General features: G+C 69.0%; 57 protein-coding genes and 1 pseudogene (1 of these 58 running past the window's edge). 13 read left to right on the top strand and 45 right to left on the bottom strand.

The window, feature by feature from the left end; genetic code table 11:
- Positions 1-430, top strand: the 3' portion of a protein-coding gene (locus BLQ50_RS07985; protein ID WP_093182745.1) for a response regulator transcription factor. It extends 233 nt beyond the left edge of the window; 430 of the gene's 663 nt are visible here — the last part of the coding sequence; its start codon lies beyond the left edge, outside the window; it ends in the stop codon at positions 428-430.
- On the opposite strand, the gene BLQ50_RS07980 is transcribed toward BLQ50_RS07985, so the two are convergent.
- From BLQ50_RS07980 to BLQ50_RS07895, 18 genes and pseudogenes are all read right to left on the bottom strand, one after another.
- Entirely contained in the window at positions 413-1,285 is an 873-nt protein-coding gene (locus BLQ50_RS07980) for a siderophore-interacting protein (protein ID WP_245700996.1), read from the bottom strand. The two genes, BLQ50_RS07985 and BLQ50_RS07980, sit on opposite strands and share 18 nt — an antisense overlap.
- Positions 1,286-1,318: 33 nt before the next feature.
- Positions 1,319-1,936, bottom strand: a pseudogene (locus BLQ50_RS07975) (SDR family NAD(P)-dependent oxidoreductase); the annotation flags it as partial.
- A gap of 10 nt (positions 1,937-1,946) precedes the next feature.
- Entirely contained in the window at positions 1,947-2,402 is a 456-nt protein-coding gene (locus BLQ50_RS07970; RefSeq protein WP_093182743.1) for a lipocalin-like domain-containing protein, read from the bottom strand.
- 72 nt (positions 2,403-2,474) lie between these two features.
- Positions 2,475-3,185 (bottom strand): deoxyribose-phosphate aldolase, encoded by a 711-nt coding sequence (gene deoC / locus BLQ50_RS07965; RefSeq protein ID WP_093182741.1) that lies wholly within the window; start codon positions 3,183-3,185, stop codon positions 2,475-2,477.
- Between the two features lie 101 nt (positions 3,186-3,286).
- Entirely contained in the window at positions 3,287-4,363 is a 1,077-nt protein-coding gene (locus BLQ50_RS07960; RefSeq protein ID WP_093182739.1) for an adenosine deaminase, read from the bottom strand.
- A gap of 68 nt (positions 4,364-4,431) precedes the next feature.
- Entirely contained in the window at positions 4,432-4,668 is a 237-nt protein-coding gene (locus BLQ50_RS07955) for a hypothetical protein (RefSeq protein WP_093182737.1), read from the bottom strand.
- Between the two features lie 95 nt (positions 4,669-4,763).
- Entirely contained in the window at positions 4,764-5,588 is an 825-nt protein-coding gene (locus tag BLQ50_RS07950) for a hypothetical protein (RefSeq protein WP_093182735.1), read from the bottom strand.
- Positions 5,570-5,914 carry a DUF202 domain-containing protein gene (locus BLQ50_RS07945; protein WP_093182733.1) on the bottom strand — a complete coding sequence of 115 codons (345 nt, stop codon included), beginning with the start codon at positions 5,912-5,914 and terminating at the stop codon, positions 5,570-5,572. Before BLQ50_RS07945 ends, BLQ50_RS07950 begins: the two co-directional genes overlap by 19 nt.
- A gap of 11 nt (positions 5,915-5,925) precedes the next feature.
- Positions 5,926-6,342: a YidH family protein gene (locus BLQ50_RS07940; protein WP_245700994.1), complete on the bottom strand. Its 417-nt coding sequence runs from the start codon at positions 6,340-6,342 to the stop codon at positions 5,926-5,928.
- A gap of 102 nt (positions 6,343-6,444) precedes the next feature.
- A complete protein-coding gene (locus BLQ50_RS07935; RefSeq protein WP_139185785.1) occupies positions 6,445-6,984 on the bottom strand; it encodes a hypothetical protein in 540 nt (179 codons plus the stop codon).
- 143 nt (positions 6,985-7,127) lie between these two features.
- A complete protein-coding gene (locus BLQ50_RS07930; protein WP_093182730.1) occupies positions 7,128-8,450 on the bottom strand; it encodes a thymidine phosphorylase in 1,323 nt (440 codons plus the stop codon).
- Between the two features lie 37 nt (positions 8,451-8,487).
- On the bottom strand, positions 8,488-8,895 hold the full coding sequence (locus BLQ50_RS07925) for a cytidine deaminase (protein ID WP_093182729.1): 408 nt from the start codon (positions 8,893-8,895) through the stop codon (positions 8,488-8,490).
- 2 nt (positions 8,896-8,897) lie between these two features.
- Positions 8,898-10,175: an ABC transporter permease gene (locus tag BLQ50_RS07920; RefSeq protein WP_093182727.1), complete on the bottom strand. Its 1,278-nt coding sequence runs from the start codon at positions 10,173-10,175 to the stop codon at positions 8,898-8,900.
- A complete protein-coding gene (locus BLQ50_RS07915; protein ID WP_245700993.1) occupies positions 10,172-11,431 on the bottom strand; it encodes an ABC transporter permease in 1,260 nt (419 codons plus the stop codon). The genes BLQ50_RS07920 and BLQ50_RS07915 overlap by 4 nt, the downstream gene beginning before the upstream one ends.
- The gene (locus tag BLQ50_RS07910; protein WP_093182725.1) at positions 11,428-13,008 is read right to left on the bottom strand and encodes an ABC transporter ATP-binding protein; all 1,581 of its coding nucleotides are present in this window, start codon (positions 13,006-13,008) and stop codon (positions 11,428-11,430) included. Before BLQ50_RS07910 ends, BLQ50_RS07915 begins: the two co-directional genes overlap by 4 nt.
- Positions 13,009-13,119: 111 nt before the next feature.
- The gene (locus tag BLQ50_RS07905; RefSeq protein ID WP_093182723.1) at positions 13,120-14,226 is read right to left on the bottom strand and encodes a BMP family lipoprotein; all 1,107 of its coding nucleotides are present in this window, start codon (positions 14,224-14,226) and stop codon (positions 13,120-13,122) included.
- 238 nt (positions 14,227-14,464) lie between these two features.
- Entirely contained in the window at positions 14,465-15,658 is a 1,194-nt protein-coding gene (locus BLQ50_RS07900) for an amidohydrolase (RefSeq protein ID WP_093182722.1), read from the bottom strand.
- A 109-nt stretch (positions 15,659-15,767) separates the two neighbouring features.
- A complete protein-coding gene (locus BLQ50_RS07895; RefSeq protein ID WP_245700991.1) occupies positions 15,768-16,892 on the bottom strand; it encodes a mannose-1-phosphate guanylyltransferase in 1,125 nt (374 codons plus the stop codon).
- 226 nt (positions 16,893-17,118) lie between these two features.
- On the opposite strand from BLQ50_RS07895, the gene sdhC reads away from it, so the two are divergent.
- Genes sdhC through BLQ50_RS07875 form a run of 4 tightly spaced genes read left to right on the top strand, consistent with a single transcriptional unit; the run spans position 17,119 to position 20,629 of the window.
- On the top strand, positions 17,119-17,502 hold the full coding sequence (gene sdhC, locus BLQ50_RS07890) for a succinate dehydrogenase, cytochrome b556 subunit (RefSeq protein ID WP_093182718.1): 384 nt from the start codon (positions 17,119-17,121) through the stop codon (positions 17,500-17,502).
- Positions 17,502-17,960, top strand: coding sequence for a succinate dehydrogenase hydrophobic membrane anchor subunit (locus BLQ50_RS07885; RefSeq protein ID WP_093182717.1), 459 nt, complete (start codon positions 17,502-17,504; stop codon positions 17,958-17,960). The genes sdhC and BLQ50_RS07885 overlap by 1 nt, the downstream gene beginning before the upstream one ends.
- A 45-nt stretch (positions 17,961-18,005) precedes the next feature.
- The gene (sdhA, locus tag BLQ50_RS07880) at positions 18,006-19,865 is read left to right on the top strand and encodes a succinate dehydrogenase flavoprotein subunit (RefSeq protein ID WP_093182715.1); all 1,860 of its coding nucleotides are present in this window, start codon (positions 18,006-18,008) and stop codon (positions 19,863-19,865) included.
- The gene (locus tag BLQ50_RS07875) at positions 19,865-20,629 is read left to right on the top strand and encodes a succinate dehydrogenase iron-sulfur subunit (protein ID WP_093182713.1); all 765 of its coding nucleotides are present in this window, start codon (positions 19,865-19,867) and stop codon (positions 20,627-20,629) included. The genes sdhA and BLQ50_RS07875 overlap by 1 nt, the downstream gene beginning before the upstream one ends.
- A gap of 208 nt (positions 20,630-20,837) precedes the next feature.
- Here the strand turns inward: BLQ50_RS07875 and BLQ50_RS07870 are convergent, their stop codons facing one another.
- The 7 genes from BLQ50_RS07870 to sigE are packed head-to-tail and all read right to left on the bottom strand — an operon-like array spanning position 20,838 to position 27,139.
- Positions 20,838-21,917, bottom strand: coding sequence for a YihY/virulence factor BrkB family protein (locus tag BLQ50_RS07870; protein WP_245700989.1), 1,080 nt, complete (start codon positions 21,915-21,917; stop codon positions 20,838-20,840).
- Between the two features lie 9 nt (positions 21,918-21,926).
- The gene (locus BLQ50_RS07865; RefSeq protein WP_093182711.1) at positions 21,927-22,502 is read right to left on the bottom strand and encodes a 2'-5' RNA ligase family protein; all 576 of its coding nucleotides are present in this window, start codon (positions 22,500-22,502) and stop codon (positions 21,927-21,929) included.
- Positions 22,499-23,527 carry a tryptophan--tRNA ligase gene (trpS, locus tag BLQ50_RS07860; protein ID WP_093182709.1) on the bottom strand — a complete coding sequence of 343 codons (1,029 nt, stop codon included), beginning with the start codon at positions 23,525-23,527 and terminating at the stop codon, positions 22,499-22,501. The genes BLQ50_RS07865 and trpS overlap by 4 nt, the downstream gene beginning before the upstream one ends.
- A 39-nt stretch (positions 23,528-23,566) precedes the next feature.
- Entirely contained in the window at positions 23,567-24,025 is a 459-nt protein-coding gene (locus BLQ50_RS07855; RefSeq protein WP_093182707.1) for a twin-arginine translocase TatA/TatE family subunit, read from the bottom strand.
- A 2-nt stretch (positions 24,026-24,027) separates the two neighbouring features.
- Entirely contained in the window at positions 24,028-25,458 is a 1,431-nt protein-coding gene (locus BLQ50_RS07850) for a S1C family serine protease (protein ID WP_093182705.1), read from the bottom strand.
- Positions 25,455-26,444: an anti-sigma factor family protein gene (locus tag BLQ50_RS07845; protein ID WP_139185784.1), complete on the bottom strand. Its 990-nt coding sequence runs from the start codon at positions 26,442-26,444 to the stop codon at positions 25,455-25,457. The genes BLQ50_RS07850 and BLQ50_RS07845 overlap by 4 nt, the downstream gene beginning before the upstream one ends.
- Positions 26,445-26,464: 20 nt before the next feature.
- The gene (gene sigE, locus BLQ50_RS07840) at positions 26,465-27,139 is read right to left on the bottom strand and encodes an RNA polymerase sigma factor SigE (protein ID WP_093182702.1); all 675 of its coding nucleotides are present in this window, start codon (positions 27,137-27,139) and stop codon (positions 26,465-26,467) included.
- Between the two features lie 228 nt (positions 27,140-27,367).
- Here sigE and BLQ50_RS07835 point away from each other — a divergent pair, with 228 nt between their 5' ends.
- A complete protein-coding gene (locus tag BLQ50_RS07835; RefSeq protein WP_245701053.1) occupies positions 27,368-28,009 on the top strand; it encodes an O-methyltransferase in 642 nt (213 codons plus the stop codon).
- 49 nt (positions 28,010-28,058) lie between these two features.
- Here the strand turns inward: BLQ50_RS07835 and BLQ50_RS07830 are convergent, their stop codons facing one another.
- From BLQ50_RS07830 to dapE, 5 genes are all read right to left on the bottom strand, one after another.
- Entirely contained in the window at positions 28,059-29,666 is a 1,608-nt protein-coding gene (locus tag BLQ50_RS07830; RefSeq protein WP_093182698.1) for a leucyl aminopeptidase family protein, read from the bottom strand.
- Positions 29,667-29,668: 2 nt separating this feature from the next.
- Positions 29,669-29,836 carry a DUF3117 domain-containing protein gene (locus tag BLQ50_RS07825; protein WP_083942151.1) on the bottom strand — a complete coding sequence of 56 codons (168 nt, stop codon included), beginning with the start codon at positions 29,834-29,836 and terminating at the stop codon, positions 29,669-29,671.
- A 138-nt stretch (positions 29,837-29,974) separates the two neighbouring features.
- Complete coding sequence (gene folP, locus BLQ50_RS07820) at positions 29,975-30,940, bottom strand: dihydropteroate synthase (protein ID WP_425424091.1); 966 nt, start codon at positions 30,938-30,940, stop codon at positions 29,975-29,977.
- Between the two features lie 2 nt (positions 30,941-30,942).
- Positions 30,943-31,752, bottom strand: coding sequence for an LOG family protein (locus tag BLQ50_RS07815; protein WP_093182696.1), 810 nt, complete (start codon positions 31,750-31,752; stop codon positions 30,943-30,945).
- Positions 31,753-31,893: 141 nt separating this feature from the next.
- Positions 31,894-32,979, bottom strand: coding sequence for a succinyl-diaminopimelate desuccinylase (gene dapE / locus BLQ50_RS07810; protein ID WP_175559089.1), 1,086 nt, complete (start codon positions 32,977-32,979; stop codon positions 31,894-31,896).
- A gap of 174 nt (positions 32,980-33,153) precedes the next feature.
- Here dapE and dapD point away from each other — a divergent pair, with 174 nt between their 5' ends.
- Together dapD and BLQ50_RS07800 are read left to right on the top strand one after the other, a co-directional pair.
- Positions 33,154-34,128 carry a 2,3,4,5-tetrahydropyridine-2,6-dicarboxylate N-succinyltransferase gene (gene dapD, locus BLQ50_RS07805; RefSeq protein WP_093182692.1) on the top strand — a complete coding sequence of 325 codons (975 nt, stop codon included), beginning with the start codon at positions 33,154-33,156 and terminating at the stop codon, positions 34,126-34,128.
- A gap of 7 nt (positions 34,129-34,135) precedes the next feature.
- Positions 34,136-35,113, top strand: a complete 978-nt coding sequence (locus tag BLQ50_RS07800) for a hypothetical protein (protein WP_139185783.1) — start codon at positions 34,136-34,138, stop codon at positions 35,111-35,113.
- Positions 35,114-35,131: 18 nt separating this feature from the next.
- Here the strand turns inward: BLQ50_RS07800 and BLQ50_RS07795 are convergent, their stop codons facing one another.
- The 3 genes from BLQ50_RS07795 to fdxA form a co-directional block, all read right to left on the bottom strand.
- Positions 35,132-36,430, bottom strand: coding sequence for a citrate synthase (locus tag BLQ50_RS07795; RefSeq protein WP_093182689.1), 1,299 nt, complete (start codon positions 36,428-36,430; stop codon positions 35,132-35,134).
- 223 nt (positions 36,431-36,653) lie between these two features.
- Positions 36,654-37,823, bottom strand: coding sequence for a succinyldiaminopimelate transaminase (gene dapC / locus BLQ50_RS07790; RefSeq protein WP_093182687.1), 1,170 nt, complete (start codon positions 37,821-37,823; stop codon positions 36,654-36,656).
- 13 nt (positions 37,824-37,836) lie between these two features.
- Positions 37,837-38,154: a ferredoxin gene (gene fdxA / locus BLQ50_RS07785; protein ID WP_093182685.1), complete on the bottom strand. Its 318-nt coding sequence runs from the start codon at positions 38,152-38,154 to the stop codon at positions 37,837-37,839.
- Between the two features lie 123 nt (positions 38,155-38,277).
- Here fdxA and BLQ50_RS07780 point away from each other — a divergent pair, with 123 nt between their 5' ends.
- Complete coding sequence (locus BLQ50_RS07780) at positions 38,278-38,544, top strand: putative acetyltransferase (RefSeq protein ID WP_245700988.1); 267 nt, start codon at positions 38,278-38,280, stop codon at positions 38,542-38,544.
- A gap of 103 nt (positions 38,545-38,647) precedes the next feature.
- Here the strand turns inward: BLQ50_RS07780 and BLQ50_RS07775 are convergent, their stop codons facing one another.
- From BLQ50_RS07775 to BLQ50_RS07740, 8 genes are all read right to left on the bottom strand, one after another.
- Positions 38,648-39,712: a prephenate dehydrogenase gene (locus BLQ50_RS07775; RefSeq protein WP_093183265.1), complete on the bottom strand. Its 1,065-nt coding sequence runs from the start codon at positions 39,710-39,712 to the stop codon at positions 38,648-38,650.
- The gene (locus tag BLQ50_RS07770) at positions 39,709-40,704 is read right to left on the bottom strand and encodes a prephenate dehydratase (RefSeq protein ID WP_093182681.1); all 996 of its coding nucleotides are present in this window, start codon (positions 40,702-40,704) and stop codon (positions 39,709-39,711) included. Before BLQ50_RS07770 ends, BLQ50_RS07775 begins: the two co-directional genes overlap by 4 nt.
- Positions 40,701-41,561 (bottom strand): hypothetical protein, encoded by an 861-nt coding sequence (locus BLQ50_RS07765; protein WP_093182679.1) that lies wholly within the window; start codon positions 41,559-41,561, stop codon positions 40,701-40,703. The genes BLQ50_RS07770 and BLQ50_RS07765 overlap by 4 nt, the downstream gene beginning before the upstream one ends.
- A gap of 65 nt (positions 41,562-41,626) precedes the next feature.
- On the bottom strand, positions 41,627-43,696 hold the full coding sequence (locus BLQ50_RS07760) for a VanW family protein (protein ID WP_093182677.1): 2,070 nt from the start codon (positions 43,694-43,696) through the stop codon (positions 41,627-41,629).
- Positions 43,697-43,808: 112 nt separating this feature from the next.
- A complete protein-coding gene (locus BLQ50_RS07755) occupies positions 43,809-44,267 on the bottom strand; it encodes a DUF6113 family protein (protein ID WP_139185782.1) in 459 nt (152 codons plus the stop codon).
- Between the two features lie 46 nt (positions 44,268-44,313).
- Entirely contained in the window at positions 44,314-45,267 is a 954-nt protein-coding gene (locus tag BLQ50_RS07750) for a PIG-L family deacetylase (protein WP_093183263.1), read from the bottom strand.
- Positions 45,268-45,377: 110 nt separating this feature from the next.
- A complete protein-coding gene (typA, locus tag BLQ50_RS07745) occupies positions 45,378-47,288 on the bottom strand; it encodes a translational GTPase TypA (protein ID WP_093182673.1) in 1,911 nt (636 codons plus the stop codon).
- A gap of 222 nt (positions 47,289-47,510) precedes the next feature.
- Positions 47,511-49,322, bottom strand: coding sequence for an ABC transporter ATP-binding protein (locus BLQ50_RS07740; RefSeq protein WP_245700987.1), 1,812 nt, complete (start codon positions 49,320-49,322; stop codon positions 47,511-47,513).
- An 86-nt stretch (positions 49,323-49,408) separates the two neighbouring features.
- Here BLQ50_RS07740 and BLQ50_RS07735 point away from each other — a divergent pair, with 86 nt between their 5' ends.
- The gene (locus BLQ50_RS07735) at positions 49,409-49,963 is read left to right on the top strand and encodes a PH domain-containing protein (protein WP_093182671.1); all 555 of its coding nucleotides are present in this window, start codon (positions 49,409-49,411) and stop codon (positions 49,961-49,963) included.
- Between the two features lie 34 nt (positions 49,964-49,997).
- On the opposite strand, the gene BLQ50_RS07730 is transcribed toward BLQ50_RS07735, so the two are convergent.
- From BLQ50_RS07730 to BLQ50_RS07720, 3 genes are all read right to left on the bottom strand, one after another.
- Positions 49,998-51,092, bottom strand: a complete 1,095-nt coding sequence (locus BLQ50_RS07730) for an ABC transporter permease (RefSeq protein ID WP_093182670.1) — start codon at positions 51,090-51,092, stop codon at positions 49,998-50,000.
- Positions 51,089-52,609 carry an ABC transporter permease gene (locus tag BLQ50_RS07725; RefSeq protein WP_093182668.1) on the bottom strand — a complete coding sequence of 507 codons (1,521 nt, stop codon included), beginning with the start codon at positions 52,607-52,609 and terminating at the stop codon, positions 51,089-51,091. Before BLQ50_RS07725 ends, BLQ50_RS07730 begins: the two co-directional genes overlap by 4 nt.
- 188 nt (positions 52,610-52,797) lie before the next feature.
- Positions 52,798-54,606, bottom strand: a complete 1,809-nt coding sequence (locus BLQ50_RS07720) for an ABC transporter family substrate-binding protein (RefSeq protein ID WP_245700986.1) — start codon at positions 54,604-54,606, stop codon at positions 52,798-52,800.
- Between the two features lie 528 nt (positions 54,607-55,134).
- Here BLQ50_RS07720 and BLQ50_RS07715 point away from each other — a divergent pair.
- Complete coding sequence (locus tag BLQ50_RS07715) at positions 55,135-55,920, top strand: GTP pyrophosphokinase (RefSeq protein ID WP_093182665.1); 786 nt, start codon at positions 55,135-55,137, stop codon at positions 55,918-55,920.
- A gap of 140 nt (positions 55,921-56,060) precedes the next feature.
- Positions 56,061-56,483 (top strand): DUF3885 domain-containing protein, encoded by a 423-nt coding sequence (locus tag BLQ50_RS07710; RefSeq protein WP_217629133.1) that lies wholly within the window; start codon positions 56,061-56,063, stop codon positions 56,481-56,483.
- 106 nt (positions 56,484-56,589) lie between these two features.
- On the opposite strand, the gene BLQ50_RS07705 is transcribed toward BLQ50_RS07710, so the two are convergent.
- The gene (locus tag BLQ50_RS07705; RefSeq protein ID WP_139185781.1) at positions 56,590-56,817 is read right to left on the bottom strand and encodes a hypothetical protein; all 228 of its coding nucleotides are present in this window, start codon (positions 56,815-56,817) and stop codon (positions 56,590-56,592) included.
- A 77-nt stretch (positions 56,818-56,894) separates the two neighbouring features.
- Between BLQ50_RS07705 and BLQ50_RS07700 the strand changes: the two genes are divergently transcribed.
- On the top strand, positions 56,895-57,179 hold a 285-nt coding region (locus BLQ50_RS07700; protein ID WP_139185780.1), incomplete at its 3' end, for a helix-turn-helix domain-containing protein.

Here is a 57,179-nt window from a genome sequence, read left to right as displayed (position 1 = left end):
TCCGCGGGTGATCGTCGTGACGAGCTTCGACGCCGACGAGAACATCCTGCATGCGCTCGACGCAGGGGCGCAGGGGTTCCTGCTCAAGGACTCCGCGCCGCTCGAGATCATCGCGGCCGTGCGCGCCGTCGCCGCGGGTGACGGCGCGCTCTCACCGCGAGTCACCCGGTACGTCATCGACCACGTGACCGGTGACACCCACGCGGCCGAGCGCTCCGTCGCCCGCCAGCGGCTGGAGCTGCTCACCGAGCGGGAGCTGCAGATGGCCTGCGGCGCGCATGCCGGGCAGACCAACGAGGAGATCGGCGCGGCGAACTTCCTCAGCGCGGCGACCGTCAAGACGCACCTGTCGAGCGCCCAGACCAAGCTGGGCCTGACCGGCCGGATTCAGCTCGCGATCCTTGTCGAGCGGTCAGGCCTGCTCGGCTGAGATCAGCTTGGCCTCGTCGGAGTCGACGGCCGCCTTCCAGCTCGCCTTGTCGCTGCGCCAGCCTTCTTCCGTGCGACCCCGGCGCCAGTATCCCGACGCCGACAGCGCACTCACCGGCACGCCTCGGTCGCCGCGCAGGTGACGACGGAGGTCTTTGACGAAGCCGGCGTCCCCGTGCAGGAACACCTCGGGCGTCCCCTCCGGGAAGGTCCATGCGGTGACCGTGTCGACGAGCGGGCTGCCGCCCGACGTGCGGTGCACCCAGGTGATGAGGTCCGCGTCGCAGGCCTGCGCCGCCGATACGAGCTCCTGCTCGTCGTCGGGCCCGCCCACCTCGCAGAACACCTTCGCCCGCGCTCCCGCGGGCAGTACCTCCAAAGCCGCGGCGATCGCTGGCAGCGCGCTCTCGTCGCCGATGAACAGGTGCCAGTCCGCGGCGGCCGACGGCGCGTAGGCGCCCCCCGGTCCGGCGAAGCTCATCGGGTCGCCGGGCTGCGCGGCCGCAGCCCACGGTCCGGCGAGTCCCTCGTCGCCGTGGATGACGAAGTCGAGGGCCAGTTCGCCCGCGGCGGCGTCGAAGGAGCGGATCGTGTAGGTGCGCAGTCGCTCGCGCTGGCCCTCGACCTCCGGGGGGAACTGGAGCTTGACGTAGCGGTCGGTGAACGCGGTGGGGTCAAGTGCGGTCAGCGCCTCGCCGCCCAGGACGACCCGCACCATGTGCGGGGTGAGCTGCTCGGTACGCACCACACGGGTCTGCGTGCTGGTCCGTGCGCGCCGCGGCCCGCCGCGCTCCGCGGGCTCGGGGCGCTCGGTGGGCTCGGTGGGCTCGGCTGACGGGGTGGGTGAGACGGACAAGGCAACCTCCGGGACGTGGGCACTAAGGCTACCCTAAGCCCGGATGGGGACGGTGGAGACCACGATCGGCGCTCCCTGCCCGTAGCCGGTCCTGATCAACGCCTGCCCCAGCGCTGGTGCCGCCGGGAGAAGCACTCCACGGCAATCTGCCTCATTGAGCGGTTCTTGAGCCCCCGGCGATCGGGATGGTCTGGCCCGAGATCGACTTGGCACTGTCGGAGGCGAGGAGACGCACAGCGCGGCGATGTCCGCCGGGTCCACGAAGCGCTTCAGCGCTTGGATGCTCAGCGCGTCCTCGGTCACCTCGTCCAGAGTCTTCCCGTTCGCGTCGGCCCGTCCCTGCAGCACCCTGTGGATGCGGTCCCCGTCCACGGCTCTGGGTCCACGCTTGGTGGTCGCGTACGGACTGCGCTCCGGATACCCGAACCGGCCTCCGACGGACGACATGATGATCACCACCCCGGCTTCCGATCGCTTCAGGTGCGGAATCGACAGCCGGGTCACATTGAACGTTCCCGTGAGATTGACTGCGAGCACCGCATCCCAGGCGTCAGGGGCCATCTCCTCGACCGACGCCGTCGGCCCCGAGATGCCTGCATTGTTGACCAGCACATCGATGCCGCCCAGGGTCGATGCGGCCTCCGTCACGTTCGGCTCTGCTTCAGTTCGGCTCTGCTCGACGCCAGGTCAGCGTCGAGTTCACGGTCCTTCCCCCGGAGACGATGGGTGAGGCCGTGCCGAGGTGCAGGAACTCACCGTCGATCGACACCACGCGCGGCTGGGTCTGGCCCGTCCAGTCCGGGAACAACGACACGAACATCGAATGCGTGAGGGTGCCCTGCTCCTCGTCGACGTGGAACGGTCCCGAGTAGGCGATGTAGGTAGAGGCTTCCGCCTTGTATTCCGCGTCGGTCCCCGCGAACCAGTCGCCGGACGCGAAGTTCTCTCGCCCCGATGCCGAGAGCTGGGCCGACATGTACCCGTCCGGCGTGTAGATGATCAACCCGCTCGCGGTGCTGCCCAAGGGTTCGAAAGGTTCCGAACCATCGACCGGAATCTCGCGGTACGACACGAGCTTCCACGCGCCTACGAGCTGTTCGCGCAATCCCAACGCCATCGCTACCTCCAGAGAACGGGGCCGCCCTGCACGGCAGGACCACCTACATCCAGACTAGACCCGGCGGTCCTGTCAGTAGCCGCCCGCATCGGCGCTGTCTGGCGCACCCTCGCCGTCGAGCCCGGCCAGGACCGACGCGGTCCCGGACAGCCCGAGCCGGGTTGCACCCGCTGCGATCATCGCGAGCGCGTCGGCGGCCGTGCGCACCCCGCCGCTGGCCTTGACCCCGAGCCGGCCACCGACGGTCGCTGCCATGAGCTCGACCGCGTGCACGCTCGCCCCGCCGGCCGGGTGGAACCCGGTCGACGTCTTGACGAAGTCCGCGCCGGCGGACTCGCTCGCCCGGCACGCGGCGACGATCTCGTCGTCGGTCAACGCAGCGGACTCGATGATCACCTTGAGCACGGTCGGGTGCGGGGCCGCGGCGCGCACCGCGGCGATGTCCGCCTCGACGTCCTCCCACTCCCCTGCCTTGACCGCGCCGAGGTTGATGACCATGTCCACCTCGTGCGCGCCGTCGGCCACCGAGTGTGCCGCCTCGGCGGCCTTGATCTGGCTGTGGTGCTTGCCGGAGGGGAAACCGCACACCGTGGCGATCTTCAGCGTGCTGCCTGCCGGCAGCGCGACCGGCAGCATCGACGGAGAGACGCAGATCGAGTACACGCCAAGCTCGTCCGCCTCCTCGGCCAGGGCTGCCACGTCGGCTGGGGTGGACTCGGGCTTGAGCAGCGTGTGGTCGACGCGCGCGGCAAGCTCTGCGGGGGTGAGGGGTGAGTGGCTCATTTTCTCTCCGTCTTCGGTGGGTGGCACCGAGGGGGTGGCGATGGGTGTGCCGCCCCCTCGGCGGTCGTGCTTCGGCGGTCGTGCGTGATCGGTCGTGCTCGTCAGGCCTGCGCGGCCTGCGCGTAGCCCTCGAGGATCTGCTCGCCGAGGGCGTGGCGCTCGTCGTGGTGGATGAACGCGCTCCAGGCGGCCGCGAGGGTGGCGTCGCGCAGGTCGTCGAGGGTCCAGCCGGCCTCCTCGACGAGCAGCGTCATCTCCTTGGTCATGGTGGTCCCGGACATGAGCCGGTTGTCGGTGTTGATCGTCACCGCGAAGTCGAGGTCACGCAGCCGGGAGATCGGGTGCGCGGCGATCGACACGGCCGCGCCGGTCTGCAGGTTGGAGGAGGGGCACAGCTCGAGCGGGATCTGGTTGTCCCGTACCCAAGCGGCGATCAGACCGAGCGTGGGGGCGTCGGTGTCCAGGCCGGTGATGTCCTCGACGATGCGCACGCCGTGGCCGATCCGGCTGGCCTGTCCCAGGTGGACGGCCTCGGCGATCGACTCGACGCCGGCCGCCTCGCCCGCATGGATCGTCACCGGGAAGGACGCGTCGTTGAGGGTGCGCCACACGGACGGGAAGCGGGAGGGCAGGAAGCCGTCCTCGGCGCCGGCGATGTCGAAGCCGACGACTCCGCGGTCCCGGTTCGCCAGTGCCAGCTCGGCGATCTCGTCCCAGCGGTCGGCGTGACGCATGGCCGTGACGAGCTGGCCCACGCGGATCGTGCGGCCCTGCTCGGCGGCGAGGGCGACGCCCTCGGCGAAGCCAGCCTGGACGGCGTCGACGGTGTCCTGGAGGGAGAGGCCCTGGGTGAGGTGCTGCTCGGGCGCCCAGCGCTGCTCGGCGTAGACGACGCCGTCGGCGGCGAGGTCGAGCACGGACTCGCGGGCGACCCGGCTCAGGCCCTCGCGGGTCTGCATGACGGCGATCGTGTGGTCGAAGGTCTCCAGGTAGCGCACGAGGGAGCCCGAGTCGGCGGCCGCGACGAACCACGCGCGCAGCTCCTCGGCGTCGGTCGTGGGCAACTCGTGGCCGGCCGCGGCGGCGAGGTCGATGATGGTCTGCGGGCGCAGTCCGCCGTCGAGGTGGTCGTGCAGGACGACCTTGGGCAGGGCAGAGATGGGCAGGTCAGAAGTCATGCCCCAACGGTACCGCCGGTCGCCCGCCGGCACTCACGAATTCGGGGTTCCAGGAGCAGGAGCTCCGGTCACTGGCGGGCCTCGTCGTCGCCCTCGGGGACCGCCCACGCCTGCTCGACGACGTCCGCCTCGTCGGCCTCGTCGGAGAGGTCGGGCCGGGGGGTCCCTGGGTGGTACTCCTCGAGGTCGTCGCCGAGGGCCCCTTCGCCGCCCGTCACCTCCTCCGCGAGGTTGATCGTGTCCTCGAGGTCGGGGCGGGTCAAGCCCGCGTCGCGCAGTGCGTCGTCGCCGGGCACGGTGCTCATGGTCGTCCTCCTGGTGGCGGGGTCCTCCCATGCTCACCCCGGGATGGCTCCCCCGCCACCCCGGCCCGCGGGGGCGACGGTCAGTGGGGCGACGGTCAGCCCGGCGGCGGCGATCGGTCCGGCGCCACCGGAAGCAGCACCCAGGTCACGTGCGACCAGTTCCCGTAGGCCGGGCGACTGCTCCCGCCCTGGGCCAGCTCGTCGGGGGTGATGGCCAGCATCCGCCCGACCGACGGCTCGTAGACCTCGAGCGCCACCCCGTCCGGGCTCGTGAGCACGACGACGTGGCGCGGCACGGCCGCGCCGAGCCCCCCGCGGGTGTCCCCGCCGGTATAGAACGGCACGGGCAGGCCGCGGCGAGCAGACGCGATCGCGTGGTCGAGCAGCGGGCCGGACTGGCCGGGGCTGGTATCCACGAGGAGGCGGTGGGCGTACCGGACGGCCCCGAAGCGCGCCACCCGCTGGGCACCCCAGGGCGGGGTGCCCAGCCCGCTCGGCCAGCTGAGTCCGAGGAGTGCACGCCGGTTGCTCCGAACCTTGACAGCCTGCTGGAGCGCTCCGAAGCGCGTCGTCGGGGTCGCCTGGTGCGCGCCGTCGAGCACCGTCTGGTCGAGCCACCCGAGCTCGGGCGCGGTGCTCGCGCCGGGCTCCGCCTCCCCGGTCGCCAGCCACCGGGCCACCCGAGGGTCGCCGGCGGCGGCGAGCATCACGAGCGCGGCCGAGCCGCACGTCGTCGGATCGGCCTGGACCGGACGGTCCGCACCGAACAGTGCGACGACGCGCCGGACGGCTCCCACATCCCCGGCCACGGGCGGCGGCAGGGGCGGCAGGGGCGGCAGGGCTCGTCGCCCGGCGCCGAGGGCGTGTAGGAGCGTGGAGAGCTGGCGCCCGGGGCGGCCCGTCACGACCACGGTGCCCACACCCTGATCAGCGCCGTCATCGCGCCGAGTGCCCCGAGGCAGGCCACGGACCAGGCGATCCGGACGAGTCCGGGCCATACCTGGGTGTGGGTGCCCACGCGGAGCGAGCGGGCCGGGCTGGCGACCATGAGGCGCAGCGCGACGTAGACGGCGACGCCCGCCGCGGCGATCGCCAGGACCGGGGCGTGGGTGCGGATGGCCGTCATGGCGAGCAGCAACGACCCGACGACCGTACCCATGACGGTGCGGTGCCAGGCCAGCGCGGTGCGTTCGGGCTGGGCGCCCGAGGGCGCCGCCCGCTCGGGGCCTTCGTCGGGGCTGCTCACGTCGGGACCGGTCAGCCCAGGATCGAGGCGATCGCGTACCCGGTGAGCAGCAGGGCCATCGCGACCACTCCACCGACGAGCAGCGGCAGGGCTGTCGGCGCCGGCAGCGGCGAGCCGGTGCGCAGCGCGATCTCGTGGTGCTTCCAGGACCGCAGGGCGTAGACCGCGAGGCTCGCCCCGGCGAGGCAGGCGATCGCCGCGACGATCTCCAGCAGGACCGGCACCTCGGCAAAGGTCGAGAAGGAGGTCAGCGCGACTCCCCCGGCGACCAGGCCCAGCCCCGTGCGGACCCATGCCAGCGCAGTCCGCTCATTGGCGAGGGAGAACCGCGCGTCGGGCTCGGAGCCGACGCCGTAGACCGCGGCGGGGCGCCGGGCATCGCGATCTTCGTCAGCGGACGGGCCGTCTTGTTTACGCAGGTTGACCACGCCCTCACCCTAAGCCCCGCCGGTCGCCCGCCGCCGGGCGGGTGGGCAGGAGCGGGGGGGCAGGAGGCGGACTTGCGCGCCCGCGCGAGTGGCTTGAATCAACTATCGATTCTCAACTCGGACGCCGGACGGGATCTTGGTCGCATACGTACCGACCACAGAAACGCCGCTGCCAGAGTACGACGTCACCCTGACGGTCGCCGTCACTTCCGTGTACACGCGGTTGCAGGAAACGTTCTGTCCAGGCTGCACAAAGTACTGGGCGGCCACGGGGTTCGCCTGCGCCCCGGACTGGGAGATCGACATCGCAAGGGGGAGGCTCACCGTTGCATCGACGCTCGCAAGGATTCCCGCCTTGATCGACGCCGGGGCAGAAACGCCCGAAGGGCTGGTCGCCGTCATGGTCTTCGTGATCACCTGACCAAATACGCACGTCATGGTTGCATCGACCATGCTGGTGTTTGACAGCGGAATGGACTCAACCACCACCGAGCTCTGATCGGACAGCAAGGTGGTGTAGCACATACCCGAATAGCTCGTGCCAGAGCAGTAGCTCGCCGCCTGGGCAGGGACAGAGGACAGTCCCGTCAGACCAACAGAAAGACCCAACGAGATATACGTTCCGACAATCTTCTTCTTCACGCCATCACCTTTGATGATTGCACCTTCGTTGGCGCAAGCCACAACTTAGCAGCATTGAAAAAATGTCGCACTTGTAGTACCAGTTTCGACCAACGTACCGGTGCGCGACGGTGCGCACCGGTACTCCATGCCGCGGTGAACGGTCAGGCGAGACGGTCGATGATGAGCTGGGTCGCGGGCACTGTCGCCGGGTTCTCCTCGACGGTGATCCCGGCCCGGGCGGACTCGAGCGCCCGCGCGAACCGCTCGGGGGTGTCTGTGTGCAGGGTGAGGATCGGCTGCCCGGCCACGACGCGATCGCCCGGCTTGGCGTGGATCTCCACGCCGGCACCGGCCTGGACCACATCCTCACGTCGCGCGCGGCCCGCGCCCAGGCGCCAGGCCGCGACGCCGACGTCGAGCGCGTCGAGCCGGGTGAGCACGCCGTCGGAGGTGGCGAGGATCTGCTCGGTCTCCTTCGCGACCGGCAGGACCGCATCGACGTCGCCGCCCTGGGCGGAGATCATCGCCCGCCACACGTCCATCGCCCGGCCGTCGCTCAGCGCGGCGCGGACGTCGCTCTCGCCGACCTCGCGTCCGGCCCCGGCGAGCATCTCCACAGCCAATGCCACGGTGAGGTCGACGACGTCGCACGGACCCCCGCCGGCCAGCACCTCGACGGACTCGCGGACCTCGAGGGCGTTGCCCGCGGTCAGGCCGAGCGGCGTCGACATGTCGGTGATCAGCGCAACCGTGCGCACACCGGCGTCGGTCCCCAGGTCGACCATGGTGCGGGCGAGCTCGCGGGCCGAGGCGACGTCCTTCATGAACGCCCCCGAGCCGACCTTGACGTCGAGCACGAGCGCCCCGGTGCCCTCGGCGATCTTCTTGCTCATGATCGACGACGCGATGAGCGGGATGGCCTCAACCGTCCCGGTGACGTCACGGAGCGCGTAGAGCTTGCGGTCGGCCGGCGCGAGGCCGGAACCGGCCTGGCAGATGACCGCTCCCACGTTCTCGAGCTGGGCCATCATCTCGTCGTTGGTCAGCGCAGCGCGCCAGCCGGGGATCGACTCGAGCTTGTCGAGGGTGCCGCCCGTGTGGCCCAGCCCGCGGCCGGAGAGCTGCGGGACCGCGACCCCGAACACGGCGACGAGGGGGGCAAGCGGCAGGGTGATCTTGTCCCCGACGCCGCCGGTCGAGTGCTTGTCCGACGTCGGCCGGGACAGCGAGGAGAAGTCCATCCGCTCCCCCGAGGCAATCATCGCCGCGGTCCACCGGGCGATCTCGGCGCGGTCCATACCGTTGAGCAGGATGGCCATGTTGAGCGCAGCCATCTGCTCCTCGGCGACGACGCCCCGGGTGTAGGCGTCGATGACCCAGTCGATCTGCTCGGCGCTCAGCGTGCCGCGGTCACGCTTGACCCTGATCACGTCAACGGCGTCGAATGCCTCGTGGGTGGTGGTCGGTGCCAGGTCGCTTGTCATCGTCAGGCTCTCTTCGTCATGCTCAGACGCGGGCAGATCATGCTCGCGTGATGAGGTCGTCCGGTCCGAAGGCGTCAGGAAGCACCTCGGTCATGTCTTTGATACCGCGGGTGGTCTCTACGAGCAGCTCTGGTCCGCCGTGCTCCCAGAGCAGCTGGCGGCAGCGCCCGCACGGCATGAGGGTGTTGCCGTGGCCGTCCACGCAGGTGAACGCCACGAGCTTGCCGCCGCCGGAGGCCGCCAGCGCCGAGATCAGCCCGCACTCGGCGCACAGCACGACGCCGTAGGCCGCGTTCTCGACGTTGCAGCCGACGACGATGCGGCCGTCGTCGACGAGGGCCGCGGCACCCACCGGGAACTTCGAGTAGGGGGCGTAGGCCTTGGTCATGATGTCCTGGGCGGCGCTGCGCAGCGCCGCCCAGTCGATACCACGTGCGTCGTCCATCATCATTCCTTCAGATACGGTTCGCCAGCCGCCGCCGGGCCGCGCACACGACCCACGAGGCCCGCGACCGCGATGATCGTGACGACATACGGCAGCATGAGCATGAACTGGTTGGGGATTGGTGTCTCGAGGACTCCGAGGACCTGCTGGAGCTTGTCGGCGAAGCCGAACAGCAGGGCTGCTCCGAGCGACCCGATGGGCGTCCACCGGCCCAGGATCATCGCGGCAAGGGCGATGTACCCCTTTCCGGCCGTCATCTCCTGGCCGAAGGCCCCCACCGAACCGATCGTGAAGAACGCACCACCCAGTCCGGCAACCATCGACCCGAGGAGGACATTGCCCCAGCGGGTCCGGTTGACGTTGATGCCCACGGTGTCGGCGCCCTGCGGGTACTCGCCGACGGCGCGCACCCGCAGTCCCCAGCGGGTGCGGAACAACGCGACGGTGATGACGGCCACGGCGACGTACAGCAGATAGACGATGATCGACTGCCGGAACAGGACCGGTCCGATCACCGGGATCTCTGACAGCACCGGGATCGGGAGGGCCGCGAGTCGTGGCGGCGAGTTGAGAGTGCCAGCGTTCTCCTTGAGCACCGAGCTGAACAAGAAGCTTGTCAACCCGACCGCGAAGACGTTGAGCACAACACCGACGATGATCTGGTTGACTGCGTACTTGACCGTGAAGAGCGCGAGCATCACGCCGATGAGCAAGCCCGCGATGGGTGCAGCCAACAGACCCACGTAGGCGTTCCCCACCATGGAGGCCACGACCGCGGCACCAAAGGCGCCAGTCAGCAGCTGGCCCTCGATGGCGATGTTGACCACGCCGGCTCGCTCATTGAGCACCCCGCCGAGGGCACCGAAGGCCAGCGGGACCGCGAGGAGAAGCGACCCTTGGAGCAGGCTCACCAAGGAGGTGCTCTTGTCTGCGACGGCCCAGACCAAGAACGTGAGCACCCAGATGACCCCGAAGAGTGCGGGGACCCACCGGCCGACGCGCTGGCTTGCCCGCACGCGCACGAAGGAGTAGGCCGCGAGGAGCAGGGACGCCAGGGAGAGGATGATGGCGGTCGCCCTCGAGGGCAGTGCCACGGGGTCGAAGGTCACGAAGTCGGTGCTCGTCGACAGGCCAAACCTTGTGGTCTGTCCCGACGGAGCGAGGAGCCCGAAGAGGATCAGGGAGAGCACACCGAAGATCGCGAGGGTGATGGGGAGCTTCCAGCTCCGCTTGGCTGTGACCGCGGGGGCCTTGGTGACCAATTCTGTTGAGGCGGTCATGCGCTGACTCCCTTCACGAGGGCCGGGTTCGGAACCGGAAGGCGGAAGATCGCCCTGATCAGCGGCGGCGCGGCGATGAACAGCACCACGAGCGACTGGATGACCAGCACGATGTTGATCGGCGTGCCGGTCGCGCCCTCCATGGTGCGGCCACCGACGTTGAGGCCTGCATAGAGGAGACCTGCGAGGAAGATCCCCAGCGGTTTGGACCGCCCGAGGAGCGCCACGGTGATGGCATCGAATCCGATCGATCCGGCGATCCCTCCGGTGAGGGCCCTCTCCGTGCCCAGGATCTGTACCGCGCCTGCCAGCCCGGTCAGCGCACCCGAGACGACCATGACCAGCACGAAGGACGACGAGACAGCCATGCCCGCGGTGCGCGCTGCGTGCGGATTGGATCCGACGGCCCGGAAGCGGAAGCCCCAGGTCGATCGGGTCATGAGCCACCAGACGAAGACCGCCGCGAGGATCGCCACGAGGAATCCTGCATTGAGGCGGAACTGGTCACCGAGGAGCAGCGGCAGCTGTGCGGTCGCCTTGACTCCAGGGCTCTTCGGCTGGTTGGAACCTGCTCGGGTGAACGCGGACGTCGTGAGCAGGAACGCCACGAGGTACAGCGCGACGTAGTTGAGCATGATCGTGACGATCACCTCGTGCGCGCCCGTGCGGGCCCTGAGGAATCCCGCGATACCTGCCCAGACACCTCCGGCGAGCACGCCTCCGAGCAACGCGAGGAGCAGGTGCAGGACGGGGGGCAGCTGCCAGGCGAACCCGACGTAGCCACCGATGGCCGCTCCCATGATGACCTGCCCCTGGGCGCCGATGTTGAACATGCCGGCACGGAAGCCGACCGCCACGCCGAGTGCCGCGATGATCAGCGGTGTCGCCACGGTCATCGTCTCGGTGATGGGCTTGAGTGCCTTGGCCGCGGTCGTCGCCTCATAGTTGAAGACCGCGCCGCGGAACATCGCGGCGTACGCGTCGCTCACGGTGCTCCACGCGGCCGCGAAGAAGTCTCCGGGCTTCGCGAAGATGTACCCCGCTGCCGTGATGACGTCCTTGTTCACGGCGATGATGAGCAGGCCGCCGATGACGAGCGCCAGCACGAAGGCCAGGACGGTGACTCCGAAGTTTCCCGTGGTCACGTCGCGCAGCATCTGGGCGGTGCGACTGCCGCCCGCGTCTGGTTCGTGGCCCTTGTGCGGCGTGCGTGGTGTCGGCGCCTCGTCCACGGGGACGGGTTGCTGGTCGCTCACAGGGTCTTTCCCGTCTCGTCGTCGGTCGTCGGTGTGGTGTCGCTGCTCTGCGACTTGTTCGTCTGGTCGATGGCGTCGGCGAGGGGGACGCCGGCCATCATGAGCCCCAAGACGTCCCGCGGGGTCGCCGAAGGAACGATTCCGACGATCCGACCGCGGTACATGACCGCGATCCGGTCCGCCAGCTCGACGACCTCGTCGAGCTCGGTCGAGACGATGATGACGGGGGTTCCGCTGTCACGCTCCGTGACGATCCGACGATGCAGGAATTCGATAGATCCCACGTCGACGCCGCGGGTGGGCTGGTTGGCGATGAAGAGCTTGAGCGGGCGGGAGAGCTCCCGCGCCAGCACGACCTTCTGCTGGTTGCCGCCGGACAGCTTGCCGACGTGCTCGGCCGGGCCCTGGGTGCGGATGTCGAACTCGTCGATCCGTTGCACCGCGTTCCGGCGGATCTCCGGCAGGTTGAGCGCGATCCCGCGGGCGTAAGGACTCTTGTCATAGAGGTCGAGGACGAGGTTCTCCGCGACGGAGAAGTCGAGGACCAGTCCGTCAACCTTGCGATCCTCCGGAACAAACCCGATGCCCGAGCCGAGAGCCGCATCGGGACTGAGCCCGCGGAGCTCTCTGCCGTCGAGGCGGATCGATCCGGCCGCCGAAACCTGGAGTCCGATGATCGCCTCGGCGAGCTCGGTCTGGCCGTTGCCCTGCACCCCGGCGACGGCGAGGATCTCGCCTCGTGCGACGGAGAAGGAGACGTCGTCCACGGCCGCCTGTCCCGTAGGACTCAGGACGGTGAGGTTCTCCACGGTGAAGGTGACCTCACCGGGCACCGCGGGCGTCTTGTTGAGGCCCAGGGAGACGGCACGCCCGACCATCAGTGAGGCGAGCTCGCCTTCTGAGGCGGTGGGCGCGGCGGAGCCGACGACCTTGCCGCGACGAATCACGGTGATGACGTCGGCAACGGCCTTGACCTCGCGCAGCTTGTGGGTGATGAACACGATCGACGTGCCGGCTCCCTTGAGCTGACGCATGATGTCGATGAGCTCGTCGGTCTCCTGTGGGGTGAGCACGGCGGTGGGCTCATCGAGGATGAGAATCTTGGCGTGGCGAGCAAGTGCCTTGACGATCTCGACGCGTTGTTGGACGCCGACCGGCAGATCTTCCACGACGGCGTCGGGGTCGAGGCCAAATCCAAAGCGCGCGGAGAGCTCACGCACTCGTTCGCGCGCGGCATCAAGGTCGAGGAACCCTCCACGCTTGGTCTGTTCGTGACCGAGCATGACGTTCTCGGCGACTGTGAACACGGGCACCAGCATGAAGTGCTGGTGGACCATCCCGATGCCGGCGGCGAGCGCGTCGCCGGGGCCTCGGAAGGTTGTGACGACGTCATCGATCGCAATGTCACCCGCATCGGCCTGGTAGAGCCCGAAGAGCACGTTCATGAGCGTGCTCTTCCCGGCTCCGTTCTCCCCGAGCAGTGCGTGGATCTGGCCTTCCTCAACGACGAGGTCGATGTGGTCGTTCGCGACGAGCGGTCCGAACGACTTGGTGATCCCCCGCAGTTCTAGCTTCACGTGCATTCTCCTTCTGGGTGCGCAAGCCGCCTCGCTTGCGACAGTAGCCCTGAACCAGCCAAGCCGGCCCGACGAAGGTCGGGCCGGCTTGGCTGCCTGAATCATGGATGATCACGGGGAGCTGGGGGACTCCACGACGATCGAACCGGAGATGATGTCCTTGCGGAGCTGGTCGACCTTGTCCTTGAGCTCCTGGGGAACCTTGGCGTCGAAGTCATGGAACGGGGCAATGCTGACCCCACCGTTGTCGAGCGTCCCGACGTACGGGTCAGCGGAGAACTTGCCGGCGGAGGATGTGGTGATGGCGTCCTCGACCGAGGCGCCGATCTCCTTGACCACGGAAGTCAGGATGATGTCGGCGTACGTCGGGTTGCTCACGGCTCCGTCGGTGTCGACCCAGATCACTGAGACGTCCTTGGCGTCGCGGGCTGCGGCGAGCGAACCCGCTCCGACAGGACCGGCCACGGGCATGATGATGTCCGCGCCCGCGTCGATGAACGTCTGGGTGAGCTGCTGACCCTTGGACTGGTCGTCGAAGTCTCCGGTGAAGGAACCGTTCTGCTTCGCCTTGTCCCACCCAAGAACCTTCACGGTGGTTGCGTTGTCCTCGTTGTACTTCGCGACACCGTCGACGAAGCCGTCCATGAAGATGGTGACCGACGGGATCTGGATTCCGCCGAACGTCGCGACCGTTCCGGTCTTGGTCATCCCTGCGGCGACGTAGCCCGCGAGGTAGGCGGCCTGGGCCGTGTCGAAGCTCAGCGGCTTGACGTTGTCGAGCTCGATGGGGTTGTTGTCTGCGTCTGCGGCGGTCGAGTCCACGATGGCGAAGTCCACGCCGGGGTTGGCCTTCGCGGCGTCTCCGGTCGCGGTTGCCAGGAGGTAGCCGACGGTGACGATGATGTTGCAGTTCTGCGTGACGAGGTTGTCGATGTTCGGAGCGAAGTCCGAGTCGGTCTTCGACTCCTGGGTCGCCGTCTCGATGCCGAGGGTCTTCGCCGCCGCCTTGAGACCGTCGATGCCTGACTCGTTGAACGACTTGTCATCGAAGCCACCGGCGTCGGAGACCATGCAGGCCTTGAAGTCGATGCTCTCGGCAGCGGCCGTGGTGGTCGCGCCTGCCGAGGTCGTGGGGGTGTCGTCCGGCGCGCTGCCGCACGCCGTCAGGGCCAGCGCTGCCACGGCGGTGACCGCCGCGAACTGAGCAACTCTCTTCACGTGAACTCCAGGTTAGCTTGTTGAGGAGCGGCCCGGTCAGGTCTAGAGCGCGCCAGCGACGATGCTGGGACATGCTCACGGACCGGGCAGCCCTTTGTTCACCTGAACACTAGTGGTGGCCACGTTAACGGACGGTTACCAGGGCGTAACAAGCGCCCTTCGTTATGCAACTGCAAGCAGCGTCTACGGACTGAACTCGGGCGTCCGTATCGTGAGATTTTCAGGCCGGGCGAGCCCTCTACCGTCCGGTCACCGCGACCCGCGCCAGCAGCGCGACCCCGGCGCTGATCGCCCGCTCGTCCACCTGCATGTCGCCCTGGTGGATGTCGAAGGTGCGCCCGCCCGGGGTGCGGGTACCCAGCCGGGCCATCGCACCGGGGACCTTCGTCAGATACCAGGCGAAGTCCTCCCCACCCAGGGACTGCTCGGTGAGCAGAACCGACTGCGGGCCGAGCACCTCGCGCGCGGCCGCCTCGAGCGCCGTCGTGCACAGCTCGTCGTTCTCGACCGGGGGCACACCGCGGTGGTGAACCACCTCGACGCCGACGCCGTAGGGCGCGGCGACCTGCTCGACGGCGTCGTGCAGCACCTGGGCGGCCTGCTCCCAGGCGCGCACGTCGAGGCAGCGCAGCGTGCCGCGGACGGTCCCGGTCGTGGGGATCGCGTTGTGCGCCTGCCCGGCGGCGACCGCGCCCCAGGTGAGGTTGACGCCCGAGCGCGGGTCGAGCCTGCGTCCGAGCACGGCCGGGACCTGGGTGATGATCTGGCCGAGGGCGTAGACGACATCGCCGGTCAGGTGCGGGCGGGACGTGTGCCCTCCGGGCGACGTCACGGTCACTGTGACCTCGTCGGATGCAGAGGTGATCGGCCCGATCCGGGTCCCGATGCTCCCCACGTCGACCTTCGGGTCGCAGTGCACCGCGTAGATCTCGTTCACGCCGTCGAGCACGCCCTGGTCGAGCAGGTCGAGGGCGCCGCCGGGCTGGACCTCCTCGGCCGGCTGGAAGATCAGCCGGACCGGGCGGGTCAGCTCGCCGGCCCGGTGCAGCTCGGCCAGGACCAGCCCGACGCCGAGCACGATCGTCGAGTGCACGTCGTGGCCGCAGGCGTGGGCCATCCCGTGCACGGTCGAGGTGAAGGGCAGCCCCGTGGTCTCCACGAGCGGCAGCGCGTCGATGTCCGCGCGCAGCGCGACCCGGCGCAGCCCGGTCAGCGCGGGGCTCGGGCCGATGTCACAGGTGAGACCGGTCCCGGCGAGCAGGCGCGGCTCGAGGCCCGCGCGGGTCAGCCGGTCGGCGAGCAGCGCCGTCGTGCGGGTCTCGGTGCGGCCGACCTCGGGGTGGGCGTGGATGTCGCGGCGGATCGCGATCAGCTCCTCGTGGAACTGCTCGGCTAGCTCGACGACCCGGGCGGCGGTAGCAAATTGACTCACCTCTTGAGGTTAGTCCGCCCCCGCGCACGGGACCTGCGGCGTTCGCCCGCTGATACCGGGCACTGTGCCAGCGCACGGCCCGAGGACCGCCCGACGACGCACACGCGGGCTAGAGCAGCTCCTCGAGCCCGCGCTCGCGGAGCTCGGCGACCATGTCCTTGACCTGTTGGGCGCGCGCCCGCGTGGTGACCAGGAGCGCGTCGGGGGTGTCGACCACGACGACGTCGTCGAGGCCCAGGATGGTGATGACGCGCTTGCCCGAGGGGACCACGACGGAGCCGGCACTCTGCACCCGGATGACCTGGCCGGCGTCGCCCAGGACCTTCGAGCCCGCCTCGTCGTCGGCCGGGAGCAGCGCGGCGAGGGAGTTGAAGTCGCCGACGTCGTCCCAGCCGAAGTTCCCCGGGACCACGACGACGCCGCCGGCGTCGGCCACGGGCTCGGCGACGGCATGGTCGATCGCGATCTTCTCCAGACCGGGCCACACCCGGGCCAGGACCTCGTCGCGCTCGGCGGTGTCCCAGGCTTTGGCGATGGCGATCAGGCCTGCGTGCAGCGCCGGGCGCTGCGCGGCGAGGTGGCCCAGCAGGACCGACGTCTTTGTGATGAAGATGCTGGCGTTCCAGCGGTACTCCCCCGTGGCGAGGTAGCGCTGGGCGGTGATCGCGTCCGGCTTCTCGGTGAAGCCCTCCACGCGCAGCGCGCTCGGCGCGCCGTCCAGGCCGAGCGGCGCGCCGCTGTGGATGTAGCCGAAGGCCGTCGACGGGCGCGAGGCCGCGATCCCGATCGTGGCGACGTAGCCCTCCTGCGCGGCCCGCACGCCCTCGCGGACGGCCTGCTCGAAGGCCGCAGCACCGGTGATGACCTGGTCGGCGGCGAAAGAACCGATGACCACGTCGCCGTGGCGTTCGGCCACGACCGCCGCAGCGAGCCCGATGGCCGCCATGGAGTCGCGCGGTGAGGGCTCAGCGAGGATGTCCGCGGCGGCGACCTCGGGCAGCTGGGCGCCGACTGCGGCGGCGTGCGCAACCCCGGTGACCACGACGACGCCGGCCGGCCCGGTCAGCCCGGCGATACGGTCGACTGTGGCCTGGATGAGAGTCCGGCCAGAGCCGGTCAGGTCGTGCAGGAACTTCGGCGACCCCGATCGTGACAGCGGCCACAGGCGCGTGCCCGCTCCGCCGGCAGGGATGACCGCATAAAAATCAGGGATAGGGCTCGTCGTCGAAGGCATGCTGCTGAGCATACTGAGTGCGGACCCAAGGGCCTCGATCGCGAGGTGAATTAGGTCACGATTGCGCGCTGACGTCCCGTGGCGCGGGGTTGCCGACCGACCCACCACAGAATATTCACTACAGTGGGCAGTGACAGACGGTTCTGGACAACGTTGCCCAGGACCTCCACGGGAGCACCGGACTTGCCAGTTCCGCCCCCCTGATCTCGCCACAGGAGGCGCCCAAGTGCCTAGTGCACCTGCTGGCACGTTGTACCGCGGCCGCGAAGGCATGTGGTCATGGGTCGCGCATCGCGTGACCGGCGTGCTGATCTTCTTCTTCCTACTCGTCCACGTCCTCGACACCGCACTCGTGCGGGTCTCCCCCGAGGCGTACAACGCGGTGATCGGCACCTACCAGACGACCATCATGGGTCTGGGCGAGGCCGGCCTCGTCGCCGCGATCGTGTTCCATGCCTTCAACGGTATCCGCATCATCCTGGTGGACTTCTGGGCCAAGGGTCCTAAGTACCAGCGCACGATGCTCTGGATCGTGGTGGGACTCTTCGTCGTCACCATGGCGGGGTTCTTGCCCCGCCACCTCATGAACGTCTTCGGTGGGGGCAACTGATGACCACGACCAACGCACCCACGCTGTCCGACCCGCGTGACCCCTACAAGCGGCTCAAGACCACCCGGTCGAACTACGAGCTGTACGGCTGGGTCTTCATGCGCGCCTCGGGCGTCATCCTCCTGGTCCTGATCTTCGGCCACCTCTTTGTCAACCTCATGGTCGGCGACGGCGTGCACGCGATCGACTTCGCCTTTGTCGGCGGCAAGTGGACGAGCCCCTTCTGGCAGGTCTGGGACCTGCTCATGCTGTGGCTCGCGATGATGCACGGCACCAACGGTGTCCGCACGATCATCAACGACTACGCCGAACGCCCCCTGGTGCGGTTGTGGCTGAAGATCTTCCTGTACGCCGCCTTCGTGATCGTGACGGTTCTGGGCACGCTCGTGATCTTCACGTTCACCCCTTGCCCCCTCGGTGCACCAGCGGATCTGCTCCCCTCGATCTGCTTCAAGTAGTTCTTTTCTCCCCCACTTACTCGTCACGAGGAGGCATCGTCCCCGATGCAAACCCATCAGTACGACGTCGTGATCGTCGGCGCTGGCGGCGCGGGAATGCGCGCCGCCCTGGAGTCTTCCGGCCAGGTGCGCACTGCGGTCATCTCGAAGCTCTACCCCACCCGGTCCCACACGGGCGCTGCCCAGGGCGGCATGTGCGCCGCCCTGGCCAACGTCGAAGAGGACAACTGGGAGTGGCACACCTTCGACACGGTCAAAGGCGGTGACTACCTCGTCGACCAGGACGCCGCGGAGGTCATGGCCAAGGAGGCCATCGAGGCCGTGCTCGACCTCGAGCGGATGGGGCTGCCGTTCAACCGCACCCCCGAGGGCAAGATCGACCAGCGTCGCTTCGGTGGGCACACCCGTAACCACGGCGAGGCCGCCGTGCGTCGTGCGTGCTACGCCGCCGACCGCACCGGTCACATGATCCTGCAGACGCTGTACCAGAACTGCATCAAGCAGGACGTCGAGTTCTTCAACGAGTTCTACGTCCTCGACCTCATCGTCGACCACGACCTCTCCGCGGGCCACGTGCCCGACGGCGAGACCGTCAACGCGACCGGCGTGGTCGCCTACGACCTCGCCACGGGCGAGATCCACATCTTCCAGGCCAAGGCGATCATCTTCGCGACCGGTGGCGCCGGCAAGATCTTCAAGACGACGTCCAATGCCCACACCCTCACCGGTGACGGCATGGCGCTCGCCTTCCGCCGCGGCCTGCCGCTCGAGGACATGGAGTTCTTCCAGTTCCACCCGACCGGCCTGGCCGGCCTGGGCATCCTGCTCTCCGAGGCTGCCCGCGGTGAAGGTGGGATCCTGCGCAATGGTGAGGGTGAGCGCTTCATGGAGCGCTACGCACCGACCATCAAGGACCTCGCGCCCCGCGACATCGTGGCGCGGTCCATGGCCAACGAGGTCCGCGAGGGCCGCGGCGCCGGACCGAACAAGGACTACGTCCTGCTCGACCTGACCCACCTCGAGCCCGCGCACATCGACGCCAAGCTCCCCGACATCACCGAGTTCGCCCGGACGTACCTGGGCATCGAGCCCTACACAGAGCCGATCCCGGTGTACCCCACCGCCCACTACGCGATGGGTGGGATCCCCACGAACATCGTGGGTGAGGTGCTGCGCAACGACACGGACATCGTCAACGGCCTCTACGCCGCCGGTGAGGTCGCCTGCGTGTCGGTGCACGGCTCCAACCGCCTGGGCACCAACTCGCTCCTGGACATCAACGTCTTCGGCAAGCGTGCCGGCCGCGCGGCCGCCGCATACGCCAAGACCGCGGAGTTCCGCGAGCTCCCCGAGAACGCCGCCGACCGCACGATCGCCCAGCTCGAGGAGATGCGCGAGCGTCCCGACGGCGAGCGGGTCTCCGACGTCCGCACGGCCCTGCAGGTCACGATGGATGCGAACGCCCAGGTGTTCCGCACCCACGAGTCCCTGGTCCAGGCCACGGACGACATCCGCGCCCTGCAGGCCCGGTTCAAGAACGTCTCGGTCCAGGACAAGGGCCGGATGTTCAACACCGACCTCCTGGAGGCCCTCGAGCTCGGCTTCCTGCTCGACATCGCCGAGACGGTCGTACTGGGTGCGCTCAACCGCAAGGAGTCCCGCGGCGGGCACTTCCGTGAGGACTTCCCCGACCGCGACGACGCCAACTACATGCGTCACACGATGGCCTACCGTCGTCCCCTCGACGGCAGCGAGGAGGCTACGGCGCTCGCTGAGGCCAGCCAGGGCGACATCACACCGGAGAACGCGTTCACGCATGTCTCCGACTTTGAGAACTACAAGGTCGTGCTCGGCTCCAAGCCGGTAGTCATGACCCGGTACGAGCCGATGGAGCGTAAGTACTGATGACTGCCACCCTCGATTCCTCCGCACCCACGGCGATCGGTGAGATCCCCAGCTTCAACGTCACAATCCGGCTGCGCCGCTACCTGCCCGAGACCGACCGCGGGGACGAGTCGTACTGGGAAGAGTTCGTCGTCCCGGTGCACGGCACCGACCGCGTGCTCGACGCACTGCACAAGATCAAGTGGGAGCAGGACGGCTCACTGACCTTTCGTCGCTCCTGCGCGCACGGCGTCTGCGGCTCGGACGCCATGCGGATCAACGGCCGCAACCGGCTGGCCTGCAAGACGCTCCTCAAGGACGTCAACCCGGACAAGCCGATCACCGTCGAGCCGATTAAGGGCCTGCCGGTGATCAAGGACCTCGTGGTGGACATGGAGCCGTTCTTCGCGTCCTTCCGCGAGATCATGCCGTTCCTGATCACGACCGGCAACCAGCCCAGCGGTGAGCGGATCCAGTCCGCCGAGCAGCGTGAGCGCTTCGACGACACGACCAAGTGCATCCTGTGCGCCGCGTGCACGTCGTCCTGCCCGGTGTTCTGGACCGACGGCCAGTACTTCGGCCCGGCCGCGATCGTCAACGCGCACCGCTTCATCTTCGACTCCCGCGACGAGGGCGCCGAGCAGCGCCTCGAGATCCTCAACGACAAGGAAGGCGTGTGGCGCTGCCGCACGACCTTCAACTGCACCGAGGCGTGCCCCCGTGGCATCGAGGTCACCAAGGCCATCCAAGAGGTCAAGCGGGCGATGATCACCCGGGCCTTCTGAGGTTCTTGCACGGCCCACAGTATCTGCACTGCCCGACGGCGGCCCCCACCCAGGGGCCGCCGTCGTCGCGTCTCCCCCTCCGGTACCGCCGCCTCGCCCACCTCGTGAATGGCTCGCCGAACTCGTGAGCCAGGCCCGTCTAGCGGGTCCAAACAGCGCTCGCTCACGAGTTCGGCGGATCGTTCACGAGCTCGGTGGGAACCGGGGCTCAGGGGCGTCGGCGGCCCACGAGGAAGCCAGCGAGGGCCGCCACGGTGAGCGCCGCCGATCGGCGTGCCCACGACGCTGCTGGGCGGGCGTCGTCGGGCATCGGCTCGGGGCGGGCGGGCGGGGCGAGCGGTCGTCCCTCCCGGGCCGCGATGATCGCGTCGAGGGCCACCTTCTCGTCCGCCTGCCGCTTGAGGATCTCGAGCGGCAGGTTCGCGGTGAACGCGGCGGCGGTCAGCACGATGCGGGCCGAGAGGTTGATCCAGATCAGCAGCGTGACGATCGCCGCGAAGGACGCCACGATCGGATTGGCCTCTGCCCCTCGGGCGACCACTGACGTCCCCAGGAATCGGATCACGCCGAATGCCACGGCGGCCAGCGCTGACCCCGCTAACAGGTCCTTGCGCGGAGGGCGGATGCCAGCGAGGAGCACGACGACGAGCGCAAAGGTGCCCATGTCGATCACGAAGGAGACCGCCGCGCCAGCCAGCGGCAACAACACCTTGCTCGTGTCCTCGATCCCCAGCAGGCCCAGCAGCCACCCGGTCGCAGAGCTCAGCACGATACCTAGGCCGGCCGAGACCAGCAAGGTCAGCCCCACGGTCACGAAGGCGCCGAGCTCGCGGGCCTTGGCCAGCAGTGCGTTGCCACCCCCCGGGGGGAGCCCGAACATGACCCGGACCGAGCTACGGATCGCCCCCATGCACGAGATGGCGCTGACCAGCAGGACGACGACGGCGATGATGCTGGCGAGGGTGAAGCCCGTGGACATGACGAGGGTGTCGGGGTTGATGAGACCGTCACCGCCACCGACCTGGATGAGCCCGGGCAGTGCCGAGTCGATCGACTTGAGCAAGGAGTCACGCAGCTCGGTATTCGTCCCGAGGACCGACATGAAGACGGTGTACCCGATGGTCAGACCCGCGAAGAGGGAGAAGATCGCCGAGTAGGCGATGCCGCCGCACAGCAGTCCGCCGTTCGCCTGGGAGTACCGGGTGAGCGCCCGGGCCGGTCGGGTGCCGTTCCACCACTCCAGGATCGCCTGGACCCGCTTCATCAGGCTCGCGATGGTCGCAGTCACCTGGACAGACTATGAGTCTGTGCTGGGCGAGGCATCTTCGCCACGCCCGTCACCGAGGGCAAAACGGCGCACCGGGCGCCACACGTTGTCGTCCCCGTGCTCGAAGAGCGAGATCGCCACGACCTCGAAGGCGGCCGCGTACTCACCCATCGTCTCGAAGGCCACGTCGAGCGCGATGTCAGGCACCTCGTGCGCGACGGTCACGTGCGGGTGGTAGTTGAACCGCAGTGTCTGCGTGAGCGGTCCCGAGCGCACGGCCCGCTCGAGCGACTCGCACTCGGCGATGCCCTGAGCAACCTGGACGAACACGACCGGCGAGACCGGACGGAAGGTCCCCGAGCTTCGCAGCCGCACCGTGAAGGGGGGGAACTGGTGCGCGATCGCCTCGAGGTGCGCGGCGACCTCGTCCATGTCGGCCGGCTCGACGACCGTCGGTCCGAGCAGCGTGATATGCGGTGGGATGAGATCGGCGAGCGGGTCGCCGAACTGCTTGCGCGCGCTCTGGAGCTCGGTGCCGAAGGGTTCTGGCACCTCGATCGCAACGCCGATCCGGCGTTGCTCCCCGACGCGCTCGGGGAAGATCACGACGTGGGCCGCACAGCCGGCAGCAGACCGACGCGGTCGTAGACCCTGCTGAGCGTGACGCTGGCGAGCTCACGGGCCTTGGCCGCGCCACGGGCGAGCAGCTGGTCAAGCTCGGCCGGGTCGGAGAGGTAGTGGTCGACCTTCGCCTGGAAGGGGGTGAGGAAGTCCACCACCACGTCAGCCAGGTCGACCTTGAGATTCCCGTACTGCTTGCCGGCGTACTCGGCCTCGAGGGCCTCGATGGTCTGACCGGTCAGCGCGGAGTAGATCGTCAGGAGATTGGACACCCCGGGCTTGTTCTCCCGGTCGAAGACGATGTCGCTCCCGGCGTCGGTCACCGCGGACTTGATCCGCTTGGCGGAGACCTTGGGATCGTCCAGCAGCCAGATCGTGCCCTTGCCCGTCGCGGACTTGCTCATCTTCGCGGTCGGTTCCTGCAGGTCGTAGATCTTCGCGACCGCCTTGACGATGTGCGGCTCGGGGACCACCGCGGTGCCCTCACCGAAGCGGGAGTTGAGCCGCTCGGCGATGTCCCGGGTGATCTCCAGGTGCTGACGCTGGTCTTCGCCCACCGGGACCAGAGCCGCGTCGTAGAGGATGATGTCTGCGGCCATGAGCACCGGGTACGTGAAGAGACCGACCGTCGTGCCGTCGGTGCCCTGCTTGGCGGACTTGTCCTTGAACTGGGTCATCCGGCTCGCCTCGCCGAAGCCCGTCTGACAGGACAGGATCCAGGCCAGCTCGGTGTGCTCGGGGACGTGCGACTGGACGAACAGCGTCGAGCGATCCGGGTCGACGCCCCCGGCGAGGTACTGGGCCAGGGTCCGCCGGGTGCGCTCGCGCAGCTTGGCGGGCTCCGGGTTGACGGTCAGCGCGTGCAGGTCCGCCATCATGTACAGCGTGTCGTAGGAGTCCTGGAGGGCCACCCACTGGGTCAGCGCACCGATGTAGTTGCCAAGGGTGAGCGAGTCGTCGGTGGGTTGCATCCCCGAGAGAATCCGGGGGCGCTGTGCGTCGTTGGCCATCTACTCATTCTGGCAGCATGACGACGCTTTCTCCGAATCTCAGGTCGCCTCGGCGTCGAAGGGAGCGAGCGCTCCCACGTCGAGAGCAGGCTTCTGCTCCGGCCAGCCCTGGGCCGACGCCGGTTCGCCGACCTCGGGTGAGGCGGACGACGTCGCGCCGGCAGCCGCGTGGTCGGCTGCAGCCAGGCCCGCCGCGGCGCTGGCCGCACCGGCGGCCTTCGCCTTGACCCGCGGGTCGAGGATCGTGTCTTCCAGGAGCGCGTCGCGGACGATCCGCCGCGGGTCGTAGCGCCGTGGGTCGAGCTGGGCCCAGTCGACCTCGCCGATCTCGGGCCCGAGCTCCTCGGAGACCTTGACCTTGGCGTCGGCCATGAAGGTCTTCGCCTTGCGCACGATGCCCGCGAGCTGCTCCGCGTAGCCGGGCAACCGTTCCGGGCCGATGACGAGGACGGCGATCACCAGAAGGATGATGAACTCACCGCCGTTGATACCAAACATCGTCAGTCTTCCTTGCTGGTTGCCGTGTCGAGCACGATCGAGACGTCACGCTCATCATCGCCCGTGCGCACGCGTAGTACAACAGTGTCCCCCGGCGCCTTCGCGCGGATGGCCACGATGAGCTGGTCGGACTGGGTCACGGGCCGGCCGTCGACCGCGAGGATCACGTCCCCTGCTTTGATGCCAGCAGTCTCCGCCGGGCCGCCCGGGGTGACCGCGGGCTGCCCGTTCTGGGCCGAGGTGACGACCTGGACGCCCTCGCCGTCGTAGGCGGAGTCGAGCAGAACGCCGATGATCGGATAGGTCGCGGACCCGGTCGCGATGATCTCGTCGGCGGTGCGGCGCGCCTGGTTCGACCCGATCGCGAAGCCGAGCCCGATGTTGCCTGCCGCGAACGTACCGGGTGGCTGGGCGATCGCGGAGTTGATGCCGATCACTTCGCCCGATCCGTTGACCAGCGGTCCCCCGGAGTTGCCGGGGTTGATCGCCGCGTCCGTCTGGAGCGCGTTGATGAACGCCGTGTCCGCGCTGTCCCCGGCCGTGACGGGCCTGTTCAGCGCACTGATGATGCCGCTCGTGACCGTTCCGTCCAGGCCGAGGGGAGCGCCGATCGCGATCACCGGGTCCCCCACGACAACGGAGTCGGAGTCGCCGAGGACAAGCGGTGTGAGACCGTCGCGATCGACGCGGATGACCGCCAGGTCATAGTCGGAGGTCCGCCCGATGAGCGTGGCCTCCTCCTCCGACCCGTCGACGAAGGTCACCCGGATGGTCCCCGTGGGCACCGCGCCGGCGATCACGTGGTTGTTGGTGAGGATGTAGCCGTCCTCACGGATGATGAAGCCAGAGCCGGTGCCCTGTCCGTCCGCTCCCGCGACGTGGATCGAGACGACGCTCGGCGCGACGGTCGCCGCGATGTCCGCGATCGACCCGTCCGGTCGGGTGATGTCAGGGTTGGCCGAGATGGTCGGCAGCGGCTGCCCCGGGTTGGTATCGAAGTGGTCCCAGGCACGCTGACCGGCGATGCCACCGACCGCGCCCATCACGAGCGCGCCCACCAGCAGTGCGCCTACTGTCCCGGCGCCGACAGCCTTCCGGCGGGACGTCTTCGGCGTGGCCGGTTCCCCCGTCTCCCCGCTCTGCTCGAACCAGGCCTGCACTCCCGTCCACTGCTCGGCCGCGGGATCGGGCTGGCCAACGCTCTGGTTGGCGGGATCGACGCCTGGTTCGGGCTGCTCGCCCACCGCACCGGCCGGTGCATAGCGGGAGTGTTCCGGCTGCGGCACGTAGGGCGAGGCACTGTTCGACGGCGCAGCGAACGACGGTGCACCATGCCCCGGCGGCAGCGGCACCGGCGGCAGCTGAGCGGGCTGCTGCGGCTGAGCGAGCTCAGGCTGAGCAGGCTGAGGCTCGGCGGGGTTCTGCTCAGTCACGAGAGCACTCCTGTCAGTGTGGACCAGCCGCGCTCGACGCGCGCCTGGAACCCCGTGTCGAACTCGTCGACCGAGAACGTGGAGACAAGTTGTAGCACGTCGTCCAGGGAAGCCGCTGAGACCAGGTCGATCACGGTGTCCGAGGACTGCCACACCAGGTGCAGCGGCTCGGCCGAGATCACGTACACCGGAGAGCCGCCAACCGCGACGCTCTCCAGCTCGTCGAGCAGGATCGGGGACAGCTGCCCCTTCTGCTCGCGGATCACCACGTCACCGATCGGGCTCTCCAGGTCCACCTCAAGCACCGTCGCGTCCGAGCCGGTGAAGCGCAGCGACCGGACCTGCAGACCCGCCGGCAGCGCGTCCGGCCGGGGCCAGCCCTCGACCTGCATCCACTCCAGCACCTCGTGGTCGTAGCCGCCAGGCCCATCAGCCCAGTCGGAGCCATCGCCGGCGCTCGCCGTCACGACGGCCGGGCTCACGTCCGGGGTCCACTGGACCGCCCCAGCGAGCGCGGTGAAGGCGTCCGCCGGGTACCGGGCGGGAGTCACAACCGGGCGTGAGCCGAGTGCAAAGAGCCCCGAGGCGGCCACCCCGGTCGCGACGAGCGCCGCCGCCACAACCCGGCGTCGGCGCCGCAGCACGGCGCGCGGCGGGCCGCCGAGAGACAGGTCACCGCTCGGCAGGTCCCCGCACAGGGCCTGCCACCGCGGTGGCAGTCGCTGCGGCTCGGCGAAGCGCACGGCCGCGCCCACCACGCCCGCCGCTCCCCCACCGTGGGCGACCGGCTCGGTCTGGGCGGCGAGCGCGAGCAGCCGGTTCATGAACTCCGGAGCCGGACAGACGTCGCCCAGCCCGCTGCTCAGCACGCGCCGGGTGGCCCGCGCCGAGCGCACCTCGTCCGCGCAGTCCATACAGCCCGCCAGGTGAGAAACCGCTCGGTCGGTAGCCGCCGCATCGAGCTGGCCGTCGACGAGAGAACTCACCCGTGAGCCCAGATGGGCACTCACGCAGCCCCGCCGGCGGACCGGGCGGTCGCGTTCTCCGCCGCCGCGAGCTCGTCGAGGGGGTTGATCTTAGTGAGCTCGACGCCACCTCCGGGGCGCACCGGCGCGCGGTGGGCGAGCAGCAGGCGCAGCTGAGCCCGAGCGCGGTGGATCCTAGACCGCACGGTCCCCAGCTTGATCCCGAGCGTGACCGCGATCTCCTCATAGGAGAGCCCCTCGATGTCGCACAGCACGACGGCGGCGCGGTACTCGGGGGTGAGCGCGTCGAGCGCCCGCTGGATGTCGTGGTCGAGGTTGGCGTGGGCGTAGCCGCGCTCGGGGTCGTGCAGGTCGCCCTGGGCCGGGTACATCGCGGCGTCGTCGCCCATCGCGTCCATCCGGATGCGCTGCTTGCGGCGCGCCTGGTCCAGGAACAGGTTGGTCGTGATCCGGTGCAGCCACCCCTCGAAAGTCCCGGGGGTGAAGTTCTGGAGCGAGCGGAACACCCGGATGAAGACCTCCTGGGTCAGGTCCTCGGCGTCGTGCTGGTTGCCGGTGAGCCGGTAGGCCAGCCGGTACACGCGGGCGGAGTGGTCCTCGACGATCGACTTCCAGCTTGGCGGTTCCCAGGGCGCGACTGTGGCCGCCGTTCGGTCGTGCGCGCGGTCAGGAGCAGAAACATCGGATTCGAGCACCCACTCAGTGTCCCAGCAACTGCGGGTCGTTGTCTCATTCCTGTCCCATCCGCTGGGAACCTTCACCGGGTACGCACAGCAGAACCGGTGGGCACGATGCTGATCGTGCGGACAAGCCCGGCGCTGAGTGCGCAGGTGGGCGCGCTGGTCAGCAATCTGCCGCGGGCGGGTTGCGACGGTAGCATCGCCTCAGACCCGCGTCTGCGCCTATCACCCTTGGAGGGCACCATTTCCGCCGACAGAGCTCAGAGCTGGGCGTACGCCGAAGACTTCATCGCTGAGGACCCGGTCGTCCTCGGTGCCCGTGACCGCGCCGCACAGCTCGGCTGCTACTCGATCCTGCCCGGCGGGGCCGCTGCGCTGACGGTGCTGACGGCCGCGGTGGGTGCACGCGCCGTCGTCGAGGTGGGGACCGGGACGGGTGTGGCGAGCCTCGCGATGCTCCGCGGTATGGACGACGACGGCGTCCTCACCACGATCGATGTCGAGGTCGAGCACCAGCGCGCCGCGAAGAAGGCTTTCGCCGAGGCCGGGATCCGCGCCCCGCGGACCCGCACCATCTCCGGTCGCGCCCTTGACGTGCTGCCCAGGCTCACTGACGCTGCCTACGACCTCGTCTTCGTCAGCGCAGCCGAGACGAGCTGCGCCGCCTACGTCGACCAGGCCCTGCGGCTGCTCCGCGCGGGGGGGCTGCTCGTCGTCGACAACGCCCTGTGGGGTGGGCAGGTCGCCGACCCGGCCCGCCGTGACCCTGGCACGACCGCGGTCCGCGACGTCGGTCGCCAGCTGCGCGACGACGAGCGGGTGCTGCCAGCTCTGCTCCCGGTGGGCGACGGCCTGCTCGTGGCGGTCCGCCGCGCGGATTCCTGAACCAGCCGAGCCTACGAGCGAGGTCAGCCGAACGACCCGATGAGCCAGCTCAGGCGAGTGCGTCGATGAACCGCAGGAGCAGCCGCGCACCGTAGCCGGTGGCTCCCTTGGTGACCTCGTGGGCGGCGGAGGTGGAGCGCGCCGGTCCGGCGATATCCAGATGAACCCAGCGGCGTGAGCCCGTGAACTCGCGCAGGAACAGCGCCGCGGTGATCGCACCGCCCCCGGCTGCCTTGATCGGAACGTGGCGCAGGTCGGCCACCTCCGAGCGCAGCGCGGGGAGATAGTCCTCGACCAGGGGCAGCTGCCACACCCGCTCACCTGAGCCGCGGGCCGCCTCCTCGAAGGCGGTGACCAGATCGGCGTCGGCGCTGAACAGTGCGGCGTGAGAGCGCCCCAGGCCGACGCTCGCGGCTCCGGTGAGGGTGGCCACGTCGATCAGCAGGTCGGGAGCGAGCTCGGCGTCGGCATAGGCGAGGGCGTCGGCCAGCACGATGCGCCCCTCGGCATCGGTGTTCGCGATCTCGACGCGGGTCCCCCCGCGCAGCGTGAGCACGTCCCCGGGGCGGTAGGAGTCCGCGCCGACGTGGTTCTCGGCGAGCGGCAGCACCGCGGTCACGCGATGCGGGCTGCGGGCCTGTGACGCGCCGAGCACGGCGGCGAGCGCGACTGCGGCCCCGGCCATGTCCGTCTTCATCGGGACCATGGCCTCGCGGGGCTTGATCGAGAGGCCGCCGGTGTCGTACGTGATGCCCTTGCCGACGATCACGACGTGGCTGGCCCGGGCGGCGACGTCGGCGTCGAAGGGCGTGTAGCCGATCGTCACGAGCCGCGGGGGGCTGGCGGACGCTGCGCCCACGGCGAGGATCCCGCCGAAGCCGTCACGGGCCAACGCGGCCTCGTCCCAGATGATGACCTCGAGCCCCTCGGCCTCGGCGAGCTCGTCTGCGCGCTCGGCGAACCACTGGGGGGTCTTGATGTTGGACGGTGTGCTCGTGAGGTCTCGGACCAGCCATGTCGCCCACGCATGACGCGAGGCGACGTCGATCACGCGGTCGGGCACCTCCCCGAGCAGCACGAGCTGGTCGGCCGGCACGCGTGCGGGCTTGGCCGAGGACAGCCGTGGCGGAGTGTAGGAGGCGAGGAGATATCCCTCGATGAGGGCCCGGGCGTCGTCGTCGGACGCACCCGCGGCGATCGGGGACACGACACGGGCCAGGCCCGTGGTCGCGCGGGCCAGCGCCGCGCCGGCGCGGCGCAGGTCGGTCGTCGAGGACTGGCCCACCCCGACGAAGATGATGCGCTGGGCCAGGCCGGCCCACGGCAGCGCCTGAGCCGTCCCCGCGTGGGCGGTGGGCAGGTCGATCGTGTGGGTCGTGCCCGCGGAGCCGTTGAACGCCGCACGCTCGGCGAGCTCCGCGAGGTCGATGCCATAGCGCGCAGAGGCGTCAACCGTTCCGGCGCGCGGCTGGAGCTCGTCGTCCCCCTCGACCGGCGCGCCGATCGCGACCGCGATCGCGTCGACGTCACCGGAGTCGAGGAACGTACAGCTCGCAATCGTTCCCGCCGCGCTGACGACCTCGGGAACGGGCCGTCCGACAAAGCTCTCTGCGGCCTGAGCCGCGGCGTGAGAGGAAAAACCGGTCCGAGGGGACACGGTCAGCCCACGACCGCCTGCAGCGCCTCGCCCAGCTCGCTCGCCTCGACGGCATTGAGCTCGACCACGAGGCGGCCACCGCCCTCGAGCGGAACCCGCATGACGATTCCGCGGCCTTCCTTCGTGACCTCGAGTGGGCCATCACCCGTCCGGGGCTTCATCGCAGCCATTGGTGGCTCTCCATTTCCGTCGATACCGCCGTCAGTCTTCAGCCCATATTCTAGTTCACCCCAGGTGTGACCTGCGCCCTCGCTCGCCGAGAACACGTTCCTGGGACGAATATTCAGGTCACCAGGCGCCGCAGATGGTCATTCGATACCCCGGAGCACCCGTGCGGGGGCCAGGTCTGAGCGGATCGCCGCGGTCATGTCGAGCACCCGTCGGGTCGAGCGGACGTCGTGCGCGCGGAAGACCGCCGCGCCGAGCCAGGCGGCTACGGCCGTCGCGGCGAGCGTCCCTTCGAGCCGTTCGTCGGCGGGCAGGTCCAGGGTCTCCCCGACGAAGTCCTTGCGGGACAGCGCCATGAGGACCGGGAACCCGAGGTCCACCAGCCGGCCGGTGCTGCGCACGAGGTGCAGAGAGTGCCACGTGTTCTTGCCGAAGTCGTGGGTCGGGTCGACGAGGATCGACTCGCGGGCGACCCCGCAGTCGAGCGCCCGCTGGGCTGCCGCTGCGAGAGTGGCCAGGACAGACTGGATGACGCCGTCGCGCGGGTCGGTCCCGGCGGGGCTGCCCGGGGCGAGCGGGTAGCTCACCCTGAACGGGTCGGTGCGAGGCGCCGCGCCACCGGTGTGGGAGCACACGACGCCGACGCCGAGCTCGCCCGCGACCTCGACGAGGGTCGGGTCGTGCCCGGCCCAGGTGTCGTTGAGCAGGTCGGCGCCCACGCCGACGGCCTCTCGGGCCACCTCCGAGCGCCAGGTGTCGACGCTGACCAGCAGCTCGGGGAACTCCGCGCGGACTCGTTCCACGAAGGGCACGATCCGACGGATCTCCTCGGCTGAAGTCACCTCGGGTCCAGTTCCCGCGCGCACTCCCCCGATGTCGACGATCTCGGCCCCCTCGGTGAGGGCGAGCTCGACGGCCGCGAGGGCCGCGCCGTCGTCGAACTGGCGGGCCCCGGCGTAGAAGGAGTCGGTCGTGCGATTGACGATCGCCATGATCGCCGGGGCGGCGGCGCCCACCTGCCGGCCGCGCAGCACGAGCGGCGGCGCACGGTGCGGGACCGGGCCTCGGCCTTGGCCTTGGCCTTGGCTCAGTGGCGAATCTGGCAGGCTCACTCGACGACGTCGCCCATCGGTTCGGCGGCGTGCAGCGGGTCCGCCGTGTGCTGCTTGAGCTCGGCGACGCGGGCGGTGACGATCCGGACCGCCTCGTCGGCGTCGTCGACGATCGTGAAGATATTCAGGTCCTTGGGGCTGATCATCCCGCGATCGACGACCGCCGAGCTGAGCCAGTCCAGCAACCCGGTCCAGTAGTCGGAGCCGACGAGCACGATCGGGAACTCGGTGACCTTGTGCGTCTGGACGAGGGTGAACGCCTCGAAGAGCTCGTCGAGGGTGCCGAAGCCGCCGGGCAGCACGACGAAGCCGGAGGCGTACTTGACGAACATCGTCTTGCGGGCGAAGAAGTACCGGAAGTTGACGCCGAGGTCGACCCACTCGTTCATGCCCTGTTCGAAGGGCAGCTCGATACCGAGGCCGATCGACAGCCCGCCGGCCTCACGGGCGCCCTTGTTGGCCGCCTCCATGACGCCTGGGCCGCCGCCGGTGATGACGGCGAAGCCGTTCTCGACAAGACCGCGGCCCACCCTCTCCGCGATCGCGTAGTCGTCGTGGTCGGGCTTGGTGCGGGCCGAGCCGAAGACGCTCACGGCGGGTCCGACCTCGGCGAGGGCACCGAAGCCCTCGACGAACTCGCTCTGGATGCGCATGACCCGCCACGGGTCGGAGTGCACCCAGTCGGTGTCGTGCTGGCTGTCGAGGAGCCGTTGATCGGTCGTCTCGACCGGAATCTGTTCCCCCCGAAGGAGGACCGGTCCCTTGCGGTATCCCTTGCCGACCTGCGCCATTCCCTCATCAGTCATGCTCCCGAGCCTAACCTCTCACCCACCCCGCCCCGCCCCCGCTGAGTGCACGAAAATACGCGTGTCGCCCCGGCGTGTCGCGTACAAAATCGTGCACTCAGCGGAGGGACCGGGACGAGTGGGGGCGGGGGGCGGGTGGGGTCACGCCGTGAGCCAGGCGCGGAGGGCTGTGTAGCAGATCTCGATCTGGGACGCGGGGCAGTGCTCGTTGTCCTTGTGGGCCAGGAGCGGGTCGCCGGGGCCGAAGTTCACCGCGGGTATCCCCAGCTCGGCGAAGCGCGCGACGTCGGTCCAACCGTATTTGGGTGCGGGCACCCCGCCGGTCAGCGCGAGCACCGCCTCGGTGAACTCCGCGGCCAGGGGCGCATCGAGGCCGGGGCGGGCGCCCGGGGCCGCGTCGTCGACTGTGACCTCGAAGCCGTGGAACAGCGAGCGGACGTGGTCCACCGCCTCCGCAACAGAGCGGGAGGGGGCGAAGCGGAAGTTCACGGTGACAACGCACTCGTCCGGGATGACGTTGCCGGCCACCCCGCCGCGGATGCCGACGGCGTTCATCCCCTCGCGGTAGACCAGCCCGTCCACCTCGATCGACGCCGGCTGGTAGGCGGCGAGGCGGTTGAGCACCTCGCTCGCGGCGTGGATGGCGTTCGTGCCCATCCAGGATCGCGCCGAGTGCGCGGTCTCCCCCGGGACCCGCACGTGCACGCGCACGGTCCCGTTGCAGCCACCCTCGATGCCGGCGGCCGTCGGCTCGCACAGGACCGCGAAGTCGGCGTGCAGCAGCTCGGGTGCCTCGCGGGAGAGCCGGCCCAGCCCGTTGAGGGTCGAAGCGACCTCTTCGTTGTCGTAGAACACCCAGGTGACGTCCCGGGTCGGTGCGACCAGCTCGGCCGCGAGGGCGAGCTGGACGGCCACGCCGCCCTTCATGTCGACCGTCCCGCGACCCCAGAGCTCGCGGTAGGCCCCCTCGCCGACCACCCGCACCGGGAGGTTGTTCGCGATCGGGACGGTGTCGATGTGGCCGGCCACGACCACCCGCTGGGCCCGCCCGAGCGTCGTCCGGGCCACGATCGCGTTGGCGTTGCGCACCACCTCGAGGTGCCCGAGCTCGCGCAGCGCGGTCTCGATGAGGTCGGCGATGAGGGACTCGTCCCCGCTCACCGACGGCACGTCGCACAGCGTCCGGGTCAGCTTCACGACGCCGGAGGTCAGCTCGAGCGGGTGCACGACCGGTACGCCCTCACCTCCCGTCGCTGTGGGCTGGGCGGACTCGGCAGGACTCTCGTAGGCGGGCACCTTGCGACCATACCGCGCTGATCGGCGGTGATACCAACCGAGAACACCGCACTTTGGTCAATCCCACAACCCCCGTCGGCCGGCTCTCGCGATAGGTTTGGCCGCATGACTTCTTCCACGCCGCGCACGGCCTGGGCTTTCGGCCTAGCCACCGTGACCACGTCCGGAACCACCCTGGACGTCTGGTACCCCCACCCGTCCCTCGGCCGCGCCACCGACGCCCCTGAGGGCACCGACAACTCAGCCGCCCCGTCCGATCTCGCGGCTCTGGCCGGCCGCGACGACGCTCGCGCGGTCGAGCTCGTCGTCGTGCGCACCGAGATCGACCTCGACGAGGCGCCCGCCGACGCCGCGGATGCCTACCTGCGCCTGCACCTGCTCTCGCACTGCCTCGTGGCACCCCACGAGCAGAACCTCGACGGGATGTTCGGTGTCCTCGCCAACGTCGTGTGGACCAACCACGGCCCGTGCGCGGTCGACGACTTCGAGGCCACCCGGCTGCGGCTGCGGGCCCGCGGCCCGGTCACGGTGCTCAGCGTCGACAAGTTCCCCCGCATGGTCGACTACGTCGTCCCCCCGGGCGTGCGGGTCGCCGATGCCGACCGGGTGCGCCTGGGCGCGCACCTCGCCCCGGGCACGACCGTCATGCACGAGGGCTTCGTGAACTTCAATGCCGGCACGCTCGGCACCTCGATGGTCGAGGGCCGGGTGTCCGCGGGTGTCGTCGTCGGCGACGGGACCGACATCGGTGGCGGCGCGTCGATCATGGGGACGCTCTCGGGGGGCGGCCGCGAGGTCATCTCGATCGGTCAGCGGTCACTGCTCGGCGCCAACGCAGGCCTGGGGATCGTGCTGGGCGACGACTGCATCGTGGAGTCCGGGCTGTACGTGACCGCGGGCACCAAGGTCACGCTCGTCGGCTCGGGCGCCGACGGCTCGGCGCCGCGCGTGGTCAAGGCCCGCGAGCTCTCCGGCCAGAACAACCTGCTCTTCCGCCGCAACTCACTCACAGGGGGCGTCGAGGCGGTCTCCCGTGCGGGCGTCGGCATCGAGCTCAACGCAGCGCTGCACGCGAACTGAGACCGCCGTGCCCCATGCCCGCTCGGCTCGCTCTGCCCGTTCGGTCCGCTCTGCCCGCAATGCCCGACGACGCGCGCTGCGCACCGCGGGAGCGGGCGTGGTCGTCGTAGCGGTCGCGGTCGGCGGGGTCGTGCTGCTGCTCCAGCAGACCACCCCGCAGGCCGCGCCCCGCCAGGACTGCACGGCGGCCCTCGACGGCGCCACGTGGCGGCTCTCCCCCGCCCAGGCCGACAACGCCGCGCTGATCACCGCTGTGTCGCTGCGCCGCGAGATGCCCGCGCGGGCGGCGACGATCGCCCTGGCCACGGCTCTGCAGGAGTCGAAGCTGGTCAACATCGACTACGGCGACCGTGACTCCGTTGGCCTGTTCCAGCAGCGAACGTCCCAGGGCTGGGGCACGGTCGAGGAGATCATGGACCCGGTCTTCTCCACGAATGCGTTCTTCGACGGCCTGGAGAAGGTGCCCGGGTACACCGAGCTGCCTGTGACCGAGGCCGCCCAGGCCGTCCAACGCTCCGGCTTCCCGGACGCCTACGCCCAGCACGAGGTCCGCTCCCGGGCGTGGGCGGCCGGCCTCACCGGGCAGAACCAGGCGAGCGTCGTGTGCACGTTGACCGAGGCAGATCCGGTCGCCGCGGGCGACCCAGCCGCGATCGCGTCCGCCCGCGCCACCCTGAGCGAGCGTGTCGCCCGCGACTTCGGCGACCTGGCGATCACCGAGCAGGGAGCCGCCTCGATCGTCGTCGACGTCACCTCGCTGGCCCCCACGTCCGACGACGTGGGCCGGCTCGCGTGGGCCCTCGCCCAGTGGGGTGTGGCCTCGGCGCAGGCCACCGGCGTGGAGTCGGTGACGGTCGGCGGACACGTGTGGTCACGCGACGACGGCACGTGGTCGACCGACCAGATCGGCGCAGAGACGTCGGACGGCGAGGGTGCACCCACGCTGGCAGAGTCCAGCGTGCTGCTCACCCTCGCCGTCCGGTAGGCCCAGATCAGCGGGCTGTCACCGAGCGGACAGGTCCACGTAGCCGCGCTCGGTCGCGCCGGTGTAGATCTGGCGCGGGCGGCCGATCTTCGTCTGCGGGTCCTTCATCATCTCGCGCCACTGGGCGATCCACCCGGGCATCCGGCCCAGGGCGAAGAGCGGCGTGAACATCGCGGGCTCGAAGCCCATGGCCTTGTAGATGAGGCCCGTGTAGAAGTCCACGTTCGGGTAGAGCTTGCGCTCGATGAAGTAGTCGTCGCTGAGCGCGATCTCCTCGAGCTGGAGCGCGATGTCGAGCAGCTCGTCCCGCTTGCCCAGCGTGGACAGGACCGCGTCCGCGCTCTTCTTGACGATCGCGGCACGCGGGTCGTAGTTCTTGTAGACCCGGTGCCCGAAGCCCATGAGCCGGACGCCGTCCTCCTTGTCCTTGACCTTGGCCATGAACTGCTCGACCGTGAAGTCGGAGGACTGGATCGACTGGAGCATCTTCAGGACGGACTCGTTCGCCCCGCCGTGCAGCGGCCCGGACAGCGCGTTGATGCCCGCGGCGACCGAGGCGAAGACGTTCGCCTGGCTCGAGCCGACGATCCGCACGGTCGACGTGGAGCAGTTCTGCTCGTGGTCGGCGTGCAGGATGAGCAGCTTGTCGAGGGCGTCGACGATCGTGGGGTCGGACTCGTACTGCTGGTACGGGACCGCGAAGGTCATCCGCAGGAAGTCGTCGACGTAGCCGCGGGAGTAGTCGGGATAGAGCAGCGGCTCACCGACCCGGCGGCGGTGCAGGTAGGACGTGATGGTGCGGGCCTTGGCCAGCAGCAGCACCGTGGCGAGCTCGATCGTCTCGTCGTTGAAGGGGTCGAGCGCCTCGGGGTAGAACGTCGAGAGCGCATTGACCGCCGAGGCCATGACGGCCATCGGATGCCCGGTGCGCGGGAACGTCCCCATGAGCGTGCGGAAGTCCTCGTGCACGAGGGTGTGACGGTTGACCCGCTCGACGAAGGCGTCGTGCTCGGCGGGCGAGGGCAGCTCGCCGTGGATGAGCAGGTACGCGACCTCGAGGAACGTCGACTTCTCGGCGAGCTCGCCGATCGGATAGCCCCGGTAGCGCAAGATCCCGGCATCGCCGTCGATGTAGGTGATCTGCGACTCGCACGAGGCGGTATTCATGAAGCCGGGGTCGACGGTGACCATCCCGGTCTCTCTCAAGAGCGAGGAGACGACGATCCCGTCGTTCCCCTCGGTCGCCGGGACGACCGGAAGGTTCAGGGACCTGTCTCCGACGGTGAGTTCGACCGCAGCCTGCTGGGTGTTCGACATGTCTTCCTTCCTGCTGCACTTCGCACCCTGGTCGGGTGGAGCGGTGCTCCTGCCATGTCGACGCTCTGTTAAGCGCCGCGGAGCGCCTGAGTCAGTCCTCGCGGAGGACGACGCTGGCCCTAGTCGACGGTACCTGCCCCACGCGCAGGTGCCCAATTCGTGAAGGGCCTAAAGGCCCAGTTGTGAAGTGATCCAGGACACAGTGCAAGGGGTCATGAGGGGCTCATGTCTCCGCCAGGCGTGCCGCCGCGGCCTCGATGCGCTCGTCGGTGGCCGTCAGGGCCACGCGCACGTGCCCGGCCCCCGCGGCCCCGTAGAACGTCCCCGGTGCGACGAGGATCCCCCGCTCGGCGAAGGATTCGACGGTCGCCCACGCGCCGGGGCGCTCAGCAGGATCCGCGGCACTGTCCGCTGCGGACGCCGCTGCCAACTCCGCGGGGCGGGTCCACAGGTACAGCCCGGCCTGGGAGTGGTCCACAACCATCCCGGCCCCGTGGAGGGCAGCCAGCATGATCTCGCGGCGGCGTCGGTAGATCTCCCGCTGGGCAGCGACGTGCGCGTCGTCGGTCAGTGCGACGGTCATCGCAGCCTGCACGGGGGCGGGCACGATCATGCCGAGGTGCTTGCGCAGCTCGAGCAGCCGTCCGACCAGGGCGCCATCCCCCGCGACGAAGGCGGCCCGGTATCCGGCGAGGTTGGACTGCTTGGACAGGGAGTAGGCGGCGAGCAGACCCTCGTGGGAGCCGCCGTTGACCCGTGGGTCGAGGATGCTCGGTACGCCGGAGCTCACCCAGCTCTCGTCCCAGGCCAGCTCGGCGTAGCACTCGTCGCTGACGACGATCGCGCCGATCTTGCGCGCGGCCGCGACGATCTCGGTGAGCTCGTCGATTGAGAGCACCGCACCGGTGGGGTTAGCCGGGGAGTTCACCCAGACGAGCTTGACGTCGGGGCGGTCCGCCCAGTCGCCGACCCGCGTCGCCGGGAGCGGGGTCGCCCCCGCGAGGCGCGCGCCGACGTCGTACGTCGGGTAGGCGATCGCGGGGTGCACGACCGTGTCGCCGGGGCCCAGGGAGAGCAGGGACGGGAGCAGGCCGACCAGCTCCTTGGAGCCGATGGTCGGTAGGACCGCGGCCGGGTCGAGGCCGGGCACGCCGCGTCGCCGGTCGAACCAGCCGGCGACGGCTTCGCGCAGCGCGGTCGTCCCGTGGGTCGTGGGGTAGCCGTGGGAGTCGCCCGCGCCGGCGAGCGCACGCTGGATGATCTCCGGCGTCGGGTCGACGGGGGTCCCCACGGAGAGGTCGACGATCCCGTCCGGGTGGGACCGCGCGCGCCGAGCGGCGGGGACCAGCGTGTCCCACGGAAAGACGAGGTCGCTCAGGTCGGCAAAACCCACGGGGCGGGCGCCGTCAGGCCTGCGGGGGAAGCACGGCGATGATCGGGTGATCCTTGTCGATCATGCCCATCTTCGCGGCGCCGCCCGGGGAGCCGAGGTCGTCGAAGAACTCGACGTTCGCCTTGTAGTACTCCGACCACTCCTCGGGGACGTCGTCCTCGTAGTAGATGGCCTCGACCGGGCACACCGGCTCGCAGGCGCCGCAGTCGACGCACTCGTCCGGGTGGATGTACAGGGATCGTTTGCCCTCATAGATGCAGTCCACGGGACACTCTTCGATGCACGCCTTGTCCTTGACATCGACACAAGGCTGAGCGATCACGTAGGTCACTTCGTGGTCCTTCCCGGAGGGCGAGTCCAGACGACTTCCCACGCCGAACGGCATGGGACTCTAGTATCGCCTAGATTGCGTGCGCACGATCTAGGTGCCCACCCTGTGACTACTCGAGGTCCTGTGAACTATCTAACATCCGCACCCGATCCGCAGCCATCCTCCCCGCCCTGGCTCGCCTGGGCTCCGGGCACCCGGGTGATGATCCGCAGGACCCTTCCTGCGGGTTCGTCGCATCTGTTCACAGACCTGCTGGGCACGGTCCTGGAGGTCACGCCGGACGGCGTCCGGCTCGAGACCCGGACCGGCCTGGTCGACGTCCCCGGGGACGAGATCGCGACGGGCAAGCCGATCCCGCCGGCTCCCCCGCGGCGACGCCCCCGCTCGTGATCGGGTCATCGAACTCGTGAGCTACCGGCCTACGAGCCCGAGAAACGGTCCTCTCTCACGAGCTCGGCGCGCGATCTACGAGTTCGGCCGATACAGAGCGGGCTCAGTTTGGCGCTACGACGAGCACGGTGCCTCGAATCGGGTCGGCCTCTAGCACGCGGGCGCCGAGCGCACCCAGGCGGGTCAGCTCACGCTGCCAGCTGGGCAGGTCCGCCAGGCGGATGGTCCGCACAGACTCCGACTCGGGCTCGGACTCGCTGTTCGTGGTGAGTTCGGTGTCAGTGCCGGCGGCCGTGCGGCCGTTCGTGGCGGAGCCGCCATCGCCGTCGTCACGCAGGAGGTCCGCGCGGTCGAAGAACTCATCGGTCGGTCCGTTCGACTCGAGCGACTGCGCGAGGCGGGTGAGGTCCGCGATCGCGCGGCGTAGCACGGGCGCGACCCAGGCCGCATTGTCGGTGACCATCGCCTGCGTGCGTCGTGGGGTGGTGCGGGCGACGCGGGTGCCGTCCCGGAAGCTCCCGGCGGCCAGGCCCACCGCGACCGGACGGATCTCCGCATGGGCCACGAGGTTGAGCAGCTCGGTCGCCACGACGTGGGGGACGTGGCTGATCAGCGCCGCAGCCTCGTCGTGCACGTCGTCGGTGAGGGGGAAGACGACCCCGTCGAAGGCGCCTGTGATCAGCGCCGCGACCATGAGGAACGCCCGCTCGGAGGTCGCCTCGTCGAGGGTGACCGCCCACCGGACGCCGCTCAGCAGGTCACCGCTCGAGGCGTCGAAGCCGCTGTGCTCGGTCCCGGCCATCGGGTGCGCGCCGACGTACTGCGCGCCCAGGCCCACGCGGTCCATGGCGGACCGGACCGGCGCCTTCACGCTGGCCACGTCCGTCACCACCGTCTGGGGCCCGAGGATGCCCGCGAGCAGCTCGGCGGTCTGGTCGACGGCGCGCAGCGGGACAGCCACGACCACGAGGTCCGCGTCGGCGCGGGCCAGGTCCTGGACCGCGGTGAGGATCTCGATCCCGAGGGTGCGCGCAGCCTCGCGGGTCGCGCCGTCCGGGTCCCATCCGACGACCGCGCAGCCGCGGTCGAGCAGCCGTCGGGCCACCGACCCGCCGATCAGGCCCAGCCCGAGGACCGCGACCCGGGCGGGGCCGGGGGCGCCTGTCATGCCCACAGCAGCCCGCGCCGGAGCGCCGACTCGTCCGCGCCGGCCTGGACGCTGCCGGCCGGGACCCTGTGCACCTCGACCGTCTCGTCGAGCTCGCCCCGGGAGGGGAAGACGCCAAGTGTCTTGACCGAGTCGCCCGCTGTCAGCAGGCCCTCGAGCACGCTACGCACGGGGGCGTCCCACGGCGCGCCGTCGACCGTGACGATGAAGACGTAGCGCGCCTCGAGCGCTTTGAGCGGCCGGGTGATCAGGCTCGACATGTTCACGCCCAGCGAGCCGAAGGCCTCGGTGATCCGCGCCAGCACCCCGGGTCCGGTGATGTGCGGGGTGATCGCCACCATGGTGCGCCAGATAGCGGAGGTGCCGGTCGATGTGGCGAGCCCGGTCGACGCCGCGAGGCCCGCGGCGCCGGCCTCGACCGCGCCGGTCCGGCTGGTGAGCAGCAGGAACCGGGTCCGAGCACCTCGGAAGTCCTCGACGGACCGGGTATGGGTGCGCAAGCCGTAGATCTCGCCGCAGATCCGCGGCCCGAGGGCCAGCTGGCCGGGCTCGATGTCGCGGCAGGCCGCGGCGTTCGACGTCGCCGGGACGGTCACCAGGGAGCGTTCGGCGATGAAGTCCTGGCACTGGGCCAGGCCGTGCGGGTGGCTCGAGACCTGCATGAAGGGGCCGCCGTCGTCGGGCAAGGCGAAGGCGTCGAAGGTGATCGTGACAAAGGCCTCGTCGATCGCCACGACGTCCTGCGCCGCGACGATCGCGTCGAGGGAGGGGACGACGTAGCCCTCGACGGAGTTCTCGATCGCCACGACGCCGTGGCTCACCTCGCCCGAGGCGACCTGGGCGTAGACGTCGGCGACCGTCCGCAGCGGCACGAGGTCGATCGACGGGCTCTCCGGGTCTGCGGCCAGGCTGCGTGCCCAGCCCAACGCCGCCTCGTGGGTGAAGGTGCCCTCCGGCCCGAGGTAGGCCAGGCGCAGGCCGGGCTCGGTCACCGGGCGAAGACCTCGGCGGCCGCCCAGACCGGCGTCAGCGCGTCCGGGCCGGGGAGAAACTCCTGGCCGGTCAGCACCGCGAGCACCCGGTGCTCGACGCCGCGCGCGGTGAACTCGGTGAGCAGGCTCTCCAGGACGTCGGAGCTCACGCACGTGAAGGAGGTGAGGAAGACGTGCGGTCCGGCCTGTGACCGCTGGCTGCGCAGGTGCTGGAGATCGATCCCGGTCGCGGCGATGACACCGAGGGTCTCCTGGAGCGATCCGCGGTGGTCGTCGCGCGGCCCGAAGGCGAGCCAGATCTGCGCGGGCCGCTCGAAGCGGGTCAGTGTCTCGTGGGTCTGGAGCAGTCCGTACCAGATGAGCGGGACCTGGCCCAGGCGAGCGCTGCCCGGGAGCTCCTGGAATCCGGCCGGGATGATCGAGCGCTCCACGACGAGCGTGCCGTGCTCGCCGGCCAGGGCGATGCGCTCGGTGAGCGTGGTGGTCGTGGGGACCAGGTGCGGGCTCACGCCCATGGCCCGCAGCACGTGCCGGCAGTCGCGCATCCCGGCCTCGTCGACGATCGCAGTGCCGCTGGCCTCTGCGGTGCGCCCTACCCAGGCCCACTCCGGGGAGACCGCGACGGCCTGCGTGAGCAGGAGCGACCGGTCGCCCGAGAGCAGGGACCGTTCGAGCTCGGGCGTGGGCTGGGCGGGATGGCCGATGTGCACGACCGCCGCGAGGTTGGCGATGTTCGCGATCGTGGCCAGGGTCGCGGTGGTGGACCCGAGGTCGAGCAGGTCACCCTCGCCCCACCCACCCGTCGCGGCCGCCAGACGTGCGTGGGGACCGGACTCGCGCGCGCTCTTGCCGAGCATTCTTCGCTCCTAACAGTGGACATGCCGATGGGACAGAAACCTGCCCTGATGCTAGTCGTACCGCGTCAGCCGTCGCAGACCACGGCGTTCTGTGGACGGTACCGCCACTTGTTCGTCTCGTTGATGGTCTCTTCACCGGTCGCGGTGATCGTCACCTTGCGCCAGACCGAGACGGAGAAGCCGCCCCCGCCCATGCTCTGCGGCGCACAGCTCGCGCCCGTGCGGTGCTCGGTCGTCGGGGCCACCACGCCCGACCGCGCGCTCGTGGTCGTCTCGACGGTGTAGTAAGGGGTGCTCCAGACCGCGACGTTCAGCTTGCCGTCGGCGATCCAGGACTGCAGCAGCACACCGTAGGGCGAGTCGTTGCGCCAGCGCATGTCGATCTGACCGTCGTAGAGGGTAGCCTCGCGGCCCTCGGGATAGCGGGTGAACCAGTAGCTGTGCGGCTGGTGCTCGACGTCGACCATACCTGCGAAGAAACCGGCGTTGTACGTGGTCGTGGACATCTGGGAGAGCCCACCACCGACCCCTTCGACGATGTTCCCGTTGACGATGATGTGTGCGTCCTTGTAGCCGTTCTCCCGCGTGAAGGGGCCGATCGCCTCCGTCAGGCTGAACGTCTCCCCCGGCTTGACCAGCACGCCGGTGATCTTCTCGGCCGCGATCCGCAGGTTCTCGGTCCGGTCCGGCTCGTTCGTGAGCGGGGTCGCGAACTCGCTGACCTTCGCCGTGACGCCGAGCGCCTCGAGGGCTTGGGTCGACTGCGCCGGGTCGCTCGGCACGAGCTCGACCTCGGCGCTGCGCACGTCGGACAGGGCGGCCTTCTGGACGGCAGCCGCGAGTGTCGCCGGGTCCAGGGTGGTCCCCGGGACGCCGGGCTGGATCACCGGGGCGTTGTCGACGAACACGAAGGTGGCGTCGGAGGAGTTGGCGAGCAGGGCGGTCGTGCGGTCGATCACGTCCTGGACGAGCTTGGTGCCGTCGAAGGCAAGCACGAGGTCGCCGTCGGTCGAGGTGAAGGTGGCGGCGGCCGTGAGGTTGGCGACCGGGATCTCAGCGACCTGACCGGCGACGGTCACCGACACCGAGGACGCGGCTACCTGCTGCGCCTGCCCGAAGGCGGCGTCCGTCTCGGCCTGGGTGATCTCGGGTTCGACCGTGGTCGTGGGCAGGTCGATCGGGCGCGCGGCCGAGAGCCAGCCGGAGGTGACGACGTCGGCGGCCTGCTTCTCGTCAAGGGCGGTGCCGTCCGCCGCGGGCGTCTGGACCGCGCCGCCGTCGACGAAGCCGACCGTGCCGCTGGTCGCGGGGACCGCGAGGTCCGTGGCCAGGAGGTCGGTTGCGACGGCCAGCTTCGTCGCGTCGACGACCGTGACCGGGTCGATCTCCCGTCCGCCGGAGATCTGGGCCAGCAGGTGCCCGGGGGCGAGGGTGAACTCGGTCAGGCCCTCGACCGTCGCGGCGGCGTCGAAGGTCAGGCCCGCGCTCACCGGGTCGATCGTCGTGGCGGCCTCGCCGGCGGTGACCGGGATCGGCGCGGTCGAGATCCCACCTAGCTCGGTCGTCAGGCGCGCCACAGCATCGTCGGAGGACAGTCCCCCGATGTCGACCCCGGCGACCGTCGTCCCGCGAGGGATCCGGTCGGCGAAGTGCCACTGGGCTCCGACGTAGGCACCGGCCGCAACGACCAGGCCGATCCCCGTCCACAGCAGGACCTTGGGCCAGCGACGGCCGGAGTCGTCGGCGTCGAACACGCTCAGCGGAGATCCCGGCTCACCCTGGAGGGTCTCGGTGGTGGTCTGTGCGGGCACGATCTCGTCCTGGATGGTCGGGAGAACGGAGGTGGCGGGGTCGGTGGGGCTCGCCGAGTCTCCGGCGGACGAGCCTGCGGCTGGGGTTGCAGCGGCCGTTGGGTCGGTCGGCGTCGCAGCCAGCGCCTCGGTCGGCGTCTCGACCGGTGGACGCTGCAGGACCGGGTAGCTCAGGCCCTGGACCGCGATGCCGGACGGGTTCCGCTGGACCCAGGGTGCACTGTCAGGCGTCGGCGCAGCCGTGCCGCCTCCGTCGAGGGGCTGGGGTGGCGGAGCGGTCGAGCTCTGCGGTACCGGAGTCGTCTCGTCGGCACTGCTGGTCATCTGGTCGCTCCACTCGCGAAGAAGGCCGGGGGGAACCCCGTGGACAGGCGTTGGATGCGGTTGCCCCCGCGTGGCTAGTGTACGTTGCTCGCCTTCCCGGCCGACGTACCGCTCAGTCGCGGAACCACTTGCGCGGGGCGAAGGCCGCGACGCCGATCATCACCATGCCACCGATCATCCACACGTAGCTGATCGACTGGGCGGGCATGATGATGTCGCCCCCGGGCCCCTGGGCGGCGAAGGCCTGAACCACGACGAGCCAGCCGATGCCGTAGGGGATGAGCCCACCGCTGCCCAACCAGGCTCGGACAAGCACCCCCGCGACCGTGACGGTCAGCAGCGCGACGATGAGGATCCACGGCATCCACTGCCGGTGCATGATCGTCCCGACCAGCCCGACGGCGGCCCCGAGCAGGAGGACGCACAGGTACCACACGAGCGTGAGGGGCCGCAGGCCGGCCGACGCGGGGCGAGAGGGTGCGGGCCTGCGTGGTGAAGGCTCGGTCGGCGCTGGCTGCGGCGCCGGTGACGGCTCGGACGAAGCCGCAGGCGCGGAGTACGGGTCAGACATACCCCAAACGTTACCGCCGCATCCTGACAATCTACTGACCGCGGGCTTAGCGAGCGTGGGCACCACGAGCGCGGGCATAGTGCTCGTGCGTCAGCCACGGGACGAGCACGTCGTTGCTCAGCGCGTACCACCCGGCCAGCCCGACGCCGGCCCCAGAGCCCGCCGCCAGCCGGTGGATCCAGTGCACCTGGGTTGCGTGCGCGCGCAGCGCCGCCTCGACGCGGTCGGCCACCGGCGCGCCGTCGATCATCGCGACGACGGGCAGTCCGGGCGCCGCAGCGGCAGGGAGCGCGTCGCCGGGGAGCTCTGCGGTCGCCGACCCGGCGAGCAGCCCCGCGAGCTCTGGGTCGCGCAAGCTCAGCTCCCGCAGCGCAGCGCGGGCGCCGCGCACGACGGGAGCCGGGATGACTGCCCACCAGACGTCGTCGGGCACGTGGGCGGGACGGGTCGCGGAGGCGTGGGCGGCAAGCTGAAGCGCGCGCATCGTGATCTCGTGGGCGCGCACGTGGTCGGGGTGGCCATAGCCACCGCCGGCCTCGTAGGTCACGACGACGGCCGGCCGGCGGTCGCGGATGAGCTCGGCCAGCGCGGTGGCCACCTCCTCGAGGGGCGCGGCCACGAGCGCGCGCTCGCCCGCGTCGTCGGCCTCGCCGGCCTGACCGCCCGCCGCACCGACCCACGCCATGCCCGAGTCCTCGAGGCGGAGCTGATCGCGGCGAAGCTGATCAAGATAGTGGTGGTCGCGCACACCGAGCGCGGCCAGCGCCGCGCGCAGTTCGCCCTCGCGGTGGGCGGCCAGGGCCGGGCCGTTGCCCTCCAGGTGAGCCAGGGTGGCACCGATGACCTCGCCGCGCTCGCCGCGGGTGCAGGTCACCAGGGTCACTGGCTGGCCCGAGGCCGCCCAGGTCGCCAGCAGCGCGCCCGTGGCGAGCGTCTCGTCGTCGGGATGGGCGTGCACGGCGAGCAGTGGTCCGGCTGGCAGCGAGGCTTCGGTGATCATCACGAGTCCATCTTGGTCCATCGGCCGCGGGCGGACGACGATGGCCACCAGGCATGCCTGGTGGCCATCGTCGCGCAAGCCCGTGGGCTCAGGAGCGGATCAGAACTCGATCAGCCCTTCTTCGAGCGGGAGAAGCTGCGTGCGCGCTCGGACTGGTCGAGGATGACCTTGCGGATGCGCACGGCCTCCGGGGTGACCTCGACGCACTCGTCCTCGCGGGCGAACTCGAGGGACTCCTCGAGGGTGAGGTGCCTCGGCGGGGTGAGGTTCTCGAACGTGTCGCTGCTCGCAGCGCGCATGTTCGTGAGCTTCTTCTCCTTGGTGATGTTGACGTCCATGTCCTCGTTGCGCGAGTTCTCGCCGACGATCATGCCCTCGTAGACCTCCTGCGTGGGATCGACGAAGAAGGAGCCGCGCTCCTGCAGGTTGACCATCGCGAACGGGGTCACGGCGCCGGGGCGGTCGGCCACGAGCGAGCCGTTGATGCGGGTGTCGATCGGTCCGGCCCACGGCTCGAAGCCCTCGGCGATGGACGAGGCGATGCCGGTTCCACGCGTGTCCGTGAGGAAGCGCGTACGGAAGCCGATCAGGCCACGGACGGGGACGACGAACTCCATGCGGACCCAGCCGGTTCCGTGGTTGGACATGGTCTCCATGCGGCCCTTGCGCTGCGCGAGCAGCTGGGTCACGGCACCGAGGTACTCCTCGGGGACGTCGATGGTCATGCGGTCGGTCGGCTCGTGCGTCTTGCCGTCGATCTGCTTCGTCACGACCTGGGGCTTGCCCACGGTGAGCTCGAAGCCTTCGCGGCGCATCTGCTCGACGAGGATGGCGAGCGCGAGCTCTCCACGGCCCTGGACCTCCCAGGCGTCGGGACGCTCGGTCGGCAGGACGCGGAGCGAGACGTTACCGACGAGCTCCTTGTCGAGGCGGTCCTTGACCTGGCGAGCGGTGACCTTGTGGCCCTTGCCGCCCTTGCCCGCGAGCGGGGAGGTGTTGATACCGATCGTCATCGAGATGGCCGGGTCGTCGACCGTGATGAGCGGGAGCGGACGCGGGTCGTCAGGGTCGGTGAGGGTCTCACCGATCGTGATGTCCTCGATGCCGGCGACGGCGACGATGTCGCCAGGCCCTGCGGACTCGGTCGGGACGCGGGTGAGCGCCTTCGTCTCGAGCAGCTCGGTGATCTTGACGTTCTGCATCGTGCCGTCGGCACGGGCCCAGGCCACGGTCTGGCCCTTGTTGATCGTGCCGTTGAAGATGCGCAGCAGGGCGAGACGGCCCAGGAACGGCGAGGCGTCGAGGTTGGTGACGTGAGCCTGGAGCGGCGCGCCCTCCTCGTACGTGGGGGCCGGGATCTTCTCGAGGATCATCTTGAACAGCGGCTCGAGGTCTTCGCTCTCGGGAACCGTGCCGTCGGCGGGCTGGATGGTCGAGGCACGCCCGACCTTGGCTGCCGCGTAGACGACGGGCATGTCCAGGATCGCGTCGAGGTCGAGGTCGGGAACCTCGTCGGCAAGGTCGCTCGCGAGACCCAGCAGCAGGTCGGTCGCCTCGGCGACGACCTCTTCGATGCGGGAGTCGGGGCGGTCGGTCTTGTTGACCACGAGGATCACGGGAAGCTTGGCGACGAGCGCCTTGCGCAGCACAAAGCGCGTCTGGGGCAGCGGGCCCTCGGAGGCGTCCACGAGGAGGACAACACCGTCGACCATGGACAGGCCGCGCTCGACCTCACCACCGAAGTCGGCGTGGCCGGGGGTGTCGATCACGTTGATCGTGATACCGCCAGGCTCGCCGGAGGCAGCCGCAGCCGGTCCGTTGTAACGCACGGCGGTGTTCTTCGCGAGGATCGTGATGCCCTTCTCGCGTTCGAGGTCGCCGGAGTCCATGGCGCGCTCGTCCACGTGCGAGTGCGAACCGAATGCGCCGCACTGGCGCAGCATCGCATCGACGAGGGTCGTCTTGCCGTGGTCAACGTGGGCGACGATCGCGACGTTACGCAAGTCGGAGCGCACAGACATAGAGAAACTCATTTCACAGTGTGAGAAGGAACGGGGTGCAGCGCGCTGATGCACGTTGCTGATCACCCAGTGGTCACGCGTCATTGGCCCGGCCGGGAGCATGCGTGAAGGCACGCATGGAGCACAAATCAGCACACGGACGACGTTGACCTATGCAATTGTACCCTCCGCCAGCGCGATTTTGACGACCCGTACCTAGAACGTGTCAGGAGACACGTCCCGTCACGGTGCCAGCGGAGGAAGTTCCTCGTGGTGAGGGCTGTGCCCAGCGGCCTCGGCCGCTGCATGGTCGAGCTCCTCGCGCTCGATCTCGGCCCGCTGGGCATCGAGAATCGCGTCCCGGGCCTCGCGGCGAGCGCGCTGGATCTCCGGGTCCGGGACCGGGACCGCCGCGATCAGCCGTTGGGTGTACGGGTCCTGAGGGTTGTTGACGACCTGCGCGGTCGTCCCCACCTCGACGAGCTTGCCATTGTGCATGACCGCGACGTGCTCAGACAAGATCTCGACGACCGCGAGGTCGTGCGAGATGAAGAGGCATGCGAAGCCGTGCTCACGCTGAAGCGACTGGAAGAGTTCGAGGACCCGCGCCTGGACGGAGACGTCGAGCGCAGACGTCGGTTCGTCCGCCACGAGCAGCTTCGGCTCGAGGGAGAGCGCGCGCGCGATGCCCACGCGCTGACGCTGGCCGCCCGAAAGCTCGTGCGGGTAGCGGTTGCGCAGCGCCCGTGGGAGCTCCACCTGGTCGAGCAGGCGCTCGACCTCCGAGCTGAGCGCCTTGCCACGGATCCCCTTGTGCAACAGGAGCGGCTCGGCAATCGACTCGCCGATCGGCAGGCGTGGGTTGAGCGACGAGCCTGGGTCCTGGAAGACCATCCCGACTTCGGTGCGAAGTGGCTTGAGATCCTTGGGGCGCGCGCCGACCATCGAGCGTCCGACGATCTCAAGCTGCCCACCGGTCACCGGGAGAAGGCCAACCGCGGCACGCCCGATCGTCGTCTTGCCCGAGCCGGACTCACCGACAAGTCCAACAACCTCACCTTGGTGGATGGTCAGGCTTACGCCATCGACGGCACGGAAGGCCGGCGTCCGCCCGCGTCCCGGGTACTCGATGACCATGTCCGTGGCCTCGAAGACGACGGGCCGGGTGTCGGCAGCGGTCTGGGCACCGGACTCCCGGTCGGGCTCCGTCACCGTCACACGCTGTTTCGAGCCGAGGTGCGGGACAGCCTCGAGCAGTCGGCGCGTGTACGGATGCTTCGGGGCCCGGAAGACCTGCTCCGTCGTGCCCTGCTCGACGACGACGCCGTCCTTCATGACGAGGATCTTGTCGGCGAGGTCGGCGACGACGCCCATGTCGTGGGTGATGAGGATGATGCCCGAGTCGATGCGCGACCGCAGGTTCCGCATGAGCTTGAGGATCTCAGCCTGGACAGTCACGTCAAGTGCCGTGGTCGGCTCGTCCGCGATGAGCAGCCGCGGGTCGCAGGACAGCGCCTGCGCGATCATTGCGCGCTGCCGCTGACCGCCGGAAAGCTGGTGCGGGTATGACGAGAAACGCTTCTCGGGCTCGGGCAGCTCGACAAGGCGAAGCAGCTCGATCGCACGCTCCTTGGCCCGCGCGGGTCCCATCTCGAAGTGAGTGCGCAGCGTCTCGACGATCTGGAAGCCGATCGTGTAGGACGGGTTGAGCGCGGTCATTGGCTCCTGGAAGATCATCGCGATCTCCTTGCCGCGAATCTTGCGGAGACGTCCGTTGGGCATCCCGATGAGCTCCCGGTCGCCGAGCAAGGCGCTCCCTGTCGACCGGCCGTTGGACGGTAGCAGCCCGAGCAACGACATAGAGGACTGCGACTTTCCCGAACCGGACTCGCCGACGATCGCAAGGATCTCGCCGGGGCGGACGTCGTAGGTCACACCGCTCGCAGCGGAGAACCATTCGCCGTCGACGAAGAAGTCGACGCCTAGGTCTCGCACTGTCAGCACTGCATCGGCGGACGCAGTACCTGCGGTCTCGTTCGAGGTATCTGTGGTCACGGGGATCTGGATCCTTCCTGCGCGTGTCACGGTCGTTCGCCACGAGGCGAACAGATCCGTTCCTGCATCGATGGGAGCATGGGGAGATGGAACCCACGCGCATTTTTCGATCGAGCTACGGTCGGGTGCTGACCGGCGCCGCCCTCGTTGGAGCTGTCTGCGCAATCGTCAGCTTGGCGGTCTCCGATGGCGTCGGCGGCCTGCTCCGTCATGGAGCGATCCCAGCCCTCGTCATGGTGCTCGTGTGGGCGTGTTTCTGGCAGCCGATGGTACGTCTGGACGAGCACGGCGTGACCGTGCAGAACGTCTGGCGCACCTACCGGATCCCGTGGTCCGAGGTCCGCGGAGTCACCACCCGGTGGGCGCTCGAAATCGGGACGAGCTCCGCGCGGATCTCCGCCTGGGCCGTCCCACCCGCTTCCAAGGTCGCGTCCCGCACGCCGGGCCTGCGCACGCGCAGCTACTCGGAGAACGCTGGGAGCGACACGGCCGAAAACGTCGCAGCCGTGGTCAAGGACTGGGCCGAGCGGCAGGGCCCCGCGTGCACGACGAGCGAGACGGTGCACTCGACATGGCATGTCACCACGATCGTCGCGGTCGCCGTCCTCGCGGCGATCAGCGTGATCGCCCCGCAGGCCTAAGCCTAGGCGCACGGAGCCCTGGGGCACGGTCATGTCAGGCCTCTGAACTGCCCTGCGCGGTGGTCCCCGAGGGGGTCGCGCCGGCCACGGTCGGACGGGCGACGACGCGCGCCTTGTCCATACGGCGCCGGGACGGGATGCGCTTCTGGCGCGGGTCGAACGCGTCGCGCAGGCCGTCACCGATGAAGTTGATGCTCAGAGCGATGATGATGATGAAGAGACCAGGCCACCAGAACAGCCACGGACGCGTGGAGAACGCGCTCTGGTACTCGCTGATGATCTTCCCGAGGGACACAGCGGGCGGCTGGATGCCGAACTGGAGGAAGCTCAGCGCAGTCTCGAGCAGGATCGCAGAACTCATGAGCAGCGTGGTGCTCACGACGATGACCCCAACCGCGTTCGGCAGGATGTGCTTGAAGATGATCCGCGGGCTCGAGGCTCCGGCCACACGGGCCGCGTCGACGAACTCCCGTTCGCGCAGGGCCAGGAACTCCCCACGCACGAGCCTGGCGAGACTGGTCCACAGGACGAGGCCCATCCCGAACGCGAACACCCAGGGCGAGACACCACCGGCGATCTTTCCGATCACGGCTCCGATGACGATCGTCGGGACAGTGATGAACAGATCGGTCGTCCGCATGAGCCACGTGTCGATCCACCCACGGAAGTAGCCCGCGAGCGACCCGATGAGCACACCGACAAGACCTGAGATCAGACCGATGATCGCCATGACCGCCAGTGAGGTCTGGGTCCCCTGCATCACGCGGGTGAAGATGTCGCGTCCGATCTCGTCCTGGCCAAACGGGTGGTCGCCGATGGCGAAGCCGTCGCCCCCGAGCCAGGTTGGCATCGACATCGTAGGCGTGCCACCCACGTTGATGATGTCAGCTGGCCCGCCACTGTGACTCGGGTTGCCAGACGTCCACCAGCCCTCGACCGGCCCGACACCCACAGAGGTGAAAGCCATGAGGATGACGAACACCAGCGCGCCGAGGCCCGCCATGGCGCCCTTGTGGCGGAAGAAACGACGCCGGACGATCTGCCCCTGGGACAGGCCTTCGACGTCTTTGAGCTCGATCGCGTTCTCGAGGCGCTCCGGCTCAAGGTTCTCGACAGGTGAGGTGCTCATGGGTTCAACCGAATCCGGGGGTCGACCGCCGCGTAGACCAGGTCAGCGACGATGTTGGCGATGATGGCGAGTGCGGCCGTGATCACGAGGTAGGCCATGACCGGATCGATCTCCGCGTGCTGGAGGGAGGTGACGAACAGCGCTCCCATGCCGGGCCGTGCGAAGACAGCCTCCGTGATGACGGCGCCACCGATGAGAGTGATGATGTCGATCGGCACGATCGTCGCAAGCGGGATGAGCGTGTTGCGGAAACCGTGCCGCATAACGACGGTGCGCTCGTTGAGTCCCTTGGCGCGGGCCGTGCGGATGTAGTCCTGGCTCATGACCTCGAGCATGCTCGACCGCGAGTAGCGGGTGTAGGCGGCGAAGGCCACGAGAATCAGCGTCAACGTCGGCAGGAGGAGGTGGGTCAGCGAGTCGAGCGTCTGCACCCAGTAGTTCCCGCCGAGGTTCGGCGTGCTGTCACCGAAGGTCGGAATCGGCCGGCCCTTGAGCGCGCGGAAGTAGGCCGGCCAGACCTGGAGGATCTGATCGATGTAGATCATCGAGGCGACGAGGAACGCGACGATCGCACCAACCCTGGACGACACCCGCCAGTCGGGGCCACGGAAGAGGTACCCGAGGAGGTAACCGATCCCGATCGCAACCACCGCGAGACCGGCGATGAGCAGGTTCGACTCGTCGACGTTGTCGAACAGCGCCTGCATCGGGTAGTAGAGCACGAGCCCGACGAGCACCGTGGTCACGGCTGTGTACAGCGCCTTGCGATTGCCGAAGCCGGCGGACAGCCCGCTCACGGCGAAGGCCAGGGCGAGGCCTGTCACGCCGATCAGCACGGGGCCGAAGTGCGGGGTGGACCACCAGTCGGTCAGCTGGACGAATGCCACTGCCGAGAAGGTCGCGACGGCAGCTATCGCGAAGGTCTGGATACGACGGGTGCGGCTTCCTCCGACGGCGATCATCCAGACGAGCCCGGAGACCACGGCGAAGAGGGCGATCGTCGGCCAGGCGATGACCGGGTCCGCGAGGAAGTCGTTGAAGCCGATCGCACCCCACTGCTTGAGCAGGATCGCGATCCAGAAGGACGGGAGGGAGTACAGCAGGAACGACACGAAGATGATCACGTAGTCAAAGGTGCTGTACTGGCGAAGCGCAGACACGACACCGACGGCGACACCGAGGACGAGCGAGAGGACTGTCGCAGCGGTGACGAGCTGAAGCGTCGAGCCGATCGCGTGCCCGACGAGCGGGCCCACCTCCTGACCGGTCTTCCACGCGGTACCGAAGTCTCCCGTGATGAAGTGCCCGGCCCAGGTGAAGAAGCGGACGAACACGCTCTGATCGAGGTGCAGCAGGTTGATACGTGCCTGGATGAGCTCCGCCTTGTTGGGGGCGGTGCTGTCGACGAGGTCCGCCAGTGGGTCGATCGCGAGGTCGACCAGCAGATACATGAGGAAGATGGCCACGACCAGCGTGGCAATTCCCGCCGCGATGCGGCGAGTGAGGAAGGTCAACACCTTGGAGCAAACCTCGCAGACGTTTGTGGACTCGTGTCATACGAGTCGATCATTCCTGCCCGACGTTGGTCACGCCCAGCAGGACAGTGTGCCCTCGCATCGGAGAGGGCACCGGCGCAAGGCACGGTGCCCTCTCGTCAGTCTAGCGCCCGGTCATCAGGTGAAACTGGACCGGGATCGGACTACTACTACTTGGAGGCTGCAGCGCTTCCGGCGCTCCAGTCCCAGAACCCGTAGAAGATGCCCGGTGCGATCGTCAGCGGTACGACACCGGTCAGCGCGCTCTCGCGCGAAGCCGTGACACCCGGGAACTGGAAGATCGTCAGACCGAAGGCGTCATCCACGAGGTGCTTCTCGACCTGGCCGAGGATCTCAACCTGCTTGGCCGGGACCGTCTCCACCTGGAGCTGGTCGAACAGCGCGTCGACCTCAGCGTTGGAGTAGCCGTAGAAGTTGTTCGTGGCGCCCGTGCGGTAGTTCGCATCGGACTCCGTCACGGCGGTCGACGTGGACTGCCATCCGAAGAGCGCTGCGTCGTAGTAGGACGTAGCGCTGCTCAGGTCAGAGCCCCAGCCGTCCTGGACCTCGTAGGCGACGACGTTGATGCCCGCCTCCTTCGCCGAGGCGACCATGAGATCGAACTGGTTGACACGACGGGTGTTGTCCGGGTCGAACAGCACACGCACGGTCGGTGACGCCACGCCAGCCTCAGCGAGCAGCGCCTTGGCGCCCTCGATGTCGACGACGTCGTACGCGGCCTGGCCGGAGACCTCGGAGACCGAGGCGTAGTCCGGGGCACCCGGGACGATCGTGAAGGAGTTGCGGATCGTTGCCTCGGGGTCGAGCGGCTTGATCAGCTTGTCGATGATCTCCTGGCGCGGGACCGTCTTGAGGAAGGCCTCACGAACCTTGTGCGCCTTGTCGGCGTCCCCGCCGTAGGTGGCCGGGTCGAACGGACCGCCGTTGGCGAACTGAAGGTCGATGTGCTCGTACGTGCCCTCGGTGCCGGTCTCGACCTTGATGCCGTCGAGAGCCTTGACCGCGGTGAGGACGTCGGACGTCGACTGCGGGTTGATGAGGTCGACCTCACCGTTGCTGAGCGCCTGGACCTGGGACATCGGGTCGCCGTTGTAACGAACCGTGACCGTGGGGATCGTGGCCTTGTTGTCGCCCTTGTACTCAGGGTTCGCCTTGAGCGTCAGGAACTGGTCCTTCTTGTACTCGGAGAGCACGTACGCGCCGCTCGAGACGTAGAGGTCGGGATCCGTCGGCATCTCGACATAGTTGAAGTCGTTGCTCCAGACCTTGGCGATCTTGGAGAGGTCGTCGACCTTGTTGTTGTCGATCGCGTCGACCAGGGCGGCGGCGGCCTCGGTCGGGTCGTCGATGCCGAGCGCGCGCTTGGCGACGATGTGCGCCGGAAGGTTGTTGTCGATCGAGACCTGCCAGTCGGCGAAGGGCTTCGAGTACGTCAGCGTGATCGAGTTGCCCTCGATGACGGGCGTGTCCGTGATGAGCGCGACGGACGGTGTGGCACCGTCGAAGTAGACACCAGCGTCCAGGGCAGCCTGGTTGGTGACATCACCGGTCTCTTCGTCGTACTCAGGCTCGACGTTGTTGAACTTGCCGCTCTGGCCGGCCCACTCCAGGAGGAGGTCAGCCGGGCCGGCGGGGGTGCCGTCGGACCAGGTTGCCGTGTCCGCGTAGGTGTACTTGACCTGGAGCGGGTCGTCAGAGACCTTCTCCATCGTGCCGAACGACGTGTCGTTGATCAGGTTCAGATCAGCGTCGTAGTAGTTGAAGTGCGACTGAAGCAGGTAGAGGATCACGTTGTTCGCGGTCGCGTTGCCCGTGATGCTGTTGCCGTTGAACGAGTAGAACGGCTGGTTCCACGCGATGTTGACGGCGGTGTCCGTCGAGATGCCAGCGTTGTCGTCCTTCTTGGCGTCGCTGCTGCACCCGGACAGCACGAGCGCTGCCGCGGCCACGGTAGCCACGGCGACATGAATCCGTCTGATCTTCAATGTTCCTCCTCGAAGGATCGAAAACGCCCTCGCGATTGCGAACCCGTCGTGTCCTGGCGAAGACGTGCTCGCGGGCATGGGACGGGTCTGGGCTTCCTTGCTTACAAGAAAGTTACCTACTTGCACAGGGCCTCCTTGCCAGAACGGCCCTGCGGAGGATGATCGTTACCGAGTTGATACTGGCCAGTAACATTGGTCATCTCCCGTTCACATACTGAACAACGAAGATCAGGAACCGCGCAAAGTCGCGCTTCCTAGCGCTCCTACACCGCCCGGCAAGCCTCACTTAAGGACTAAGGTCGCCTCGATTCCATGGGCGATCGCGGAGAGCCGAACACCTCCGACGTGAGCAAGACCACGCTCATGCGAACACCTGCGCGGGGACGGTTGCTAGCCGGCCGATAGGATGCCGGAGTACCCAGATGCCGTACGGGACCACCGTGCCGCACCCCCTCGCACACCCACCGGCATACAGACGGCCGGTGCGCGGAACGGACAGACATGGACACCGAAGCCTTGACCGACCCGATCCGACGGGCCCTCCTCAAGGACGACATCATGCGGTTCCTCATGTCCTACCGCTTCGGCATCGAGGAGATGATGACCAAGGTCAACATCCTCAAGGACGAGTTCCACTACATCCACGCCTACAACCCCATCGAGCACGTCTCCTCGCGGCTGAAGTCTCCCGAAGGGATCCTCAAGAAGGCCGTGCGCAAGGGCGTCCCGCTGACGACCGAGGACATCCGGGCACAAATCTTCGACATCGCCGGGATCCGCGTGACGTGCAGCTTCGTCTCCGACATCTACACGGTCCGGGACATGATCACGGGGCAGTCGGACGTGACGGTCCTGGAGGTCAGGGACTACATCAAGAACCCGAAGCCCAACGGCTACCAGAGCCTGCACATCATCGTGTCGGTCCCGGTGTTCCTCTCCGACCGCACCGAGCACGTCACGGTCGAGATCCAGATCCGCACCATCGCGATGGACTTCTGGGCCAGCCTCGAGCACAAGATCTACTACAAGTACGACGGCGCGGTCCCCCAGACCCTGCTCGACGAGCTCAAGGACGCTGCAGACACGGCCACCCGCCTCGACCACAAGATGGAGCGGCTGCACGCGCAGGTGGCGACCCTGAGCGTGACCCAGGCGGCCACCCGCGACGAGAGCTCCCTCGACGCGCTGCGCGCCCTCCCGATCCCGGACGGCCTGCTCGACGCCTTCGTCGCGGCGGCCACCGAGCGCGACGACCGCCGCGGCCAGGGCGGTCGCGGACCCATTTGAGCGCCGCCCCGCTCAGCCGAGGTGGACCACCGGTTTGTCGTGGGTCCCGGTAGCCTCAAGGCGTGAACTGATCACCGCTGTACTCGCTGAGCAACGTCCTGTGGAGCGTGCGCTCTACCGTCCGCCGTCGATGGAGACGGATGCGCGGCACGGGTGAGTTCGACCAGCCGGAGGACAGCGCCCGATCTCGTGGTCTCACCGAACGGTGGGAGCGGAGCTGGCCCGGCACCCAACCCGTCGGATACCTCCTCAAGTCCACGCACGAGGCCAGGTGGGTGAGGTTTCACAGCCTGCCCGAGTCCAAGCGCTACGCCGAGCTCCCAGAGGAGCACGAAGAGATCCTCCGCCGCCATCGCACCGTCCTGGCGGAGCTCCTCACCGGCTCCGGCGTCGAATCCTTGATCGTCGTGGCCCGCGACTGCTCGCCGGGAGCGACCTCACATGGCTCTACTATCCGTACGACGGCGGAGCGGACGTCATCCTTCCCACTGCCGCCGACCGCGACGCGCTTCGCGATCGGCATCCCGAGTGGCTGTCCAGCCTCTCGTCAGGGCTGTGACTGACAGCACCTGAGCCCCGGCCACCCTGCACACCGGCCAATCACACGTTGAAGCGGAACCTCACCACGTTCAACCTCGACGTCACCACGCTGAATGGCCTGCGCCGGCTTCACTCCACTTCCAGCAAGTCTTCCGGAACGGGCAGCCCCAGCGCCCTGAGCAGCCGCACCACCTCGTCCTCGACGACGACGTCGGCATCATCGAGCTCGTCTTCAGAGTCGTCCGGCTCGGTATCAGCGGCAAGATATGGCGCGATCAACGTGGCCAGCTCACCCGCATCGGATCGACCCAGAACCGCCACGAACCACGACGCCAAACCAATGGCTTCTCGTTCCACATCAGTTGGCTGGGCTTGGTGTCATAGCCTCGTAGCAACAGTGCTGGTCAGCGAGGGGTGCGGGTGTGGGACGCAGGATGTTGACGGTCGCCGATCGGGTGGAGATCTCCACGGGCCTCAAGGCCGGGTGGTCGGTGCGCAGGATCGCAGCTCATATCGACCGGGCACCGTCGGTGGTCAGCCGGGAGATCCGGTGCAACTCCACGAAGACGCTGGGGTACCGGTTGGTCGCGGCTGACTGCCGGGCCGAGCGGAGCCGCAGCCGCCCTCAGACGGGGAAGATCGCCGGCGACAAGGTCCTGCGAGCCCGGGTCCTGGCGGACCTGAAACGGTCGCGGACCCCACGTCAGATCGCGGGCCGG

The sequence above is a fragment of the Sanguibacter gelidistatuariae genome (assembly GCF_900096585.1).
Taxonomy (GTDB): domain Bacteria; phylum Actinomycetota; class Actinomycetes; order Actinomycetales; family Cellulomonadaceae; genus Sanguibacter; species Sanguibacter gelidistatuariae.
The sequence above is the reverse complement of the archived record's forward strand: the minus strand, read 5'-3'. Positions and strand labels throughout refer to the sequence as shown.

Bases quoted from the DNA above. Each gene is read 5' to 3' on its own strand.
- BLQ50_RS07970 (WP_093182743.1), bottom strand. From the start codon at position 2,402: ATGGCGTTGGGATTGCGCGAACAGCTCGTAGGCGCGTGGAAGCTCGTG.
- deoC (WP_093182741.1), bottom strand. From the start codon at position 3,185: ATGAGCCACTCACCCCTCACCCCCGCAGAGCTTGCCGCGCGCGTCGAC.
- trpS (WP_093182709.1), bottom strand. From the start codon at position 23,527: ATGGCCAACGACGCACAGCGCCCCCGGATTCTCTCGGGGATGCAACCC.
- BLQ50_RS07750 (WP_093183263.1), bottom strand. From the start codon at position 45,267: ATGATCACCGAAGCCTCGCTGCCAGCCGGACCACTGCTCGCCGTGCAC.
- BLQ50_RS07885 (WP_093182717.1), top strand. From the start codon at position 17,502: ATGACCACGACCAACGCACCCACGCTGTCCGACCCGCGTGACCCCTAC.
- BLQ50_RS07920 (WP_093182727.1), bottom strand. From the start codon at position 10,175: ATGACCGCCTCAACAGAATTGGTCACCAAGGCCCCCGCGGTCACAGCC.
- BLQ50_RS07930 (WP_093182730.1), bottom strand. From the start codon at position 8,450: ATGACAAGCGACCTGGCACCGACCACCACCCACGAGGCATTCGACGCC.
- BLQ50_RS07875 (WP_093182713.1), top strand. From the start codon at position 19,865: ATGACTGCCACCCTCGATTCCTCCGCACCCACGGCGATCGGTGAGATC.
- BLQ50_RS07760 (WP_093182677.1), bottom strand. From the start codon at position 43,696: ATGACCAGCAGTGCCGACGAGACGACTCCGGTACCGCAGAGCTCGACC.
- typA (WP_093182673.1), bottom strand. From the start codon at position 47,288: ATGTCTGTGCGCTCCGACTTGCGTAACGTCGCGATCGTCGCCCACGTT.
- BLQ50_RS07765 (WP_093182679.1), bottom strand. From the start codon at position 41,561: ATGCTCGGCAAGAGCGCGCGCGAGTCCGGTCCCCACGCACGTCTGGCG.
- BLQ50_RS07895 (WP_245700991.1), bottom strand. From the start codon at position 16,892: ATGCCTTCGACGACGAGCCCTATCCCTGATTTTTATGCGGTCATCCCT.
- BLQ50_RS07735 (WP_093182671.1), top strand. From the start codon at position 49,409: ATGGAACCCACGCGCATTTTTCGATCGAGCTACGGTCGGGTGCTGACC.
- BLQ50_RS07815 (WP_093182696.1), bottom strand. From the start codon at position 31,752: ATGACTGATGAGGGAATGGCGCAGGTCGGCAAGGGATACCGCAAGGGA.
- BLQ50_RS07855 (WP_093182707.1), bottom strand. From the start codon at position 24,025: ATGTTTGGTATCAACGGCGGTGAGTTCATCATCCTTCTGGTGATCGCC.
- sdhA (WP_093182715.1), top strand. From the start codon at position 18,006: ATGCAAACCCATCAGTACGACGTCGTGATCGTCGGCGCTGGCGGCGCG.
- BLQ50_RS07825 (WP_083942151.1), bottom strand. From the start codon at position 29,836: ATGGCTGCGATGAAGCCCCGGACGGGTGATGGCCCACTCGAGGTCACG.
- BLQ50_RS07730 (WP_093182670.1), bottom strand. From the start codon at position 51,092: ATGAGCACCTCACCTGTCGAGAACCTTGAGCCGGAGCGCCTCGAGAAC.
- BLQ50_RS07795 (WP_093182689.1), bottom strand. From the start codon at position 36,430: ATGTCGAACACCCAGCAGGCTGCGGTCGAACTCACCGTCGGAGACAGG.
- BLQ50_RS07955 (WP_093182737.1), bottom strand. From the start codon at position 4,668: ATGAGCACCGTGCCCGGCGACGACGCACTGCGCGACGCGGGCTTGACC.
- BLQ50_RS07715 (WP_093182665.1), top strand. From the start codon at position 55,135: ATGGACACCGAAGCCTTGACCGACCCGATCCGACGGGCCCTCCTCAAG.
- BLQ50_RS07960 (WP_093182739.1), bottom strand. From the start codon at position 4,363: ATGACTTCTGACCTGCCCATCTCTGCCCTGCCCAAGGTCGTCCTGCAC.
- BLQ50_RS07775 (WP_093183265.1), bottom strand. From the start codon at position 39,712: ATGACAGGCGCCCCCGGCCCCGCCCGGGTCGCGGTCCTCGGGCTGGGC.
- dapD (WP_093182692.1), top strand. From the start codon at position 33,154: ATGACTTCTTCCACGCCGCGCACGGCCTGGGCTTTCGGCCTAGCCACC.
- BLQ50_RS07710 (WP_217629133.1), top strand. From the start codon at position 56,061: ATGCGCGGCACGGGTGAGTTCGACCAGCCGGAGGACAGCGCCCGATCT.
- BLQ50_RS07925 (WP_093182729.1), bottom strand. From the start codon at position 8,895: ATGGACGACGCACGTGGTATCGACTGGGCGGCGCTGCGCAGCGCCGCC.
- BLQ50_RS07755 (WP_139185782.1), bottom strand. From the start codon at position 44,267: ATGTCTGACCCGTACTCCGCGCCTGCGGCTTCGTCCGAGCCGTCACCG.